Source organism: Marinomonas sp. NPDC078689 (genome assembly GCF_044542435.1).
Classification (GTDB): Bacteria; Pseudomonadota; Gammaproteobacteria; order Pseudomonadales; family Marinomonadaceae; genus Marinomonas; species Marinomonas arenicola.
This window is the reverse complement of sequence record NZ_JBITUJ010000004.1, coordinates 57210-114880: the sequence shown is the minus strand read 5'-3', so window position 1 is coordinate 114880 and position 57671 is coordinate 57210. Positions and strand designations below refer to the sequence as shown.

Genomic DNA, 57671 nt, shown 5'->3' with positions numbered 1-57671 from the left:
TCTCAATGGTTAGCCAAAGGCGGCAAGATGCCAAAACAGGCACCCTTGTCCGATAAAATGCAAAAGTTAGTCGCCTTGTGGGAAAAGCGCTTTAATTCGTCGAATTTAAAAGGGCAATTAATTTCACGCTATATCTATGAGCACATTTATCTGTATAGCTTGTACCTTGGCAAAGGCAATGATCAGCCGTTTAGATTGGTGCGTTCGAAAACGCCGCCAGGACAACCGATTGAGCGTATTGCCACGCGTCGCCCATACGATCCGCCAGGTGTCGATCATGTCTACTATCGCTTGTGGCAAGACCCTGAAGTGATTGTTCAGAAAAACCATATTCCATTCCAGTTGGATGAAGCGGTTTACAAACGTTGGAATTCGTACTTCTACGCGACCGATTATAAGGTCACTAAAGACCCAGGTTATGACCGCGAAGTCGCCACCAACCCATTTAAAGCGTTTCAAGAGATTCCAGCGGATGCCCGTTACCGATTCTTATTGGATCACGCTCAAGACACCATTATGTCCTTTATTAAAGGGCCTGTGTGTCGTGGCCAAGTTGCGGTTAACGTCATCAATGAAAACTTTTGGGTGTATTTTGTTAACCCTGACTTAACCTATAACAAAGAAACATCGGATTTCTTAGAAAATCAGGTGCAGCATTTGGATATGCCGGCGGTCAGTTCAAGTAATGCCTTGCCGTTGAGTTCTTGGGTGCGTTTTTCTGAGCAGCAGAAATCGTATTTGTCCGCGAAAGCTAAGTTGATTGAGAAAGAGGTAAATGCGGGTGCGCCGATTAATTTGGACCTTATTTGGGATGGCTACGGTTATAACAAAAATGCCGCGCTGACCATTTTTAGGCATTTTGATAATGCGACCGTTGTGAAAGGGCTCGTCGGGCAAAAACCCAAAACAGCATGGCTAATTGATTACCCATTATTAGAGCGTATTCACTACTTGTTGGTGGCGGGCTTTGATGTGTATGGCAACGTGGGTCACCAATTAGACACTCGTCTTTATATGGACTTTTTGCGCATGGAAGGGGAAATGAACTTCTTGCTTCTTTTGCCAAAAGACCAGCGTGAGAAAGTTCGTCAGTATTGGTACCGTGACGCCAATCAAAGCATTAAAAACTACATTTTTAGTGACTACATCAAGGTGCCAGTACAATCGCAGATTCATTATAAGACAACCCATTATCAGTCTGAACTTTATGATCAGCTGCGCGAACATTTGTCGAAGGTGCTGGACCACAGTCGTGACTTGGAAACCAGTCGTTTAACCCGCAAAGAAATTGCCACCCTGAAGCACTTACAGACGCTCAAAGGGGAAGGCTTGCGTTATTTGCCTAATACCGCGTTGGTGTTGGTGACGAAAAATGGCGCACCAAAAGAAGTGATTAGTCTGATTCATAATAAAGCACACTCGAATATTTCAAGTTTGTTTGATGAAGCGGCGGCACGTTTGCCTAATGAAGACAGCGTAACGGTTGTTAAAGGGGTGTTAGGGGATTATCCGAATGCCTTTATGGAAGTGGATGAAGGCAAGTTGAAAGCCTTTACAGAAGAGATTGCTAATATGGCAACGGCAAAGGATTATTCGAACCTGATGGCGCATTTTGGCGTGCGCCGAACGGACCCTCGTTTTTGGTCTGTCAGTGATGCGGTTGATAAATACAATCGCGAAGCGAGACCAAGAGAAAGTGGTATTCTGGATTACAACCGTTTGGAAAACCGCTAGTACGAACGTTATTTATAGATATATCGAGATATCTCGAATCTTTTGCATTTGCTGCAAACTTTGAGCCTTGTCTATTGAGTAGATTACCCCAGATAATGGGGTATATTCTATTCAATGGACGAGCGCTATGATTCCACTTTCTATTCTTGACCTTTCGCCTATTACGGAAGGGAGCAGTATCTCTGATTCTTTTGCTCAAAGTCGGTTAATGGCTCAGCAGGCAGAGGCGAAGGAGTACAAGCGCTTCTGGTTGGCTGAACACCACGGCATGTCTAATGTGGCGAGTTCTTCGCCCGCTGTTTTATTGTCTCATCTCGGTGCGGCAACGAGCACCATTCGATTGGGTTCTGGCGGTGTTATGCTGCCGAATCACTCACCTTTGATTATTGCGGAGCAATTTGGCACCTTGGCGGAGCTGTACCCGAATCGTATTGATTTAGGTTTAGGGCGAGCACCGGGCACCGACATGCAAACCGCAAGAGCCTTGCGTCGTAATATGAACGCCGCGGTGGATCAATACCCTGATGATGTACAGGAATTGCAGCAGTTGCTGGGCAAGCCGACGAGCAATCAAAAAGTCATTGCGGTTCCTGGTCGCAATACCCAAGTGCCTATTTGGATGCTAGGGTCCAGTTTATACAGTGCGCAAGTTGCCGCTGAGTTTGGCTTGCCTTATTCGTTTGCTTCCCATTTTGCGCCCGATCAATTAATTCAAGCCTTAACCGTGTACCGTCGCCATTATCGACCAACAGAAGAAAACCCTGTGCCGCGAACAATGGCGGGTGTGATGGCTGTTGTTGCACAGACGGATGAAGAGGCCGCCTACCTATTTACTTCCGTCCAGCAGCAATTTATCAATTTGCGTCGGGGTAATAATGTGCCCTTTGCGAAGCCTGTAGAATCAATGGATGCGCTTTGGTCTGCTAGCGAGAAACACATGATTCATCATACGTTGCAGTATGCGTTTGTTGGCTCAAAAGCGTCGGTGAAGTTTAAGATGAAAAGCTTTGTCGAAAAGACAGGCATTGATGAGCTGATTGTCTCTTTTCCCATTTTTGATGCCCAGAAACGATTGCAGGCACTGGCTCTGATGGCGGAAGTGCGAGACGAATTGAGTGCTTAATAATAAGAGCCCCACATGTTAGGTTTTGGGGCTCTTATATTCGGCTTTACTTGTCGTTGTAAGGGGAAGGATCGCCCTTTACTGGCTGAGTTTTAAAGCGACGGTGAGACCAAAGGTATTGCTCTTTTTTGGTCGAAATAGCGTCTTCCATGAGCTTATTGATAATGGTGGCGTTGGTCACGTCGTCTTCGGTTGGGTAGTTTTCTACTTCGGTAAAGCGGTACGTGTAACCGTTTTCTGTGCGTCCGTAGTCCAACATCAAAACAGGTGCTTTCGTCATTTTAGCGATGCGGCCAATATGAGAAATGGTGGCGCATTCGCGACCAAAGAAAGGAGCGAAAACAGAGTGCTTGCGTCCGTAATCTTGGTCGACTGCGTACCAGACTGGCTTGTTTAACTTAAGGGATTTCAGTACTTCTCGCATGTCTGAGCGTTCGATGGTTTTGCTGTAGACTTTTTTGCGTTGATGCTCCATGACCCAGTTAAACACAGGATTATTTTGGCGTTTATAAATCGGGTGCAGGTCTAGGTGACTGGCAATAAGGGTGCCGCACAAATCCAATGGCGCAAAGTGGCCGCTGATCAGAATGCAGCCTTTGCCCGCTTCAAGGGCTTTATCAACCACGGCTTGTGAGTCGAAATCCACTCTAGGCATCAGTTTTGATGCTGGCTGATACCAGGCATCAAAGGTCTCTAGAAACCCTTTGCCAGCACTAATAAAGTGTTGGCGAGTGAGTGCTTTGCGCTCTTCTGGGGTCATATCTGGGTAGCAGATTTGCAAGTTAACGTCGCATATGTGGCGACGACGAGCGGCGGTTTTATGCAGTAATAAACCCAAGTATTTTCCCAGTGTCTGCTTGGCACGCCAAGGCAGAAAGCTGACCAGATAGGTGATGGACATGGCCAGCCAAGTTAGCCAGTATTTGGGTGCAAGTAGCTGCTTGAATGTTAATTCTGTCGTGCTTTTCTTAGCCACGATATCCCTCCAGTAAATCACGCCACTGAGCATCAGAGACGTTAAAATTTGTGTGTATTTGAGACTCTTTATCGAGTGAACGCTTTAGGCGGTTGATGTTGCCTTGAGTCCACTCGTCATGTATTTCGCGTTGATCGCATTTGTCAAAATCAATGATCCAAACTTTTTGCTGTTTGTCGATCATGATATTGTGACAGTTAAGATCACTATGATGTATGCCGTGTCGATGAAACTCTTGTATCACATGGCCTATGTTTTTCCAGTCTACTGAGTCGCTGTTGCCGGCTTTAAGTATGTCGAATAAGTCGGTAGCGTCTTCAATGGTTTGGGTTAATAAATGGGCGCGATAAAAGCCCCATTTTTTCCGATAGATACCCGCAATCGGCTGTGGTACTGGTAAGCCAAGCTCGACCATGGTTTCAAGCAAGCTTAGTTCTTGCCAAGGGCGCGTGTCGCTTGGTTTGGTAAATAAAAATGCGTCTTTATTAAATTTCGCGATCAATCCACCGCGTCGATAGCGACGCATGACGAAGTTTCCAAACTCGCTGTTAATAAACCACACTTCACCACGACCGTGTCCCGTGCCGATCAGGGCATTTTTCTTTTGCCAATAATCCGCTGAGAACCAGTCTGATTCAATAGGCAGAGACGCCTTGCTACACAAGAGTGTGGTGTTGGCGTCAATAATATGAGGATCCGGCATAGGGCTCGCTTAATCATTGTTCATTTATTGTGCCAGATAAATTTAGACACATTCAAAGCAGCCTATTCTATAATAATCGCCGATTTTAAACAGCACTTGAGGATAAGATGACACAAGAAAGCATTCAACGAATTGCCATAGTGCGATTGTCGGCGTTGGGCGATGTTTGCCACGCAATGTCTGTGGTAACTGCAATACAAGCGCGCTACCCCGATGCCCAAATCACCTGGATAACTGGGCCTGCTGAGGCGCAATTGGTTCGTTTGATGCCGAATATCGATGTGCGCATTTACCATAAAAAATCAGGGTTTAAGGGCTTGTTCGCCTTGGGTAAGTCGCTCAAAGGCGTCAACTTCGATATTTTGTTGCATATGCAGTGGTCATTGCGAGCGAGCTTATTAACCCGAGTATTGAGTGCGAAAAGACGCATTGGTTTTGCGAAGTCCCATTCTCGTGAAAAGCAGCATTGGTTTGTTAATGAATTAGCGCCAGAGCCCACAGGAAAGCATGTGTTGGATGCCTTGATGTCATTAGCGCGAGCGATTGATGTGCCGAACCAAGCACCGGCTTGGCGCTTGTCTATTCCTGAGAGTGGTCTGTCGTTGCCGGAACGTTTTGTGGTGGTGAACCCTTGTGGTTCAAAGGTAACCAAAGACTGGACCTTAGCTGGCTACCGACGTGTGATTGAGTCACTTTTGTCGAAAGGGCTTGCTGTGGTGGTGACCGGTGGGCCGAGTGAGCGTGAAATGGCTGTCTGTAATGCGGTGAGTGAAGGGCTTGATGTCTTGAATCTGGTGGGCAAAACGAGCATTGCGTCGCTGCTGGACGTGATTCAAAAAGCGGCCTTGATCATTAGCCCTGACACTGGGCCTGCGCACATGGCGACGATAGTGAATACACCGGTTATTGCGCTGTTTGCCTTATCGAATCCAAAGCGTACAGGACCGTATAATGACCAAGAGAATATTGTCAGTGTGTATCGTGAGCTGGTGGAAGAAGAGTCTGGGAAGTCGGTAGAAGCACTGCCTTGGGCAACCACGGTACATCGTGAAGACGCCATGGCTCAGTTACCCCAAGACGCGGTGATGGCAAAGGTAGATAGTGTGGTTCGTCAGCTGGGTTTGCTGGCTCCCTAGCGAGGTTTGTTTGTTCACTAGGGCAAGCGACAAGGATGACGTGATCCGTGATCAAGAATAAAGGGTTAAACGAGGCGCGCAAGTCGCTTTTAACCCTTTATTGATGAGTGTGTATTAAAGCAGTGCTTGTTCCGCTAGTTTTAAATCCAGAGTGGCTTTTAGCAGTCTATAAAGGTGAATCGACGCATCGATCTCTTCTTTTCGGTTGGTGAGACTTTCTATGTTCAAGCCGAGTGGCACGCCATCAGGCAGCGCCGTTTCCATAATCAATTCCAATGCGCTGCGACAGATTTTAATAGATTCATCCAATGGGGTTTCTGAACCTAGAATGCGATTTTTGGTCGCAACAGGCACCGAGATGCCCAACCACTCCATAAATTCCAATGTTTTGGCGCTACCGCAAGGTGTGAATGTCAAGATCACTCGTTTTGGCGCTACGCCTTGTGCTTTGCAAGTCTGTGCATATTGACTGATTAAGTCAGCGGTCGCTTGAGGGTTATACACCGCTTGGGAGATGAAGAATTCACAGCCCGCTTCTGATTTGTTGATTAAGCGTAGATGCTCGTCTTTTTTCTTGGCGTGACGTTCTGCAATCGTGACGCCACCAAGATTGAAATCAAGAGGCATCTTGCCAAGAGTAGCGTAGGCTTCAGACAGTGGCAGTTTGATGTCGCCTTCAGAAGAGGGGGAGCCAACCAAAACGATGTCTTTGATATCGAAGTCATCCCACGCTTCTTGTAACCACTGGGTGAATTCTTCTGTGGAACGTGAAGACACGGATTTGTAAGTGATCACTGGCTTGTTGGACGCGTCTTTTAGGCGTTTTGACCAAGCGCGAGGGTCGTGTGTTTCCATAAAAGGAAAAGGACGTGGTTTATCAATACGGCTACTTTCATCTTGAATGTCATAAACGATAAGGCCATCCACTTCAATATTATCAAGGCGTTGCAATAATTTTTGGCTGATAAGGTCAAGTTGCTCGTCTTCAATGGATGAGCGTGGTGGTGTGGTGCCGATGAAGTAAACGCCGCGGCTTGGGTCGGCAAACTTGGTTGCTAATTCCGATTTCATGATGACAGGCTCTAAGTAGATGAAACGCACGTCTTATTGCGAAGTGTTTCGTTGTTCTTTAATGTTGTGTATATCCTAACAGTGAATTGCTTTCAGGATCACCTGTTTGATCTTGAATAAAACTAAAGATGAGGTGAGTTAGTTTGATCCACTGACCTTATAACGAAACAAGAGGTTCCTATGCTTGATTTAAATGCGCTTGAAAAGGATAAGAAATCTGGCTTGCCGCCAGTGCATACATGGCATCCTGAGTTCTGTGGCGACATGGATCTGGTAGTAAAAGCGAATGGTGACTGGATTCACGACGGTGATAAAATAAAGCGCCCTAAGATGGTGACCTTGTTTTCGCATATTTTATGGTATGAAAACGGCGAGTATTTTTTGGTGACGCCGGTGGAAAAAGTGCGCATACAGGTAGAGGATGCGCCTTTTTTGGTGACCAAGTGGCGTTACATTGATACCGATAAAGGTCAAGCCATTGAATTCACTACATTAACCGATGATGTGGTTGTGTTAGGGGAGGATTGCGAGCTTTGGTTGGCGGGCGAAGAGCACGCTGAACGACCTTATATTTCCATGCGTTATGGCATGAAGGCGATGCTTCACCGAAATGTTTTTTATCAGCTTGTTGAAGAGCTGGTCGCGGTCTCTACGCCGCAAGGGAATGGGATGGGCTTGATGAGTGCAGGGCAGGCGTATTTATTAATCCCAGATGAGTGAAATCCTCGTGTGTGCGCTTGCTAGGCTGGGGTATAATAGTCCGTATTCATCACGGCCGTTAGGTTGTGTTTTCGTTTTTAGAAAGGGGTAGGTTACTTGTTGTTCAAAGATTTTGGTTTTGATAATCGTATTTTAAAATCCATCGACCATTTGGGGTTTGAGGAGGCGACGGAAATTCAGTCGCGTGCTATTCCTGAAGCCCTGGCTGGGCGAGATTTATTGGCGTCGTCTAAAACCGGATCAGGAAAAACACTGGCCTACCTTTTGCCTGCTTTGCATCGCGTTTATAAAACCCGTGCATTGTCTAAGCGCGACCCGCGTGTTGTGGTGTTGGTGCCGACTCGAGAGTTGGCTAAACAGGTTTATGGTCAGCTGCGCTTGTTGTTAGCGGGCAGTCGTTATACTTCTATCTTGATTCAAGGGGGGGAGAACTTTAACGATCAGCATAAACAGTTGCAAAAAGACCCTCACTTCATCGTTGCAACACCTGGACGTCTGGTGGATCACTTAAAACAGCGTCATGTGTTTTTGGAAGGATTGGAATTGTTGATTCTTGATGAAGCCGATCGCATGTTGGATCTGGGGTTTGCGGAAGCAGTGCGTTCTATTAATTCGGCGGCCAGCCATCGTTTAAGACAAACGCTGTTCTTCTCTGCGACCTTGGACAACACAGACGTCAGTGAAATCGCCAGCGAATTGCTAAAAGAGCCTTCTCGAGTCGCCATTGGTCAAGGCTATGATGAGCACAAAGACATCGAGCAGCATGTTTATCTGTGTGATCATCTGGATCATAAACAAGACATTCTAAAACAACTTATCACCGGTCAAACCATCAAGCAGGCGATTGTCTTTACGGCAACCAAAAGTGATACCGCTCGCTTGGCTGAGATGATTGAAGGGTGGGGGCTGACGACTCAAGCGCTGAATGGAAATCTGTCCCAAGCCGCACGGAATAAGGTCATGGAGAGTTTTGCGAAAGGGCAATTCACTGTGTTGGTCAGTACCGATATCGCGTCGAGAGGCTTGGATATTGCCAGCGTTAGTCATGTCTTTAACTTTGACTTACCAAAGCAAGCCGAAGAGTTTGTGCACCGTACAGGTCGTACTGGGCGCGCTGGCTTCAAAGGGGATGCTTACTCATTAGTAGGCCCTAAAGATTGGCACAATTTTAAAGCCATTGAAGCCTTTTTGCAGCGCAAATTTGACAGCGACGTCATCGAAGGTTTGGAGCCGAAGTTCAAAGGTTTGGCGCCTGCGAAACCCGCTCGTAAATTCGACAAAACGCCGGTGGCGACTAAAGCGCGTAAGGCCACTAAAAAAGCGCCGCGTAAAGCCGCAGGGCAAGAGCGTTTCCATGATAACAAGCAAGACGGTTTTGAAGCCTTTAAACTTCCGCCAAAGCGTTTTCCAACGCCAACAGACACAGGCGATGAAGACGCCTAGTCTCGCCTCGTTGAGCGATCTAATGGTTTTATAACATTGTGCGTGATTTAGCGTTTTATTGTTTGACAGTTGAGCCTAAATCACGCTATTGATTAGTTTTCCTCTTTTATTGGAGATGGGCCTATTAATCGTTTACCGCCATTAAACTCATTGAAGTGCTTTGAGTCTGCTGCCCGTCATGGCAGCTTTAACAAAGCCGCTCAAGAGTTGTCTGTGACACCTTCAGCGATTAGCCACCAAATTAAGGGCTTAGAAGGCTTTCTTGGGATCGAGCTGTTTCGAAGAACGAAGCGCAAAGTGATTCTAACCGAAGCTGGAGAATCCTATTTAAAACCCATTAAACATATTTTTGAGCAGTTGGAATTTGCGACCGCTGAGCTGAAAAGCAAACAGAAAATAGGCTCGCTTAAGTTGGCGGTTGCGCCGGCGTTCCTTACTCGCTGGCTTATGCCACGAATGGAACGTTTTCAAGAGCGCTACCCTGATATCCAGATAGAGATTAGCTCATCGACCGGCTTAATCGATTTCTCGGCTGGCGACATTGATATGGCGGTGTATTTTGGTAATGGCGACTGGGCGGATGTGGAAGCCTACTATTTATCCCCCGCTAAGTTGTTCCCTGTGTGCAACCCTAAGTTAATTCGACCAGATCAGCCTCTTAATGAGCCGTCAGATATGCGCTTTTATCCCTTGTTGCACGTCACCAAGCGTAAGGATGAATGGCATGATTGGTTGCAGCAAAATGGCTTAGACCCGAAAGTATTTCGTCGAGGCCTGATGTTTTCAAGTGGCTCGTTAACAGCGGGAGCCGCGGCTCAAGGCTTGGGTATTTCGCTTTCTAATGTGGATTTGGTCAGACCAGAAATAGAAGCAGGGACCTTGAAGGTCTTGTTTGATCAGCATTTGGTGAGTACTCGTTCTTTTTACTTGGTGTATGAAAAACGCAGTACAGTGACACCAGCAATGTCGGCTTTTAAAGAGTGGATTATTGAAGAAATGGTTGGGGATTAGTATAGTCATTGGGCAACGACAAAGCTGAAAGGAAACTGGCTTTGACCCAAAATTCGTTTTTAATATGAAAGGCTTGCGTATATTTATGAGTACCGAATTAAAAGTTAATAGTTATTTTAATGATAGTGTTAAGTCCATCGCTCTAGAAAACCAAGAAGGGGTTTCTACCGTTGGTGTGATGTCTGTTGGTGACTACGAATTTGGTACCAGCCAGCGTGAATACATGACCGTTGTTTCTGGTCGTTTAACCGTGAAATTGCCAGGCGAAGCGACTTGGAAAACTTTTTCAAAAGGCGAGACTTTTATTGTTGAGGCGAACTTATCTTTTTCTGTAAAAGTGGAAGAGACGACCGCGTATCTTTGTCGCTACGAATAAGTAGATCAGCTCACGAATACCGATAAAAAAAGGCTTCCAATTGGAAGCCTTTTTTTATGTCTTATTAACGCTAAGCTTGTTAGCCGCCAACAACGTTGACCAATAAGGTGACTTTGTCGCCAGGCTGAACGTATTTTTGTCCGCCAACAATCGGGTTCCATTTGCGGATATCATTCAATGAGACGCGAAATTTATTCGCTACCATGGCAAGTGAATCCCCTGAGCGAATGGTGTAGACCACTTTTTTCATCACGCTGCGGTTGCTGTTATTTTCTTTGGGTTCTAGCCAGATCACCAGTTTTTTACCTAGGTGAAGAGGATCTGCAAGTCCCATGTTGTTCCAGCGCGCGAGTGTTTTTGTGCTGGTGTCGTATTTGTTGGCAATCAACCAAAGGCTGTCACCGGCTTTGACTGTGTAGTTGATCTTGATTCGATTGCGACCCGGTGCGCGTGATTGTTTGGCTAATAAGCGCTGGTGAGAGCTTAATGTGTAGCTTTCAATTTTGTTGCCAGCGACCGGAATCATCAGCTCTTGACCAACGCGAATCATGGTAGAAGACATTTTATTCACTTCTTCTAACACACTCACTGTGGTGTTGTGATGTTTGGCTACTAACAATAGATTGTCGCCCGCTTTGACTGAATAACGTACCCAGGTAACGCGTTCGTTAGCTGGGATCTCGGCGAGTTTTTTGCGAAACAAACCGGCTTTTTTAACGGGGATCAATAAACGATGTGGGCCGTCAGGCGCGGTTGCCCATTGGTTGAAGCCCGGGTTTAGCAAGTAGACTTCATCGATGCTGATGTCTGCCATGTCAGCGGCTTGGGCAAGGTCGAGCTGGCCACCAATGTTGACGCTTTCAAAATACGGTTTGTTGGCAATAAAGTGCGTTTTGTAATGGTACTTTTGCGGGTCTTTGATGATTTTTGCCAGCGCAATCAATTTCGGCACATAGGCGCGAGTTTCATTGGGCAGGTCAAGTGACCAGAAATCTGTCGGTTTGCCGGCGCGTTTGTTTTTTCTAATGGCTCTTAATACTGTGCCTTCGCCTGAGTTGTAAGCGGCCAATGCTTGCAGCCAGTTGCCATCAAACATCTTATGTAGACGAGTGAGGTAAGCGATAGCCGCTTGGGTTGAGCCAACAATGTCGCGGCGACCGTCGTACCACCAGTTTTGTTCTAAGCCATACATTTGGCCAGTGGATGGGATGAACTGCCAAGGGCCGGAAGCACGGCCATGGCTGTAGCCGAATGGATCAAAGCCGCTTTCTACAATCGGGAGTAGCGCTATTTCAGAAGGAATGCCGGCTTTTTCTAATTCGCTAACAATGTAGTAAAGATAGCGCTGGCCACGGACAGAAACGCGGTCAAGGTAGTTTAAATGTGAGCTATACCAACGCAGCTGGGAAGATAAGCGAGGTTTGTTAATATCAAGGTTAAGTTTGAAACCTTGACGCATTCTCACCCACAAGTCTTTCGGTGGTTGTGGCGCGCTCGAAACGGCATTGTCGGTTGCGTTGTCTTCTGCTGTTGCGTCTCCATCATCTGGCGAAACAGGAGGAACGGTATCAATAAAGCCGGTTTGTTGCACATCGGCTTCGACCGCATCAGAATCCGTTTCTAGATCTGCTTGGCTGTTTTCGTTCTGGACATTGGATGCTGTTTGGCAGCCGCTGAGTACTAGGCTTATAAACAAAACCCAAAGAAAATGCTTGGTCATGGAGCTCACAATATAAATTTAAAGTCGGGACATTCTAAAGGTGTGACCGTATAGGTCAACTAAAAGTGTCTTTTGCTCGTCTTACTTGGCTAAAGGCCGCGATTTCATTGCTGGCCATTTCTTCCCCTAATTGCTTGGCTGCTTGCGCAACAATTGCAGGGACATGGGTTCTTAAAAAGGGATTGGTTTGTTTTTCTATCTGTATGGAGCTGGGCAAGGTCACTGTATTGCGATCACGGCATTGTTGGCACTCTTGCTGAGTCTCTATTAGGTCGTTGTTATGGTGATCTAGGTGCAAAGCAAAACGGTAATTTGCCAAGGTGTATTCATGGGTGCAATACACTAGGGTGTTGTTTGGTAAGGCAGACAGCGTGTTCATTGCTGCCAACATTTGTTCTGCTGTGCCTTCCATAATCCGTCCACAGCCGCCACGGAAGAGTGTGTCGCCAGAGAATAAAACGGGGGTGGCTTGGTCGCTGAAATAGCAAAGATGATCCAAGGTGTGCCCGGGGGTTTCTAGTACGCGAAAAGAGCGTGAAAACACCTTGACCGTATCCCCTTCTTGCAACGGATGAGTCACCATGGGAGAAAGGTGAGCAGGGCCATAAACGGGGCACTGAAATTGGTCTTTTAGCGATTGCACGCCGCCGGTATGGTCTTTGTGGTGATGGGTAATTAAAATACCTGACAAGGTGAGCTGCTGTTGGTGGCAATATTGACTCACCACTTCTGCGTCACCTGGGTCGACTGCCCAGATGTGTGCGCTATCTTTCTCTTGGATTATCCAGATATAATTGTCGCTGAAAGCGTGAAGTGGAATAAAAGTCATAGTACAGCCTATCTTTTGCTTTGTTTCATTGGTCTGTGGCGTCCAGTGAAGCATGAATAATAAGAATGACGCGCTTACGTCATTTTAAGTAGAGAATCATTGTATGTTGAATGATCAATCAAGACAATTGTTCCAGACATGGTATAAAACAGAGCTTGGACAAAGCCTGAGTGACTTAGAGTGTTCAGAGATTGAGCGCGAGATAGACCACGCAGTGGGCTATTATCTGGTTGTGCAATCGCCGCTTAATGCCATTTCGCTTGACCAACATCGCTTGCGAGAAAGTATCTTAATTGTGCCGGAGCTTGAGTTGGGCGCGCCTAAAAACGTTGTGGTGGCAAAAGCCAATGAGTTGCCACTTGAGTCCGATGGTGTGGATGTGCATGTGTTGCATCACACGTTGGACTTATCGTTAACCCCTCACGATGATTTGCGCGAAGCCGCTCGAACCTTATTGCCCAGTGGTAAGCTGATCGTGATTGGCTTTAACCCTTGGAGTTTGTGGGGGATTCGGCGCTTGTTCTCGAAGCGAATGAAAGCGCCTTGGTGTGGTCGATTTATTGGTCACAGACGTTTAGAAGATTGGTTGAAAGTGGCCGGTTTAACGCTAGAGAAAAAGCGTTTTTTGCACTATGAGCCTCCGCTTCAAAAGGCCGCATGGCGGCAGCGCTGTCATTGGATTGAGCGCTTGCTTAGCCCGTTTAAATTACCATTTGGCGGCATTTATATTATGACGGCCACCAAGCAAACGCGCCGTTACATTCCCCTTAAACCTCGTTGGAAAAGCGCTCGCGTGCGAGTGCCTCCTTTTACTAAGCCAGCGGCTAAAGAGATGAAAGATTGAAAGACGTAATTATATACACAGACGGTGCCTGTAAGGGCAACCCAGGCATTGGCGGATGGGGTGCTTGGTTGACCTTTGGGGAACATGAAAAACGTTTATGTGGTGGCGAGCATGACACCACAAATAATCGCATGGAATTGATGGGTGCCATCGAAGGCTTAAGAGCCTTAAAAGAAAAATGCACGGTCACCCTTTATACCGACTCTTCTTATGTGCAAAAAGGCATCACTGAATGGTTGGCAGGCTGGAAGCGCAAAGGTTGGAAAACGGCGTCGAAGCAGCCAGTTAAAAACAAAGACCTATGGCAAGCATTGGATGAACAATGCCAATTTCACGACGTAACGTGGAAATGGGTAAAAGGGCATGCTGGTATTGAAGGCAATGAAATCGCTGACCAGCTGGCCAATCAAGGTATTGATGAGCTGAGGGCCGCACAGTGAGACAAGTTATTCTAGATACCGAAACAACCGGTATTGACCCCAAACAAGGTCACCGCATCATTGAAATTGGCTGCGTGGAAATGGTGGGGCGAAAATTTACTAAGCGTCATTTTCATGTCTACGTGAACCCTGATCGTGAAGTAGAAGAAGAGGCGTTTCGAGTTCATGGTATTAGTAATGAATATCTGGCGGACAAGCCAAGATTCCATGAAATCGCCAAGGACTTCTTTGATTTTATTAAAGGCGCAGAATTAATCATTCACAATGCGCCCTTTGATATTGGCTTTATTGATCATGAGTTTGCGCGCATTGGCGGTTATCCTAAAATTGCTGACGTGTGTAAGGTCTTTGATAGCTTGGTGTTTGCTCGGAAAAAGCACCCAGGCCAGAAGAACAATCTAGATGCTTTATGTAAACGTTACGGGATAGATAACTCGCACCGAGAATTGCACGGAGCCCTATTGGACTCTGAGATCTTGGGTGATGTGTATTTGTTGATGACCGGCGGGCAAACAAGCCTTGGCCTTAGTAGTGGCTCAGATCAAGATTCGGGTGACGATGATAACCCAGGTGAAATTCACCGCTTGAGCGCGGATCGCCCTATGTTGAAGGTATTAAGAGCCAGCGATGAAGAGCTGAAAATGCACGAGGAACGTTTGGATTTGATCGATAAAAAATCCGGCCAGTCTTTGTGGCGTATTAAGCACTGATTGCGTGTTTATTATTTAATACAGCAAACTGCTTCAACAAAAAATGCCCTTATCGTTTGATAAGGGCATTTTTTGTGTCTGAATAAGCGCTTCTTACAAGAAGTTAAGCACGCAAATCCCGCCAACAAGGCTCAATACTATGGTGTATGGCAACGCCATCCAAGCCATTTTTCCGTAGGATAAGCGCAGTAACGGGGCAATCGCAGACGTTAACAGAAACAAGAACGCCGCTTGGCCGTTAGGGGTTGCCACACTCGGTAAGTTGGTGCCGGTGTTAATGGCAACCGCCAAGGTGTTGAAATGCTCTCGAGTAATGTGACCTGCGTCTAGGGCGGCTTTGACCTCGCCAATATAGACGGTTGCCACAAACACATTGTCACTGATGGCGGACAATACGCCGTTGGCAATGAAGAACATGATGGGTTGAGAGTGCTCAGGCATGTTCAATACCAGATCGATAATCGGCTGGAATAAATGCTGAGTATGGATCACAGAGACGACAGTGAAGAACACCACAAGCAACGCGGTAAACGGCATGGCTTCTTCAAAGGCGTGGCCAATTCTGTGCTCTTCTGTGATGCCGTTAAACGCCGTTAATAGCACTATCACCATTAAGCCGACCAGGCCGACTTCCGCCACGTGAAACGCCAATGACAGCACCAATAGCAAGGCGACTATGCCTTGTACTATGAGTTGTGACTTGTGCTTGTTGGTGCTCTTTTTAGAATCCTCTTCTTCGAAGTTCTTTAAGATGTTACGAACGTTCTCAGGCAAAGTCGCACCATAGCCAAACCATGACATTTTTTCTAATACAATGACGGTCAATAAGCCACATACCAGTACTGGCATGGAAATCGGCGCCACACGCATAAAGAATTCACCGAAATCCCAACCTGCTACCTTGGCGATTAGTAGGTTTTGTGGTTCGCCCACTAGGGTGGCGACGCCGCCGAGCGCGGTGCCCACGGCGCCATGCATTAACAGGCTTCTTAGAAATGCGCGAAACTGCGCAAGGTCTTGATAGTTGACGGGTAAAATATGGTCGTCACTGCTGTTGTCGTATTTGCCGCTGGCTTGGTCAGACGCCACTTTATGGTACACAGAGTAAAAGCCTACGCTGACGCTGATCAGAACCGCGGTGACGGTAAGGGCGTCTAAGAAGGCTGAGAGTACTGCGGCGGCCAAGCTGAAAACCAATGAGATAATGATTTTGGAGCGGATTTTTACCAATAGCTTATTAAAAATAAACAGCAGCATGTCTTTCATGAAGTAGATGCCGGCCACCATAAACATCAACAATAGAATGACGTCTATGTTGTGTATGACTTCTTTGTACACACCATTAGGGTTGGTTAACCCTAATAAAACCGCCTCTATCGCAATCAAACCGCCAGGTTGAAGCGGGTAGCATTTTAGCGCCATAGCAAGGGTAAAAATAAACTCAATAATAAGAATCCAGCCAGTAATGAAGGGGCCAACAGTTAATAGTAGAATGGGGTTGAGGATTAAAAATGCGATCACGGCTTGTTTGTACCAAAGAGGCGATCCTCCAAGGAAGTTGTCGCTAAGCGCGTGTGACAGGGTGGCCTTCATTTATTGCTCCTTTATGAGTGGATTGCTTGCGCATTTTATCCACACTGTGAGTTTATTGTAAGGATCATAAGGGATAATTCTGCGCGTATCTATATTCTTAATCTCTTAATAGAGATTGCTATTTCTTTTAATTGCCCCAATATCATCAATAACTTATCACTACAAAGGAAGAGAGACTTGGAATTTTTGACAGATTATGCAGGCTTCATGTTGAAGTTGGTCAGTGTGGCCATTGTGATTGGTGTGCTTTTAGCGATGATTGCGAGCGGCAAAAGTAAATCTCGCTCTGGCAGTCTATCAGTGACCAAGCTGAATGAAGGCTATGACAGCATGAAGGCGGAATTGAATAATCAATTGCTGGATAAAAAGGCCCTAAAAGAGCAAGCCAAAGCCGCCAAAAAGCAGCTTAAGTTGGAGAAAAAAGCTCAGAAGAAAGGCGGACAGAAAAAAGACGAGCAACAAGAGACAGGTAAAAAGCGCCTGTATGTGTTGGACTTTGATGGTGATATAAAAGCGTCTGCTGTGACCACTATCCGTGAAGAAATTACCGCCGTATTGAGTGTGGCACGCCCTGAAGATGAAGTGGTTGTGCGTTTAGAGAGCGGTGGCGGTGTGGTGCATGGTTATGGTTTGGCGGCGTCGCAATTACAGCGCGTGAAAGAAGCCAATATTCCATTGACTGTGTGTGTTGATAAGGTGGCGGCCAGTGGTGGTTACATGATGGCGTGTGTGGCAGACAAAATCATTGCCGCCCCGTTTGCGATTCTTGGCTCTATTGGTGTGGTGGCTCAAGTGCCTAACGTACACCGACTATTAGACAAAGGCTTGATTGACGTTGAGCTTCACACCGCAGGGCGTTATAAGCGCACCTTAACCATGTTGGGTAAAAATACAGATGAAGGCCGTGAAAAATTCAAACAAGATTTGGAAGACACGCATGTGTTGTTTAAGCAGTTTGTATCAAGCCAGCGCCCAATTTTAGACATTGACGCTATCGCCACTGGGGATACTTGGTACGGTTCAGAAGCGTTAGAAAATAAGCTGGTGGATGCGGTAATGACCAGTGACTCTTACTTGGTTTCTCACTACGAAAATGCGGATGTTGTGCAGGTGGCCTTTAAGCAGCCTAAAGGCATGGCAGAACGTTTTGGCTTGTCTGTGTTTTCTGCTTTTGAACAAAAAGCGGTGTCTTGGATTAGTAAGGTGATTCAATCTCGCGGTTACTAGCCAGCTAGTGTGTTATTGGGTTCGTACTCCTAATGCAAAAAAACTCGACCCATGGTGACATGGCTCGAGTTTTTTATTGTTCTGGGATCAATCACCATGCATTGGTTGTGCGTTGCTAATGCGTAGTGCGTTGCTAATGTGGAGGTGTTTAGGAAGGTACGAACAAGTCCTCTTGCTTGAGGCTTAGACGGCGTATTCGCCCCTTCCCTAAAGGCTTTGTTATTGATTGCCCGTTTGTTTTACGTCGTAGGTGGGTGCCAATTGAACGGCACTGCTAGAAGACAGTTGGGCTTCTTCTGCGGTTGGTGTGAGTTTCTCCAGAGACACTTGTTGAATGGCGTCATCTAGGCTGATGGGCTTAAAATAAATCAAGGTGCCTATGATCGGGTGATCAAGGTAATTAAGTTTTTTGCTGGCGGTTTTGTTGCTCTGTTCTAAGTTGAGCACCCATGTTGGCTCAAGCGTTGCAGGCAGAGTTTGGGCGGGCAGAGCGCCTTGGCTGTCCGCTTGGCTTTCTTGTTCGCTGACCGGTGGCGCAGGTCGAGGGTCAAAGCGGTAATGTTTGTATTGGATGTCAGATTCTAAGTAACGGCCGAGTTTGATCGCAATCTTACCGGTTAGCTCAGGGTAGCCGTTTTTCATGACGTCGCTGTGAAAGGTTTCATGCAAGGTAGCGCCAGTCGTTTTGAAAATGAGCGTCCACTTCTTATTGACCAGCACCTCAGCGTGGGGCGCTATTTTGTTTTTAAAGCGATCAAACGGCACTGACAATTGCGCGATGTTGGCCGCCGAGGAGCGGCTGGAGTCTGCGCTAGGGGACGGGTATCTCGGCAGATTGGCCGCAGACACGAGGCTTTTATAATCAACTTGCTCGCTGGAATCCTTGTCTGGCCAGACGAACGTCAACAAATAGGCCTCATAGGCGCGTGCGGTACTTGGGTTGTACTCTGTTTCGTTGGCGGCGAACAGCTGGCTGCTAAAAGCGGCGAGGGTCAACAGCAGTAAGTAATAAGTTTTCAATGTAATTGTTCCAATGTTTTGTAGGTTTGTTGAAAGCGCTCTTCCGCGTTTGTCATGCTAGCGATGTATTTTAACGTATCTGATCCTACCAGTTTATATTGATCTGGCTTGGTTTGTATCAAACGAATCAATTTCATCGGGTCAACTGGTGTGGTGCTACTAAAGAATATTTTACCTTCTTTTTGGTTGGCTTCAATTTTAGTGATGCCCAGTTTTTCAGCTTTTAGCTTGATGTCTGTTTGTCGAAAGAGGTTTTTCGTTGGTTCAGGCAGCAGCCCAAAGCGGTCAATCATCTCCACTTGTAGGTCTTTTAGGTGTTCTTCGCTGGTGGCGCTGGCGATGCGTTTGTAGAGAATCAGTCGTGAATGAACATCGCCTAGGTAGTCTTCTGGTATCAAGGCTGGGATGCGCAAATTGATGTCTGTCATAGTAGGTGAGGTGATATCAACATTGGGCGATTCGCCATTTTTCAGGGATTTCACCGCCCGATCTAACATCTCCATAAACAATGAAAAGCCGATGTGTTCAATGTGACCACTTTGGCCATCGCCCAATAGCTCGCCGGTGCCGCGTATCTCTAAGTCATGGGTGGCGAGGGTAAAGCCTGCGCCTAATGTGTCGGCAAGGGTGATGGCTTCAAGGCGTTTTTCTGCGTCCTTGGTGAGTTTTCTATCTTGTGGTGTTAATAGGTAGGCGTACGCTTGGTGGTGTGAGCGACCGACGCGTCCGCGTAATTGGTGGAGCTGAGCTAGACCAAATTTGTCAGCCCGTTCAATAATAATGGTGTTGGCGTTAGGGATGTCGATGCCGGTTTCAATGATGGTAGAACACACCAAGACATTGGCGCGTTTGTGGTAGAAGTCTGACATGACTTGTTCTAGTTCGCGCTCGCGCATTTGCCCGTGACCCACAATAACGCGCGCTTCAGGAATCAGTTCGGCCAGGTCCGCGGCGGCTTTTTCGATGCTCTGTACGTCATTATGAAGATAATAAATTTGCCCGCCACGATGCAGCTCTCGCAAGATGGCTTCTTTGATTTGGTAATCGTCTTTTTGTTTAATAAAGGTTTTTACCGACAATCGCTTAGCAGGCGGCGTGGCAATGATGGACAAATCGCGAATCCCTGATAGAGACATGTTCAATGTGCGAGGAATCGGGGTCGCGGTGAGGGTTAATATATCCACCTCGGCACGCAGTGCTTTAAATTGGTCTTTCTGTTTGACGCCAAAGCGGTGCTCTTCATCAATAATAACCAAGCCTAAATTGGCAAAGTTAATGTCGCCTTGGATGAGTTTATGGGTGCCTATGACAATGTCAGCCTTGCCGTTTTCAAGTCGTGCAATGGCTTCATTGGATTGTTTTCCTGAGCGGAATCTAGACAGTAGCTCTATTTCGACAGGCCAGTCCGCAAAGCGGTCACAGAAGTTTTCATAATGTTGCTGAGCCAGTAGGGTGGTGGGAACCAGTACCGCGACTTGCTTGCCCCCTTCAACGGCCAAAAACGCGGCGCGCATGGCGACTTCGGTTTTACCAAAGCCCACATCACCACAGACCAATCGGTCCATTGGCTTTTGCGAGGACATGTCTTGAATGACCGCGTCGATGGCCAGCTGTTGGTCAGGGGTTTCTTCAAACGGGAAGCCGGCGGAAAACAGCTCGTATTGATCGTCAGGTTTATTGAAGGCGTGACCCACACGGGCTTCGCGCTTGGCGTAAATTTCCAATAATTCAGCGGCCGTGTCACGGGCTTTTTCAGCGGCTTTTTGTTTGGCAGTGTTCCATTTATCGCTGCCCAGTTTGTGCAGCGGTGCGGTGTCTTCATCGGCGCCTGTGTAGCGCGAAATCAGCTGCAGTGAGGATACCGGAACGTACAATTTGGCTTCGTTTGCATAGCCTAAAGTGAGGAGTTCGGTTTCTTGGCCGTCTATTTGTAGATTGGTTAACCCTAAATAGCGTCCCACCCCATGATCAATGTGCACAACAGGGGCGTTCATTCGTAACTCTGTGAGGTTGCGAATGATGGCGTCTTCGTTGACGTCACCGTGTTTGCGGCGACGTTTTTGTGAGACTCGCTCCCCTAGAATTTCGCTTTCGGCGATTAGTGCGATGTCGTTTTTGATTTGAAAGCCACGACCAATATTGCCTTCGGTAATGCAGAGGGATTTTTCAGTGGCTAAAAAGTGTGACCAGTTCTCGCAATAATCGGGCTGAATTTTGTGCTTTTTGAGTAATTCAAGCAGTGCTTCGCGACGACCTGCGGACTCAGCGACAATCAGTACACGAGCGGATGAACGGTCGAGGAAATGGCTAAGGTTGCCCAGTGGCGTGGGCGATTTCGATTCTATTTTTACATTGTCCAATGCACGGTAATTGGTGTTGTCCCCTTGCTCGGAGAAAATAACACTGGCGTATTGGTTAAGGTGTGAGAACAGCTCGTCTTCACGTAAGCAAATTTCCTCGGGTTTTAAAATGGGGCGTTCAATGTCGTAGTTGAGGGATTCGTGCCGGCTCCGGTAATCCAGTTGTACGCTGGCAATTTGCTCATTAAAGGTGTCCATGCGAACGATCAGGGTTTGCGGATCTAGGTAATCGAAGAAGGTGCTGGTCTCGGTAAAGAAAAGCGGCAAATAATATTCGATGCCAGAGGGAATGATGCCGCTTGAGATGTCTTGATAAAGCGGGCTAGACAGTGGGTCTGTGTCAAATCGTTCGCGAAAGTTCTGGCGAAATTGCTGAATGCCTTGCGTGCTGGTGGGGAATTCCTTAGCAGGCAGCATTTTGATTTCAGTGACCTTGTCGGTGCTGCGTTGGGTTTCGGTGTCGAAGAAACGAATGGAATCAATCTCGTTGTCGAACCAGTCGATGCGAATTGGGTTGTGGGCTCCCATAGGGAACACATCCATTAACGCGCCGCGAATGGAAAACTCGCCATGTTCATGAACGTTGTCGACATTTAAGTAGCCGGCATCAGTGAGTCTTTTGGCCAGTTTTTCAAGGGCTAATAGCTGGCCTTCTTTAGCATGAAAATGTTGCGCATCGAGGTGTTGTTTCGGGCACAGTCGCGTTAAACAAGACGCGGCCGTGGTTAAGACAATAGGCGCATCGCTTTCGGATAACTTTGCCAAGGTTTCTAGACGCTGGGAAATAATGTCTTGATGCGGTGAAAAGGCATCGTAGGGTAGGGTTTCCCAATCGCTAAAGCGCAACACGGTTTGTTGGCCGCTGCTTAAAAAAGACAGTTCGTCTTCGAGCTCGTTTAGCTCGGCGATGGTGTTGGTGATGCACACAGTAGGGCGCTTATATTGTTTTGCAATGGACAGCAGTTGCAGCGCTTTTCGGCTGCCGTCGAGTCCTTCAATAAGGTTTTTGTAGCCAGATTTAAGGGTAAGAGATAAGGCATCTAACATGATGTTTTTAAGCGTCCCTTTGGGTCGATAAAGTAAGTGAGACTGAGTCGGCAAAACGCAGCGCATGGGGCTTGCTGATGGTGACTTTCGCGGCGGTTACGTTGTTTGCGTTGGCGCAAAGTGACAGCACCTCTGAAGTCAGTTTTTCCAATAGTAAAAAGCGATTGTTCTCAACATGGTGAATGATCTTTTTGCAAAGGGTACGATAGTTAACCGCTTTGTCTATGTCGTCGCTTTGGCTTGCTTCGCCCGCGCAATAGTCGACCCAAGCATTAATCACCACATCTTGTTTGTTCTGTTTCTCAGTTTCATTAAAGCCGATGTAGGTTCTTAAGCGAAGGTTTTCTATATGAATCTGCGCATTGAGCTGAGGCATGGTGCGTATCCTAAGAATGACTGCGTTTAATTAAGTCAGAATATTGTGTCGGTTTAGTGTTGGGATGGCAACTAGGGGGGAGAGTATCTGTTACGTGGATTTGGCAATTCTCTGACGCTATGGGGTATTTGCGCTTTTATTGAAGTGATTACCCTGTATGAAAAAAGGATATTGTAAGAAAAAAACAACAGGCAATGTTTGTTTTTTGTCCGCATGCTAGGGCGAATGTGTAAAAAAGTACCTCAATGAGCAAAGGTTAGAAGCTAAAGGCTCTGTTGAATAGTAGTCAAGCCAGCTAATGATCACTATAATACAGCGGTTTTTTGGTGAAGTGAATTTACGTTTTATAACAACCTAAGCTGTTGTTATAAGTTCATGAATGTTTTCCCGGAGGGGGTTATGAGCAAAACGTACAGTGCTTTTGTGTTCAATTTACTGTTGGGCAGAACATATGTATAAAATTACAAAAGGCCTTGAACTCCCTATTAGCGGAGCTCCCAGTCAAGTGATTGAAGATGCGGCGGCAGCGAAAACTGTTGCGGTAATCGGTCCCGATTACCATGGTATGAAACCTACCATGTTGGTTGCGGAAGGAGATAAGGTCAAAAAAGGGCAAGTCATCTTTACGGATAAGAAAACCGAAGGTGTGAAATATACTGCTCCTGCTGCGGGTACTATTGCTGCGATCAATCGTGGCGAACGACGTGTATTACAGTCGGTTGTTATCAAGCTTGAGGGCGATGAGTCTGAAAAATTTGCGACTTACGCGGGTTCCGAACTTAAAGGTCTAGATCGCGATAAAGTGGTTGAGAACCTTGTTGATTCAGGTTTGTGGACGGCGTTCCGTACTCGACCTTATTCAAAAGTTCCTGAGATTGCGTCATTACCAAGTTCTATTTTTGTTACGGCGATCGATACCAATCCTCTTGCTGCCTCCCCTGAAGTTGTTTTAGCGGACCAAACGGAAGCGTTTGCAGACGGTCTTACTGTGCTAAGTCGTTTAACGGCTGGTAAAGTGTTTTTGTGTAAAGCGCCTGGTGCCAAAATTCCAACGACGACAGACGTTGTGGTTGAAGAGTTTGCCGGTGTGCACCCAGCTGGGTTAGCAGGAACTCATATCCATTTCCTTGATCCTGTTAGTGATAAGAAAACAGTTTGGTCTATTAATTACCAAGATGTTGTTGCTATCGGCAAGCTTTTTGTGACTGGTGAGTTGAGTGTGGAACGCGTTATTTCCATTGCTGGACCACAGGTGAAAAAACCGCGTCTTGTTCGTACTCAAATCGGTGCGAATTTGGATGCATTGCTCGCGAATGAATTGGCAGATGGCGATAATCGCGTTATTTCTGGTTCAGTATTGTCTGGCCGTAACACATTCGGTCCGTTTGCCTTCCTTGGTCGTTACCACAACCAAGTGACTGTTATTCGAGAAGGGCGTGAGCGCGAAATGATGCATTACCTGCGCGCGGGTACTGAGAAACATTCTGTATTGAATGTGTTCTTATCTAAGCTGACAGGCAAGTCGTCGTTTGATATGACGTCTACGACCAATGGTAGTGACCGTACTATGTTGCCACTGGGTCACTTTGAACGCTTAATGCCAATGGATATTTTGCCAACGCAGTTGTTGCGTGCATTGGTGGTGAATGATACTGAGCAAGCACAGAAATTGGGTGCGCTAGAGTTAGACGAAGAAGATTTGGCTCTTTGTACTTATAGCTGCTCTGGTAAATTCGAATATGGCCCGATCCTTCGGGATTGCCTAACTCTAATAGAGAAAGAGGGTTAATTCATGGGGCTTAGAAAAGTACTCGACAAAATGGAACCATCGTTCCATACCGGCGGAAAATACGAAAAATGGTATGCGCTTTACGAAGCGGTTGATACGATTTTTTACCGTCCTAGCTCGGTAACACGCAATGGCTCACACGTTCGTGATGCTGTGGATATGAAACGCATCATGATCTTGGTCTGGATGTGTACCTTCCCTGCAATGTTCTTTGGCATGTACAACATTGGCTTCCAAGCAAACACCGCGTTGCAAGCCATGAATGTGGGTGCTGGAGACGATTGGCGTCAAGCGATTATTGGTGGTTTGACTGCTTATAATCCAGCCAGCATTTGGGATAACATGATTTATGGCGCTATGTATTTCTTGCCAGTGTATCTTGTTACCTTTGTTGTAGGTGGTTTCTGGGAAGTGTTGTTTGCAGCCGTGCGTAAGCACGAAGTGAACGAAGGCTTCTTTGTTACTTCTATCCTGTTTGCCTTGACGTTACCGCCGACAGTGCCTTTATGGCAGGTCGCTTTAGGTATCTCTTTTGGTGTTGTGCTAGGTAAAGAAGTGTTTGGTGGTACCGGGAAAAACTTCCTGAATCCTGCGTTAGCAGGTCGTGCCTTCTTGTTCTTCGCTTACCCTGCCTCTATGTCTGGTGATTCAGTCTGGACAGCAGTAGATGGCTTTTCTGGCGCGACGGCATTAAGTCAGCTTGCGGCAGATGGCGTGGCGAACCTAACGACAACTTGGTCAGATGCCTTCTTTGGCTTCATGCAAGGTTCGATGGGTGAAACGTCTACCTTGGCTATCTTTATCGGTGGCGCTATCTTGTTGGTGATGAGAATCGCAGCATGGCGTATCGTGGCCGGTGTGATGATTGGCCTGATTGCTACTTCTGTTATGTTTAACCTTATCGGTTCTGACACAAACCCAATGTTTGCAACACCTTGGTACTGGCACATGGTATTAGGTGGTTTCGCATTCGGTATGATGTTCATGGCGACAGACCCTGTGTCTGCTTCGATGACAGAACGCGGTAAATGGTTCTACGGTGCATTAATTGGTGTCATGGTTGTGCTAGTTCGTGTTGTTAACCCTGCGTACCCTGAAGGTATGATGTTGGCAATCCTGTTTGCGAATCTGTTTGCACCATTTATTGATCACTTTATTGTTCAAGCAAACATCAAACGGAGGATTGCACGCAATGGCTAGCGGTAACGAAAGCATCAAAAAGACTCTCTTAGTCGCGTTGGCTCTATGTTTGGTTTGTTCTGTCTTTGTTGCCGCGGCAGCAGTGGGGCTTAAGCCTATTCAGAAAGCAAATAAAGACTTAGACCGTAAGCAAAACATCCTAGCGGCCGCTGGCATGTTAGAGCCTGGTAAGTCAGTTGATGAGATTTTCAAAAACGTTGAAACACGTATTGTTAACTTAAAAACGGGCGATTTTGCGACGCCAGCTGAGATCAAAGAAGCGGGCATTAACCCTGCTACTTACGATCAAAAAGCAGCGGCAAAAAATCCTAAGCTATCAATAGCATTGCCAGCAGACAAAGACCCAGCAAGCATTAAGCGTCGCGCTAAATACGCCGCTGTGTACATTGTTAAGTCTGGTGACAAGATTGATCGCATTGTATTGCCAGTACATGGCTACGGCTTGTGGTCAACAATGTACGGCTTTATGGCGCTACAGAATGACTTTTCTACCGTGGTTGGTTTTGGCTTCTACGATCAAGGTGAGACACCTGGATTGGGCGGCGAAGTAGACAACCCGAACTGGAAAGCCTTGTGGAAAGGCAAAGAAGTATACAACGACCAAGGTCAAGCTGTGATTGCGCTTGTGAAAGGCGGTGTTAGTAAGTCAGACCCTGATGCTTCTCATAAAGTAGATGGTTTGTCTGGTGCAACACTGACAAGTCGTGGTGTAACACATCTTGTTCAATACTGGTTGGGCGATGATGGTTTTGGACCTTTCTTGGCGAAACTTCGTAGTGGAGGAGAGAAATAATGTCTGAAGTGAAAAAGGTTCTTTTTGGACCGATTCTCGCTAATAACCCAATTGCGCTACAAATCCTTGGTATTTGTTCTGCGCTAGCGGTTACTAGTAGCATGAATGTTAGTTTGGTTATGGCCATCGCACTGACGTTGGTTACCGCATTTTCTAACTTCTTTATTGCGATCATTCGTAACTACATTCCAAGCAGCATCCGTATCATAGTACAGATGATCATCATTGCTTCTTTGGTAATCGTGGTTGACCAGGTATTAAGAGCGTTTGCTTTTGAAATCAGTAAGCAGCTTTCCGTTTTCGTTGGTTTGATCATTACGAACTGTATCGTAATGGGTCGTGCTGAAGCGTATGCCATGAAAAATGGTCCAGGCATGAGCTTCTTAGACGGTATCGGTAACGGTCTTGGTTACAGCGCCATGTTGATGGTAGTCGCGTTTTTCCGCGAACTATTGGGCGCAGGTAAGCTGTTCGGTCATGTGGTTTTTGAAACAGTGCAAAACGGTGGTTGGTACCAGCCAAACGGTTTGATGCTTCTTCCGCCTAGTGCTTTCTTCGTTATTGGTTTGATTATTTGGGCGTTGCGCTCTTATAAGAAAGAGCAAGTGGAAGAGCCTGAGTTCAAGATTGCAGCTAACTCACGTGCTCAGGAGGCGCTATAAATGGAACATTTAATTAGTCTGTTTGTTAAAGCGGTTTTCGTTGAAAACATGGCTTTGGCCTTCTTCTTAGGTATGTGTACTTTGTTGGCGTTGTCCAAAAAAGTAGAAACAGCCCTAGGTCTAGGTATTGCGGTTGTTGTGGTGCTTGCCATCACGGTTCCTTTGAACAACTTGTTGTACCAAAACTTATTGAAAGACGGCGCTCTACAATGGGCCGGTCTGCCAAATGTTGACTTAAGCTTCTTGGGTCTACTGAGCTACATCGGTGTTATTGCGGCTGTGGTTCAGATATTGGAAATGGCGCTAGATAAGTATATGCCCGCGTTATACAACGCATTGGGTGTGTTCTTGCCACTTATCACAGTAAACTGTGCCATCATGGGTGCGTCTTTGTTCATGGTTGAGCGTGATTACAACTTTAGTGAAAGTGTTGTCTATGGCGTTGGTGCTGGTATCGGTTGGGCGTTGGCGATTGCTGCGCTTGCGGGTATCCGTGAAAAGCTTAAATACTCAGATGTTCCAGCGGGTCTTCGTGGTCTAGGTATTACCTTTATCACTGTTGGCTTGATGAGCTTAGGCTTTATGTCATTTTCGGGCGTGCAGCTTTAAACCTGCATACAATAGACAACCAAGAATAAGGTTTAACTAACATGGTCAACTTAGAAATTATTCTAGGTGTGGTGATGTTCACAGCTATCGTATTGGGTCTTGTGGCAATTATTCTTGCTGCTCGTGCTCGATTGGTAAGCTCTGGTGACGTAACAATCCGCATCAATGGTGAAAGGGAAGTAACAACCGCGGCGGGCGGTAAGTTACTTCAGACTTTGGCTGGCAATGGTATTTTCCTATCGTCCGCGTGTGGCGGTGGTGGTACCTGTGCGCAGTGTAAGTGTAAAGTGACAACCGGTGGCGGCTCTATGTTGTCCACTGAGCAGTCTCACTTTACTCGTCGTGAAGAGAAGGAAGGTTACCGCCTTTCTTGTCAGGTAGCGGTTAAGCAGGATATGGATGTCGAAGTACCTGAAGAGGTATTTGGTGTTAAGGCTTGGGAGTGTACTGTTGAGTCTAACCCTAACGTTGCGACCTTCATTAAAGAGCTAACACTAAAATTACCAGAAGGCGAGAATGTCGATTTCCGCGCTGGTGGTTATGTTCAGCTTGAAGCGCCAGCTCACACGGTGAATTACAAAGATTTTGATATCGATGAAGAATATCGTGGTGATTGGGATAAGTTCAATCTTTGGAAGTTTGTCTCTAAAGTAGATGAGACGGTTATCCGTGCTTACTCTATGGCGAACTACCCTGAAGAAAGAGGCGTGGTTAAGTTTAATATTCGTATTGCTTCGCCACCACCAGGAAAAGACGACTTGCCACCAGGTCAAATGTCTTCTTATGTCTTTAGCCTGAAACCAGGTGATAAGATTAAAGTGTATGGACCATTTGGTGAGTTCTTTGCGAAAGACACAGACGCTGAAATGGTGTTTGTGGGCGGTGGTGCTGGTATGGCACCAATGCGTTCACACATCTTTGACCAGCTTAAACGTCTGCATTCTACTCGTAAGATCTCTTTCTGGTATGGTGCTCGTAGTGTGCGTGAAGCATTCTATGTTGAAGAGTACGATAAGCTTCAAGAAGAAAACGAAAACTTTGAATGGCATTTGGCTTTGTCTGATCCGCAACCAGAAGATAACTGGGATGGTAAGACTGGCTTCATTCATAACGTTCTTTATGAAAGCTATCTGAAAGATCACCCAGCGCCAGAAGATTGTGAGTTCTACATGTGTGGGCCTCCAATGATGAATGCGTCGGTTATTAAAATGCTAGAAGACCTAGGTGTTGAGAAAGAAAATATTCTCCTCGATGACTTTGGTGGCTAGTGTTCAAATGATAAGACCTGCCGTTTAGGCGGGTCTTATTTTGTTTATGCATTGCTTGTGTGCAGTGTCTAAACAAAATAAAAGTGTGTCTCTGTTTTGTCTGTCTCATTGGGTTTTCTTATTTGTTTCTGAATTGAGAGCGGCTTGACTCACTCCCTGCACCATTAGTTGTTAAGGTGTAAGAGGATCAATTGGCGTTGTGATGAACGCCTCAACACAGTTTTAAGTTTACGATGGTGGTACTGCTGCCCTCGTTTTTTGGAGAGAGAGTATGTTGACGATTGTTTTGGCGTTTGCGCTTATGTTGTTGTTGGTGGCGGCTATGGCCATTGGTGTCATTATGGGAAGAAAGCCGATTGCTGGTTCCTGTGGTGGTATGAGTGCTTTGGGTATGGAAGTTGCTTGTGATATCTGTGGTGGCGACAAAGGCAAATGCGAAAAAGAAGAAAAAACAGCTTCCAAAAGCGCTTCAAGTGAAACGTTTTACGACGCGTCTAAGTAAATGAATTTTTAAAGAGGATACTATGACGACAAGACATTACGATGTCGTGGTGCTAGGTACCGGCCCTGCTGGTGAAGGCGCTGCTATGAATGCGGCCAAGGCAGGAAAAAAAGTGGCAGTTGTTGAGGCTAGTCCACAAGTCGGAGGGAGTTGTACGCACCTAGGAACAATCCCATCAAAAGCCTTGCGTCACGCTGTAAAAGAGATTATCGCCTTTAATACAAATCCGATGTTTCGTGATATTGGTGAGCCTCGTTGGTTTTCTTTTCCTAAGGTATTAGACAGAGCTAATAAAGTCATTGATAAGCAGGTAATGGGTCGTACTGAATATTACGCTCGTAACCGCATCGATATCTATTTTGGTCGTGGTAAGTTTAAAGACGCAAACACCATTGAGGTGAATACCTACGAACGTGGTCCAGAGTTGTTGGTGGCAGAAAAAGTGGTCATTGCAACAGGTTCGCGTCCTTATCGTCCTGCGAACATTGACTTCACGCATCCTCGAATTTATTGCTCTGATACTATTCTGAGTTTGAGTCACACGCCGCGATCTTTGATTATTTACGGTGCGGGTGTGATCGGCTGTGAGTACGCGTCTATTTTCTGTGGCTTGGGTGTGCGTGTTGAGTTGATCAACCCAGGTAAGAAATTGTTAAGCTTCTTGGACGATGAAATCACCGATGCCTTGAGTTATCACTTGCGCGATGGTGGTGTCTTGATTCGCCACAATGAGACCTATGAGTCTGTGGAAACCACGGAGCGTGGTGTTGTGATGAACATGGCGTCTGGCAAGAAATTGCGTGCCGATGCGTTATTGTTTTGTAATGGTCGCTCTGGCAATACGGATTCTTTGGGTCTGGACAGCATTGGTTTGGAAGCTAATGGTCGTGGTCAACTGGCGGTTAACGATACGTATCAAACGCAAGTTGAGAACGTCTATGCAGCGGGTGATGTGATCGGCTGGCCAAGTTTGGCAAGTGCTGCTTACGACCAAGGTCGAGCGGTAGCGGCCAATATGTTTGGTATTCAAGGTGGTCACTTTATCAGTGAAGTGCCAACCGGGATTTACACCATTCCAGAAATCAGTTCTATCGGTAAAACGGAAGCGGAATTGACGGCGGAAAAAGTGCCTTACGAAGTGGGTCGTGCTTTCTTTAAAAACACGGCGCGCGCGCAGATTACGGGTGAAGCGGTGGGTATGTTAAAAATACTTTTCCATCGTGAAAGCTTAGAGATCTTAGGGATCCATTGTTTTGGTGACCAAGCGTCAGAGATTGTTCACATTGGCCAGGCGATTATGAAGCAGCCAGGTGAGCAGAACTCGTTGAAATACTTTTTGAACACAACGTTTAACTATCCAACGATGGCAGAAGCGTATCGTGTTGCTGCGCTAAACGGCTTTAATCGCGTTTTCTAAGGTCGTTTACCGTTCATAAAAAAGGCATTCACTCTTGCGGGTGAATGCCTTTTTTTGTTGGTTCTGGGTGGGATCAAAGGGGGCGATTAGCTGCCTTTGATGGCATAAATGCCTTTCAGGTTTCTGAATGCACCCTTGTAGTCCATGCCGAAGCCGAATAAGAAGCGGTCTTCAACGTCTAGGCCAATGTAATCAGGGGTCATGTCTACTTTGCGATCGTGAAGTTTATTAACGATCGTAGCGGAAAACACGCTGTTTGCGCCCTGTGCTTCAAACCATTCGATGATGGCTTGCAAGGTGTGTCCTTGATCGAAAATATCATCAACAATCAAGACGTCTCTGCCGCTGATGTCTGTCTGAGGGTAGCTCATCCACTTCAGATTGGTTCCTTCGGTTTCCATGCCGTAGCGTGAGGCGTGAACATAGTCCAGCTCAATAGGAAACGACAAGCGCTCGATCAAGGCTGCGGTCGGAATCAATCCGCCATTCATTACGCAAATAACAAGCGGCAGCTTATCTGCTAGGTCGGTGGTGATTTGTTTTGCCATGCTATCTAAAGCGGTGTCGATTTGCTGAGCATCGATAAGGCAGTCGGACTCATCTAAAATGGTATTTAGATCGTTGATTTTGTTGATCATAAGTAACTCTGCTTGTAATGATCGCGTGATTTTAACCTAATCTTGACCAGATGCTAAGTTTTTAATTTTATGGATGCTGGCGCACAAGCAAGTTGACGCCAGAATGATAACCCAAAGGGACTGCAGCCAGATCAAAAAGATGGGAAGGGCGGCGAAGGCGCCATAAACCACTTGGTAGGAACTGAAGAAGTGGGCAAAGCGGCTGAATATCGTATTTAAAATAAAGAGGGCGATGGCGCCGAATAAGGATGCAATAGAGGCGAGCTTGAGGGACACCTCGGTGTTGGGTGTTAAAAAGTTAAGAGTCAGTAATATGAGAAAGTACATAGCAATGCGCCCAAAGCTTAATAGATTGCTGATCCAGGTGTTGGGCTCGATGTCGCGAATTTGAAAAGACAGCATGGTGCCAGATAGGCTCAAGGAGGCGGCCAATAAAATCGGCCCTAGCGTTAGCATTGCCCAGTAAGTGAGCAGCCTTTCGCGTACTTTGCGTTTCTTTTTGATGTTCCAGATGGATTGAACGCTGTCTTCAAAAGAGTTCAATAGTAAGAGTGCGGTAAAGACCAAGGCGACTAAGCCCGCGGCGGGTAGGTTTTTGGTTTGTTCCGAAAACTTGAGTAAGTAGGGGAAAATGGCATCACTGGTGCCGGCAGTCAGGTGAGACTCGATGAAGTCAAAAAACTGCGTTTGCATGTGCTGTAAGGCAGGAGTGAACCCTAGAATCCCAATGATGATAGTGATGATGGGGACGGCGGCTAATAGGCTGGATAGGGTGAGTTGGGCCGCTCTTTGGGTTAAATGGCTTTGTTGGAATTGTTTCCATGTCTCGCGCCAGTACATTGCAGCTGTTTGGACGTTGAATTGGGGGCGCTTTAGCATGGGGGTCTCCGTCAATAATATAGGGTGACGATAGCATAATTCGTCATGAATTAGACAGTGGAGTAGGGTGTTGTTGCACATTGCACAATAACAGTGCAAGTCGCTCTATTTTGGTGAGAGTCCATTGTGTTCGCGCTCTTTTATGCTAATATGGATCTCGTTCCTTTTGTGATATTTGTTCTGATGAATAACAAAACGTATGTTTTGTCTATTCTCGGTTCCTTGGTGACGAAAAGTCATTTTTAGCCCAGTTTATCTGGGCTTTTTTTATGCCTATCAGTTGACGACAAGTAATCCATCCCTATAATAGCGCACCATACAAATGACAATGAATGCTCTATTTATCAATGAAATAGAGATTTTGGCTTTATGTGGAATGTCGTTTTATTCTGTATAGCTTTATGTTTTTTGTAAGCGTATAATATCGCGGAAATTGCAGTGGGCCAGTAGCTCAGTTGGATAGAGCACCCGCCTTCTAAGCGGGTGGTCGCGGGTTCGAATCCTGCCTGGCCTACCATTTCGCAATGATCTGCCCTTATTCTTAGTCGTGCTCTTTAACAGAGTTTCTCATCAAGAGAATTCCCCTTTTCGTGTGTTTGTCTATATAGCTCGATTAATTGAGTGTTTTCCTTTCTTCTTTAACGCTTTTGTCTGTTGCCAAATCAGTCTGTGTGTTTTTTTATGGGTTGCCCGTGGTTCTCGAATTCAATGAGTGCGGCAAGTCTGTTCATTCGGCGTTTTGATAAAGGGTTTGACTCCTTAGTTATCCTTCATTAACATACCGCCACAATTTTCAGTGAAGTATACGTTGAAAGTACTGTAAACAGTGAGTTCAGTCATTTGGAGCTGGCGACTGTGAGAGCGTGATCATTACGCTTAAATTGTAGGGTGTTTTGGGTTTATGTTTGCTGCGTTTTGCAGGCGATTCAAAGTGTTCTGTGTACAGGCTTTTAATGCATTATTTTGCACGTTTAAACTAGGTTTTGTTGGTCACTATTGGGTTGCGCTTCGCGCAACAACGCCGGCAAATAAAGCAAGTTCCCGAGAGGAAGTTTTATGCAAGTTTCTGTAGAGACAACGTCTCCAATCGAGCGCGTTCTTACCATCAGTGTTCCAGCTGCTCGTATCGAAGAAAAAGTAAGTGCCGAAGTGGCAAAAACAGCGAAAACAGTTCGCATTGACGGTTTTCGTAAAGGTAAAGTGCCAGTAAGTGTTGTTAAAAAACGCTACGGCCAAGGCATTCGTATGGAAGCGGTTGAGCAAATCATGCGTGACGCTTACATGGAAGCACTTCAAAAAGAAGAATTGCAACCTGCTGGTATGCCTGCAATTGAGCCTAAAAACTTCGCTGAAGGTGAAGATTTAGAGTTTGTTGCTAAAGTAGAGGTTTACCCTGAAATCACATTGGCTGATGCCTCTGCTATCACTGTAAATCGTGTTAGCTCTGACGTAACAGACGCTGATGTTGATACCATGCTTGAAACATTGCGTAAGCAAAATGCTGATTGGGCCGCTGTTGAGCGTGAAGCTGCAGACGGCGACCAAGTAACCATCGATTTTGTTGGTTACCTAGGTGACGAAGCATTTGAAGGTGGCGCTGCAGAAGGTCACAAACTAGTACTTGGCTCTAACACAATGATTCCTGGCTTTGAAACAGGCATCTTGGGCGCTAAAGCGTCTGAAGAGCGTACTATCTCTGTTACTTTCCCAGAAGATTACCAAGCAGAGAATTTGAAAGGCAAAGAAGCAACGTTCAAAATTACCGTTGCAGAAGTTGCTGAACAAATCGTTCCTGAATTGAACGACGCTTTTGTTGAAAAATTCGGTCTAGAAGAAGCGACTGTTGAAGCGCTTCGTGCTGAAGTTCGCAAAAACATGGATCGCGAGTTAAACCAAGCGGTTAAAGCAAAATTGAAAAACGCATTGTTTGATGGTTTATTGTCTATCAACGGTGACGTGCAAGTGCCTTCTGCTTTGGTTGATCAAGAAGTTGATGCATTGCGTAAGCAAGCGGCTCAGCAGTTTGGCGGTCAAGGTTTTGACGCTTCCCAATTGCCTGCAGAATTGTTCCAAGACGAAGCGACAAAACGCGCTAAACTTGGTTTGCTAATTTCTGAAGTTATCAAGCAAAACGATCTTAAAGTGGATGATGATCGTGTTCGTGCCTTCCTAGAAGACATGGCTCAATCTTACCAAGAGCCACAACAAGTTATCGATTACTACTTGAAGAACAAAGAGCAGCTATCACAAGTTCAATCTGCTGTACTTGAAGAGCAAGTTGTTGATAAACTGTTAGAAACAGCTCAAATTACTGATGTAACTTTGGGTTATGAAGACGCTATCAAGCCAGAAGCCCAAGCTGAAAAAGAAGGGCAAGAAGCATAAGATTCTTCTTATCTTTTTAAATAAGGCCGACATAGCATTAGTTATGTCGGCTTTTTTGTTTTAAGGAATGTGATATGAATTTGACTAATCCAACGACAGGCCCGGTTGCCATCACAAGTAACGGTCTGGTTCCAATGGTAATTGAACAGACAGCTCGTGGAGAAAGATCGTTTGATATTTATTCGCGATTATTAAAAGAGCGCGTTATCTTTTTAGTTGGCCAAGTAGAAGATCACATGGCGAACCTTGTTGTGGCTCAGTTGTTGTTTTTGGAATCTGAAAACCCAGATAAAGACATTCACCTATACATCAATTCACCAGGTGGATCGGTCACAGCGGGCATGTCAATTTATGATACTATGCAGTTCATCAAACCAGATGTGAGCACCATGTGTATTGGTCAAGCAGCAAGTATGGGTGCGCTTCTTCTTACTGCGGGTGCTGAAGGTAAGCGTTATTGCTTGCCAAATTCACGTGTGATGATTCACCAACCTCTTGGTGGGTATCAGGGGCAAGCGTCTGATATTGAAATTCATACTCGTGAAATTTTGAGCATTAAGCATAAATTGAATGAGATCATTTCGTTTCATACCGGTAAGCCAATTGAGCAAGTTGCCATCGATACAGATCGAGACAACTTTATGAATCCTGAAACGGCGAAAGAGTACGGTCTGATTGATGAAATTTTACAAAAACGTACGGTTTAAAAGGGTGGAATAAATGTCGGATGATAAGTTTAGCCGTGGCGACCACTCTGATCGGCTATTATATTGTTCTTTCTGCGGAAAGAGCCAAGACGAAGTTAAGAAGCTGATTGCAGGGCCTTCGGTCTATATTTGTAATGAATGTGTTGATCTATGCAACAACATTATTACTCAAGAGTTATTGCAAGGCGATACGCCAGGTGAGGCCAGTGATGAGCTGCCAACACCGGCTAAATTAAGTGCGTCTTTGGATGAATATGTTATTGGTCAGGATCGTGCGAAGCGCGTCTTGGCGGTAGCGGTTTATAACCATTACAAGCGTTTGCGTCACCAAGGTAAGACCGACAATAATATTGAATTAGGTAAGAGTAACATTCTCCTGATTGGTCCTACTGGTAGTGGTAAAACCTTGTTAGCTCAAACGCTTGCTCGCGTGTTGGATGTGCCGTTTACGATTGCGGATGCCACTACGCTAACAGAAGCAGGTTATGTGGGTGAAGATGTTGAAAACATTATCCAGAAATTGCTTCAAAGCTGTGATTACGATGTAGAGAAAGCGCAGCGCGGTATCGTCTATATTGATGAGATTGATAAAATCTCACGCAAGTCTGATAACCCATCGATTACACGTGATGTGTCTGGTGAAGGTGTTCAGCAGGCGCTATTGAAGTTGATTGAAGGAACTGTTGCGTCTGTGCCTCCACAAGGTGGGCGTAAGCATCCTCAGCAAGAGTTTTTGCAAGTAGATACTTCAAATATTCTGTTTATCTGTGGCGGTGCATTTGCTGGCCTAGAGCGCGTTATTAGTGAGCGTACAGAAAAAAGTAGTATTGGTTTCTCAGCCAAAGTGAAAAGCAAAGAAGAGGGTCGATCTTTCTCTGAAGCGGTTCACCAAGTTGAGACAGAAGACCTTGTTAAATTCGGTTTGATCCCTGAGTTTGTCGGTCGTTTGCCAGTGGTTGCTACCTTGTCAGAGCTTGATGAAGAAGCATTGGTTACCATTCTTAGCCAGCCTAAGAATGCGCTGACTAAGCAGTATCAGCATCTGTTTGAGCTAGAAGGTGTGGAACTTGAATTTACACCAGAAGCGCTAAAAGAAGCGGCTGCATTGGCATTGGAGCGAAAAACCGGTGCTCGTGGTTTGCGTAGTATTTTGGAATCCGCTTTGTTGGATTGCATGTACGACCTTCCTGCACGCAGTGATGTGTCAAAAGTAGTGATGGACGCCGCCTCTATGAAAGGTGAATCTGCACCTTTGATGGTGTTGGAAAAAGAAGAATTAGCGAAAAACGGCTAATTTCTGTCTGACTTACTGCGAAAGCCGAGTTTGAATATTCTATTCGAACTCGGCTTTTTTTTTAGTGTTAGATTCAAAAACTGCATGTACACTGAATTCAACGTGCTGATACGGTTGTTTTTTTTATTATTGTCCTTATCTCTTTCCTAATCAAAGAATGAAATGAAAGTGCGCGGTATATTGCGCCCAGATTGGATATAAATATGTCAAAATTTTCAATGATGCCCATGCTGCCATTGCGCGATGTGGTTGTTTACCCTCATATGGTGTTGCCATTGTTTGTTGGCCGCGCAAAGTCTATCGCTGCACTTGAAGCGGCAATGGAAAATGATAAATATGTGTTTTTGGTTGCCCAACAAGATGCTTCTAAAGACGATCCGCAGCTTGAGGATCTTTATTCTATTGGTACCACTGCCAAAGTAATGCAGTTATTACGACTTCCTGATGGCACCGTTAAAGTGCTTGTTGAAGGCGGCTCACGTGCGCGCCTTGATGCTATTGAGGAAGGTGAAGAGTATGTTTCTGGTCGCATTATGGCGCTTGAAGCAGAAGAAGAAAATGAATCCGAGTACAGTGCTATTCGCGGTGCTTTGCTAAAACAGCTAGACGAATATGTCGCGGGAAGTAAGCGTATCCCTGCTGAAGTGGTCACATCAGTAAAATCGATTGATGACCTTTCTAAGTTGATTGATAGCATTACAGGTCACATGAGCCTTAAGCTTGAAGACAAACAGCAAGTCTTAGAGATCAAGTCGTTAACCGCCCGTGGTGAATACTTAATTTCTTTGATGGATGGCGAGTTAGACATTGCTCATCTTGAAAAGAATATTCGCAGTCGTGTTAAGAAGCAGATGGAGAAAAGCCAGCGCGAGTATTATCTGAATGAGCAAATGAAGGCGATTCAGAAAGAACTTGGCGACATGGAAGACGGTGGCAGTGAGCTTGATATTCTGCAAGAAAAAGTCGAAGAAGCGGGCATGTCTCCAGAAGCGACTGAAAAAGCCGAAGCGGAATTGAAAAAGTTACGCATGATGTCGCCAATGTCTGCAGAAGCGACGGTGGTGCGTGGCTATATTGACTGGTTGATTTCCCTACCATGGAAAAAACGCAGCAAGGTACGTAACGATCTGGCGTATGCGGAAAAAATTCTGAACCAAGACCATTACGGCTTGCAGGATGTAAAAGAACGCATCCTTGAGTTTTTGGCGGTGCAGCAGCGTGTGAAAAAGGTCAAAGGACCGGTTTTGTGTTTGGTTGGGCCGCCTGGGGTAGGTAAGACCTCCTTGGGTCAGTCCATTGCCAAAGCGGTCAATCGTAAATACGTTCGCATGGCGTTAGGCGGGGTTCGCGATGAAGCGGAAATTCGCGGTCATCGTCGTACTTACATTGGTTCTATGCCGGGTAAATTGTTGCAAAAACTGGCTAAAATCAAAGTTAAAAACCCTCTTTTCTTGTTGGATGAAATCGACAAGATGGGGATGGATCAGCGCGGTGACCCAGCGTCAGCCTTGCTTGAAGTCTTGGATCCAGAGCAAAACCATACCTTTAGCGATCATTATTTAGAAGTGGACTATGATCTGTCTGACGTGATGTTTATCTGTACTTCTAACAGCATGAACATTCCGGGCCCTCTGTTGGATCGTATGGAAGTCATTCGTATTCCAGGTTATACCGAAGACGAAAAATTGAACATTGCCAAGCGCTACTTATTGCCTAAGCAAATTAAGTTGGCGGGCTTGAAAGAGAAAGAAATCCAAGTCTCTGACGAGGCGTTAATGGATGTGATTCGTTATTACACCAAAGAAGCCGGTGTACGTGGCCTAGAGCGTGAGCTGAGCAAGATTTGCCGTCGTGTGATCAAACAGCAAACCTTGAGTAAAAAAGCCGATGCAGTGGCTGTGACGTCTGAGAATCTGGAAGATTTTTCTGGTGTTCGTAAGTTCAGTTACGGCAAAGCAGAAGAGAAAAACCAAATCGGGCAGGTGACAGGTTTAGCTTGGACCTCGGTTGGTGGTGAATTATTGACGATTGAAGCCGCTGGCGTGGCCGGTAAGGGTCGTCATGTGAAAACGGGCTCGTTAGGGGATGTGATGCAAGAATCCATTCAGGCGGCTTTGACAGTGGTGAGAAGTCGAGCGGTAGGTTTGGGTATCGATGCTGATTTCCATGAAAAAACAGACCTGCATTTGCACGTGCCGGAAGGGGCGACACCAAAAGATGGCCCGAGTGCGGGTATCGCCATGTGTACTGCCATTGTTTCTGTGTTGGCAAAGATCCCTGTTAAAGCGTCTGTGGCGATGACAGGTGAGATTACCTTGCGTGGAGAGGTGTTGCCTATTGGTGGTCTTAAAGAGAAGCTCTTAGCGGCTCATAGAGGGGGAATTAAAACGGTCATTATTCCTCAAGAGAATGCGCGTGACTTGAAAGAGATTCCAGATAATATTAAGGCCGATATGAAAGTTATTCCGGTAAAATGGATTGATGAAGTCCTAGATATTGCTTTAGAGTACATTCCTTCACCAAAAAAGGAAGAAACCTTGGCTTCAAAGGAAAAAACTGTTGATGAACAAGAAACTGTGAGTCATCATTAGGCTAAACCCCGTGTTGACAAGGGGTAGGGAGGGCTTGTATAACTTTGGCTCGACCTTGTCGGTAGGCTTTTATACAGCGCCGAAAATAATTCTAAAGGAACCACGATAATACTGAAGGGGTAAAGCGTGAATAAATCTGAACTGATTGATGCTATCGCAGCATCTGCAGACCTATCTAAAGCTTCTGCAAGCAATGCACTTGATGCGACTCTAAAAGCAATTGAAGAGGCTTTGTCAAAAGGTGATCAAGTAACATTGGTAGGTTTTGGTACTTTTGCGGTTAAAGAGCGTGCGGCACGTACTGGCCGTAATCCTCAAACTGGCGCGGAAATTCAAATTAAAGCGGCTAAGGTTCCTGGCTTCAAGGCCGGTAAAGGTCTTAAAGACGCCGTAAACTAATGAATCAGGAGCAGTAGTTCAGTTGGTTAGAATACCTGCCTGTCACGCAGGGGGTCGCGGGTTCGAGTCCCGTCTGTTCCGCCATTAGACACAAAAAGGTGTATTCCAAGCGGAATGCACCTTTTTTATTTACGAAATATCATTCATTCATTCGGAGGCATAATGCTCCAAGATATAAGAGATAAGTCGCAAGGCATTGTGGTAAAGATCATCGTAGGCTTTATTGTCGTGACTTTTGCTCTATTTGGCGTCGATGCCTTAGTTCAAAGTTTTAATTCAAACGATAAAGTGGCGGAAGTAGATGGTACGGACATTACTCGTACACAAATGCTTCAAGGTGCTGAAACTCAGCGTCGCCAGCTAATTTCTATGATGGGTGGCAACGTAAACCCTGCATTGTTACAAGAGAATGTCCTGCAGAGCCGTGCTATCAATGAACTTATTCAGCGTGCACTGCTAAGCAATCAAGCGACAGCGCTTGATCTGGGTGTGTCTGATGAGCAAGTGAATGCCTACCTGTTGCAAGCTGGGCAATTCCAAACGGATGGTAAATTCGACCAAACCAAATATTTAAGCTTTATTAATTCTTTAGGCTATACGCCATTAGCGTTTAAAAATCGAATTAAAGAAGATATCTTGATTCAGCAGACACGAAATGCGATTGCTGGGTCTGAGTTTGTTCTACCTTATCAGGTAAACAGTATTGCTCAATTGCAGACACAAGAGCGTTCTTACGATTACGTTGAGTTTTCTTTAGCGGATGAAGCTGAGAATACAAACATCTCTGATGCAGAGTTAAAAGCCTACTATGATGCTCATCAGAGCGATTTCAAAACGCCAGAAGAAGTAAAAGTAGATTACGTTGTGATTAAATCATCTGATTTTAATAACAAGGTAAAAGTGACGGACGCTGAGCTGCAGGACGCTTACAAGGCATTCACAGCGGGTGCAGCGAAAGAAGAGCGTGATGCGTCACATATCCTGATTGACACATCAAGTCGCACTGAAGCTGAAGCAAAAGCGCGTTTGGCGGAAGTCAAAGCCAAGTTGGCCGCGGGTGCAAAATTTGCGGATCTTGCAAAACAGTACTCGGATGACATTGGTTCTAAAAACTCAGGTGGTGAGTTGGGCTATATTGCCAAGGGGTCCATGTTAAAACCGTTTGAAGACACCTTGTTTAGTATGAAGAAAGGCGATGTGGCGTCAGTGGAAACAAAATTTGGATTCCATTTGATCAAACTAAATGCCATTTCTGAGGCTAAAGTACCAAGTTTTGCAGACAAAAAAGCCGAGTTAGAAAAATCGCTTATCGCAAGCAAAACCCGTGATGCCTTGTTAGGGGCTCATGAAGACATTACGGATCTGGCTTACGCCAGTGATCAGTTAGACGCGTTAGCGAAAGAGTATGGCGTTAAGGTACAGACCAGTGATTACTTTAGCCGTCAAGGTGGCTCAGATGCATTAACAAGCAACCCTGCTGTGATCAATGCTGCTTTTGGCGATACGGTTCTTAAAGATGATCAAAACAGTGATCTTATTGAAGTGAATGACGATGAAGTCGTTGTTATTCATCTGAAAGATCATAAAGAAGAAGCTGTGCAGTCGTTTGCTGATGCGAAAGCAGCAGTGACCTCTAAAGTGGTTCAAGAAAAAGCCGTGGCTTCGCTTAAAGCGAAAGCAGAGGCGGCAAAAACAGCGTCTAGCACTAAATGGAAGAGCGTTGTTTCGGCTAAGCGTGGACAAGATGAAGTGACGTCTTTGGTGTTCACTATGCCGCATCCAAAAGACAAGCCAGTGGTTGAGGTGAAAACCTTAACGAATGGTGATCTTACCTTGATTCGTTTGAACAAGGTGGCAGCGGGCTCTGAAGAAGCGACAGACAGCCAAAAACAGGCGTATGAAAGCTACCTGAATCAAACAGAAGCGACCATGAGTACGCAAGCGCAACAGAAATTGTTAGAAGACAATGCGGATATTGAGCGTACAGCGCTGTAATATTCTCGTCTTTTTAGACTAAAAGGGCCGCTCATTGAGCGGCCCTTTTTTTGCGCGAATAATACGCAGTCGGTTTAATGGCGTGGTTAGGTCGCTGTTTTAGCCGCAGTGAGTGCTGTGGCAGGCCAGTGCCCTTGAAAGTCAGTGCTCTCGAAGGTCAGTGCTCGTAAAGATGAGGGCTCATAACAGTGGAAGGAAACAAAATGGCCAAGGAAAAGGAGGAGGAAAGGCAAACCAGCGACCGTGTGTGGTGTCGCTGGGGTGTTGGAAAGGGAGAGGCTAGTCAGCGAGAGAGGCGAGCCAGCTGGTCGGAGGAATAAAAAATGCGTTGCCTGTGTGTGCCGTGGTGAACTTCATTAAGTGGTCGGTATGACCTTCTTCGTCGCCCTTGATCATGCTTTCTAGCATTAGGTTAAATACGCTTGGCGTTTTGCTGTAGCTGGCGAACATCAAGCCTTTTTCCGTTAGTGACGCAAAGGGCATGCTATGACGCAATATTTCTAACGATTGACCATTAGCGTCTTTTAACGAGGTTCGTTTGGTGTGAGCATGAGGCGATTTTTGTGCAGACGGGTATTCTTCGTTGGCGTATTTAGTACGGCCATAAACGTCTTCTTGGCTCTTTAGGTCTTGGTGTTCCCATTTTTCTAAATCGTGGACGAAACGCATCAAGTTTAGGTAGGAGCCGTGCTCAAAATCAGGGTCTTCTTTGCCGACTAAGGCAACCTGCTGGCGTTGTTCGCCTTCTGGGTTTTCCGTGCCGTCGACAAAACCGGTTAGATCTCGGTTATCAAGGTATTTAAAACAGCTGACTTCTTCTACTATCTCAAGGCTTTGGTCGAAGGCTTGGTACAAGGCGTTTGCCAACTGAAAGGTGACATCTCGGCGCATTGATCGAATATGAAAGACCAGTTCGCCTGCGGTTTCATTGACGTCAACAGATTGGTTTTTAAAATGAGGGAATGGGGCTAAGCCACTAGGCTGTTTGGCGTCATCAAAAAGCGGCCAGACAGCGTGGTTTAAACCGATAGAGGCGCACAATGAGGCGTCAGGAAACTGCTGTTCAATGGCCTGAATGATGTCTGTTGAGGCCGCTAGCGCTTGTTTCGCTTGCGCCACACGATCACGTACTAGATTGAAAGTAACAAAAAGCGCATCACTGGATGCTTCTGGGATAATTCCAGTTTGAAATGCGTGCGTCATGGTTACTGTTTTCTCCATAAAATGGGTCTGCGCAAGCCCGTTTAAAAATTTGGATAGAGCGTTTTTAACTGGCTTGCTTGTGATTTTTTAGGTTGACCACTTTTGTATTCCTCAAGCGCTTCTGCCAACGGTGTTCCCTGCCATTGATTGCTTGGTTGGTTGGAATACATCATAAGTTCCGCTTCCATCAATAACTGTGTCAGCTTAACAGAAGAGGCTAGGCGTTTAATATCGTCGACGCTTTTAATTTTTTCGTCGCCCCATCTGTGTCTAGACCATTCTAATAAATGCGATCTTAATTCGGCAAGGTTGTCTTGTCGGCAGCACTGGATCAAGGTGCGAAAAGCGCTGCTTTCATCGTTTGACATTAACGGCGCGAACTCTTGCAGGGTAGGAACGCTGTCTTCACTGTTGGCCGAAGATTTTCTTCTTCTGATAAAAAGCACCAACCAGGCAATGACCATAATCGTAAGCAGGATTGCCAAAGTGAAAATCGTGTATTGGCGCCATGACCATGGTGTCGAGTCATTATTGCTTATTGGGGCGGCGGCTGGCGAGGCGTCTTTTTCGCTTTTCTTCGCTAAAGAAATCGGAGCGTTAGAAGCGTTATCGATAACTTTTTTGCTGCTTTGCGTGGTTTTATGGGCGATGGGTTTGCCCGCTTCTTCGTTGCTCTCAGGGGGCGGTGTTGCCGTCTTCGGAGTGCTCGTTGCAGGTAGCGCGGCAATGGTAATAGGGTTGGTGGTGGCGCTGACGGTTGCGGTTTCTTCTTTGTTTGTGTCCCAGTAGGTGAGCGTGGCGGTCGGCATGGTTAATGGGCCAGATTGCGTAGGAACCACTTCAATTTTAATGGACTGATGGCCAGTAATACCGTCGCTATTTTTTTGGCTAGTGAATTTAATTGGTTGGGGGTAGAGCTTGTAGCCGGCGGTGCTCTCAAACGTCATTTGAGGGATTTGTTCAGGTAAGGCGTTTTTTGCGGTGACCTCTATGTCCCAAATTAAGGTGTCACCCACTTTCGGCGTAGCGCTGGTTTTGCTGAGTTTTGTTGTGATGGTTACCGAGCTGCTGGGTAGCCAGTTATCACTAGGGTAGCTTGGTGGGATGGGCAGCACCTGTAAATCGATAGGGTCGCTCTGTACTTTAATAATGCGATTGCCAGACGCCGTGTTGATCATGGCGCGAACACTTTGAGGGGCGATGCTGATCTGCCCGCTTTTTTGAGGGAATACCAGGTATTGGCGTGTGAGTACTTGGTATCGAGTGCCGTTAATGGTTTGATAAGCCATTTGGTCATCGCTGAGGCGCTCGATGACTAAATCTGGGTTAGAAGGGCTGCTCAAATTGGCATTTTGCAAAGAAACGGACGTGTACAGTTGTTCGCTCAAAATGACTTGCTGTTGAAGATAAGGGCTGTTTTGGGAGATGTGCGTTTTGACCATCACCGGTGGGTTGCCTTTGTTATCTAATAGTTGAGGCGCATTGTGTACGATGAGTTTGAGCGGTTGTGATGCTTGATCGCCAATTTTGATGGCAGGGATTTCGAATGTGCCGACAGATTTCGGCATTAAGGATATCACCCAATAGGTCAGTGCGGTGTTTGAACCCACATTGAAACTAAATTGACTGTTTTGGCTTTGTCCTAAGACATCGAAGTTCTCTTTCAGTGCGCTAAGGTCTGGCCCTTTTCCCGTATTGGTGAAGTCGGCTCTTAGGGTGAGTTGGACCACTTGGTTTTCAGCGACGTTATTCTTGTCTAATGAAGCAACGACGCTCTCTGCATGGGCATAAAAAGGAAGAGATGCGAAGAGTAGGGCTATCATTGCGACTAATGTGTGGCGTATGACTCTGCCTAAGGCAAAGTCGGAATGAAATAGACGCATTGTTACCATGGGTTTTGCCCATCCTCTTGGCTAAATCGATTTTCGTGACGTTTTTCTTGATGTAGATACCAGAGTTTGCGTTGCAATAGCGTGCCTGGATCGTCTTGAATTTGTCTGAGCCATTGGTTAAGAGCCTGTTTCTGCTCGTTGTCTAATTTGGCTTCAGGCGATTTTTTCTGCTCATTTTCAGCCTTGTTTTCGCGCTCTTTATTATCCTCGGACGATGGCTTTTTGTCTTGTTTTTCAGAGGGTTTATTGTCTTTTTTTGGTGTTGATTGCGGATTTTCTTGGTCCGATGGCTGAGCTTTATCTTTATCGGATTGATTTTGGTGCTGATTTTTTTGCTGTTGATTCTTTTGTTTGTCTTTTTGGTGCTGATTTTTCTTATCTTGCTGTTTTTTTCGTTGTTGTTGCTGCTGTTTCTCTAAGTAATCAAGATTGTCTTTTGCTTGCTTGAACGAAGGGTCTAGCTCTAAGGCTCTTTTATAAGCGTCGATGGCTTTTTCTGTTTTACCCGCCAGCGCTAAGGCGTTGCCTAGATTGTAATGATCGGCTGCGCTGTGGCTGTGTGTTGCAAGCGTCTCGGCGGCTTGTTGGTAATCGCCTAAGGCGTATGCCGAAGCGGCTTTCCAGTCAGGGCGTTGAAAGTGCTTGGCGGCGGTTTTCCAGTCACCGTTATCGACCGCTTGCTGGCCTTGTTGATCGGGCGTTTTAAACCAATCGAGAGGGGAGGCGGTCGCCTTGTTGGCAGGCAGGAAAAACACCCCTAACACAAGCGCAAATAACATGCCGCGACGAAATTGGAAGGCCAACCATAATAGGAAAGGGAGAGCGAGCCATTGCCCTTGGTCGATCCAGTGAATGCTTTTGTTGTCGGCTTGTTCGGTGTTGTCATTTGCCTCAGCTTGGCCGGTGATTTTGTCTAGCTCTGCGGGCGATAATCGACCTTGGTAGAAATGACCGTGAATGGTTTGGCTGAGTGCTTTTAAGTCTTCAATAGGGGTGGCAGGAATGACGTGTTTGCCGTTTGCTTTTAAAACCCGGCCGTCGGGAAGTTGAATCTCTCCGCCTTGTTTTGTGCCCACCGCAATGAGATCCACACGGGCTTGGTAATCTTCAAGCAGTTTAGGGATTGCATCTTGGTCTGATGAATCCAAGCTGTCAGTGAGTACGATAAGGTGGACGGGGGCTTTTTTGTCGTTAATAAGAGACAAGGCGGTTTGTATGCCGCTGGTAAGATTGCTGCCATAGACGGGCATAACCAGAGGGTTAAGAGCCAATAAAAAATGGGTGATGGTGTCTTTGTCTTGGCTAAATGGACTGATAGTGTAAGCGTCGCCAGCAAAGGCCACTAGGGCAATGTCACCATCTTTGCTTTGTGTCAGGATATCTCTAACAGTTTGTTTTAGTTGAGTTTCTCTGTCTGGCTTTATGTCAGTTGCGTACATTGACATGGATTGGTCGACAACCAATATGGTTTTGCTGGTTGATTCAAACATGGTGGACGGTGATTGTGTCCAGCTGATGCCAGCAAGGCCAATCCAACACACGCTAAAACACAGCAGCCCAAGCCATTTGTTGGCCACTCCTTGCGTGCCTTTGTGCTCAAGGTGCACGAGTAAATTGGGGTCAATGGCTTTGTTCAGTCCGTGGCTGGATGTGTGTTGGTATTGAATCACAGCAAACACGAGCCAGGTGACGGGAATAAACAGCAGCCAATAAGGGCGCTCAAAGTGGATAACGTCGAAAAGGGTCATGCTTTTCTCCCGATTCGTAAGGTGAACTTACCGCTGGCAAGCAAGGCGAGGCCTAGAAAAATCATCGCGGCTAAGCCAAGCCAGTGAAAATAACTGGTGATAGGGCGTTGCCAAATGGCTTGAGCGGGGGTTGGCTCAAGTGCGTCTAAGGTTTTATAAATGCGGCGTAAGTCGTCTGTGCTTTTTGCTCTGAAGTATTCGCCACCGGTTTTTTGGGCGATGTTTTTCAGCATTTTTTCATCAAGATCATTGGATGGGTTAATGGTTTGAGGTCCGAAGAAGCCTTGAACTTGCATGCTGTCCGCCCCTATGCCTATGGTATGAATGCGCAAATGTTGAGAGGCCGCAAAGCTCGCTGCTTGATCGGGTTTGACTCGGCCAGCGGTGTTGGCGCCATCCGTCATTAGGATCAATACTTTTTTATCAGAAGGTTTGTTCTCGAGGCGCTTAATGCCCAAGCCAATGGCGTCACCAATGGCGGTTTGCTCGCCGGCAAAACCTATTTGCTCTTCTTGCACTAGCTGATTAATGGTTTTGGTGTCGAAGCTTAAAGGGGCTTGTAAGTAAGCTTTAGAGCCAAACACAATAAGCCCGATACGGTCGCCACGGCGATTCTTAATAAAGTCAGATAAGACCGATTTGGCCGCCGTCAAGCGATCCGTAGGGTGCCCGTTTAAGGTCATGTCTTTGATCTGCATACTGCCTGATAAATCTAGGGCAATGAGCAGGTCGCGGCCCGAAGGGGTTACCTGGGTGGGCGCGCCGAGCCAAGTGGGGCGTGCGATCGCAAAGACTAAACAGACCCATGCTAGGCAGAGCAGCACCATGGGCAAACGAATGGATTTTTTAGACGGCAGATTTTCTTGTCTGTTTGCCAGATAGCGAGCATTTGGGAACCATAAAGCATGGCCTTTTGGGGCGACTTTAGGGAGCAAGTAAAAAAGAATAGGAAGAGGCAAAAGACAGAGAAACCAAGGCCAGGTAAGTTCAAGCATGGTGCTTCCTTATCCAGTAACGAGTGGTGCTAAGTATGTGTTCTCGTTGCGCCGCAGACAGTGTGATGTCGCCACGGTATGGGCCGCTAATAAAGTCTTCTGGGAGTGAACTAAAGCGGTGTTTGGCGGCGTTTTTTTGGTCAAGTGTATTAAACAGCTGAGGCGCGGGCAGCGCGGCCAATGTGGACTTGTTTTCACTGACTAGGCAGCGACGGATGAGTTCATGGCATAGGACAACCAGTTCTTTGTCTAATACCTTGTCGTCGGCGTGTTTTAGTGCGGCCAGTGCTTCGCGTCGGTAGGCGCGTTTTTTGTGTCTTATGATCAGCACTAATATCGCGCCAAACAGTATCAGAATAACGGCTGCCACAGCCAGCCATGTCCACCAAACTGGAGGCCACATTGGCACGGCATCCGGTAATAAATACGCCTTATGAGGTAAGGCTGAGAAAGTCGGATTTGCTGCCATTATCGTAACGCCCCTTGGTTTAATAGGTATCGAGCAATGCCTTCAGGGGGTTCGCTGATATCGAAAAGTTGGTGGCGAATGCCAATTTTGGCCAAACGTTGACGCATGGTCGCATTTTGTTCGAAAAAGTCTTTTTTGGCTTGTTCTGAGCTCTTTTTGCTGATTTTCACCGACGTTGTGCCCATCGCGTCAGCAAATTGATACTGCCCAGGTGGCAGTTCGAAAGAGTGATGATCAAATATTTGCACCCAATGGATTTGGTTGTGCTTAGCCAGCTGTTGTAACGCGGTTTGTTGCTTGGCATCCCAGTGCTGTTTGTCGGTCAAAATAATAATGTCTTTATTACGAGCTTTGCTGGTCACTTTGGAGCCATACCAACCCAGATCTGAGGTGGCTTGATGGTTTCTGTTGCTTGTTTTTGAGGCGTTTTTTAATTGGCTGATCATTCCCCAAACAGAACTTTTATTGAGATGCTCCAGACTTTGCCCACCAAAGCTTAAGTTATAAAGCAATTTGTCACCTTGTTGCTCTGAGCGCCATGCAATCAATCCTGCCAGCTGGATAAAGCGTGTGGAGATAAATGCGTAACGGGTGCTGAAGTAAGCGTCTGGGGATAAATCGAGTAATAATATTCGTTGGTGATCATTTTCTTGGGCGTAGAGGCGCGTGTGCGTATGGCCGGTTCGAGCAGTCACTCGCCAGTCTATGTGTCTTAAATCATCGCTCGTTTGATAAGGACGTAATTCCAGCATTTCCATGCCATGACCTTTCTTTTTCGAGCGCTTTTCACCGGACTTAAGGGTGAATCGAGCCGCTGACGAGGCGCGCCCTAAATGCTTTGCGTAATGGGCGAGCAAAGCAAAATCAGAGTCGTTCAGTTCTGGCGACGTTGGCGATAATAATGGGTTCATAGGGGCTATAGCGCTGGTACGTGACTGATGAGCCTATTGAGTAATTCGTCTTCTGAAAGCCCCGCGGCTTGTGCTTCAAAAGAAGTAATGATGCGGTGGCGCAACACGGGTAATACCACTTGTCTAACGTCGTCTGGCGTGACGAAATCTCGGCCTTGCAGTAGGGCGTTCGCACGCGCGCAGCGGTCTAGTGCGAGTGTGCCACGAGGGCTTGCGCCAAAGTCGATTAAACTGTTGCCATTTGCCGTATCACCTAAATAATGCTCAGGATGACGTGTTGCCATTACCAGTTGAACAATATAATGCTCGACAGATTCTGACATGTACAAAGACAGGGCTTTTTGTTGTAACGCCAAAATGTCGGCAGGGGTGCAAATGGTTTGGACGCTGCTGGAAAATGTTTTATGCAGGTCTTGTTGTCTGACCATGCGCAACACTTCGAGTTCGCTTTCGGCGCTGGGGTAACCCAGATTGATCTTCATCATAAAACGATCAAGTTGCGCTTCGGGCAAGGGGTAGGTCCCTTCTTGCTCAATGGGGTTTTGTGTGGCAATGACAAAAAACAACGCCGACAGTGGGTAGCTATTATTGCCCACAGTCACTTGTCTTTCTCCCATGGCCTCTAGCAGTGCCGACTGAACTTTTGCAGGTGCTCGGTTGATTTCATCTGCGAGCACTATGTCGTTCATGATGGGGCCTGGAACAAACGAAAATTGCCCTGTTTCTTGTTGGTAAATATCAGACCCTGTGACATCGCCCGGTAACAAGTCAGGGGTAAACTGAATGCGTTGAAAGCGGCTGTCTATTGCGCTGGCCAATGCTTTTGCGGCGGTTGTTTTAGCAATGCCTGGCGGCCCCTCTAACAGAACATGGCCATTGGCGATCAGCGCCACTAGTAATTCATTAGTTAAATCAGGTTGGCCAATAACGGCATGATTTAGATGGTCTTTTAACTTCTCAATTACTGATTCCATCGAACCTAAGTTCCTTATACTTCTGTCAAAAAAGGTGTCAACACAATATAATAGGTTCCATCTTATCGGATTCAAAACTTTACATACAAGGCGTTAGTTGTAAGAGATGCGTAAGCATAGGAAAGGAAAGTGGCAAAAATCGTAGTGGAAGTGATATTGAGTGCTTCTCAATACGAAGCAGCGTATTCAGGCATTGCAAAAAATGTCGTGGCTAGTAGCCTTGATGGGCGAAAAGTACAGTTGCCTTTGTCAGCCTTTCAGCGCTTTGTTTCTTATCGCGGCGTGAATGGGATTTTTGAAGTAGAATTCGATGACAGACACAAATTAGTTGGTGTGACACAAATACGTTAATCCACTTAGCCTCATACTCACACGGTTAGGAGCCCTGTCTATGTATAACCTTGCTCGCTCATTACTTTTTAAACTGGATCCTGAGGTCTCCCATGAATTGTCATTAGACCTTTTAGCGGCGAGTAGTCGACTGGGATTGACTAAGTTCTTTGAAGGTTTGCCTGCTACTAAACCGGTTGATGTGATGGGGCTACGTTTCCCTAACGCTGTCGGGCTAGCGGCGGGTTTGGATAAAAACGCGGATGCGTTTGAAGCGCTAGGCGCACTTGGGTTTGGTTTTGTGGAAGTGGGTACGGTTACACCAAAAGGGCAGAGCGGTAATCCTAAACCACGCCTTTTTCGTTTGCCGGAACACAATGCGATTATTAATCGTATGGGCTTCAACAATAAAGGTGTAGCGCATGTGGTTTCTCGTATAAAATCCCACCGCTATCCAGGTGTATTGGGGGTTAACATTGGCAAGAATTTGTCGACCTCAGTAGAGGATGCCGCCGCAGATTATCTTACTTGCTTACAAGAAGTGATCCCTTATGCGGATTACATTACTGCGAACATCAGTTCACCGAATACCCCGGGCTTGCGTAGCTTACAGTTTGGTGAAAGCCTGGCTCAGTTAATTGCCCCCTTGACCGAAGCGCGAAATCGCTACGAGTCAGCGCATGGCAAACGCGTGCCATTGGCGGTAAAAATTGCCCCAGACATGACAGACGATGAAATCAAATTGGTTTCTGATACGCTGCTTGCCCAAGGGGTTGATGGTATTATTGCCACAAACACCACCTTGTCACGCGACGCGGTTGCTGGGCATAAATACGCTTCTGAAGCGGGCGGTTTGAGTGGTGCGCCAGTACGAGATGCGTCGACCCATGTGGTGCGAGTGCTGGCAGAGCATTTGAAAGGTGAGTTACCTATTATTGGGGTAGGCGGTATTTCAAGTGGCGAAGATGCGGTTGAGAAACTGCAAGCCGGCGCGCAGCTGGTACAGCTTTATTCTGGGTTTATTTATCAAGGCCCTGAGTTGGTGAAAGAAGCGATTGCTTGTACGGATGGCTTCTATCGAGAATTGGATTTAGAAGGTTAACGAAAAAGAACGACCTTGCCTTGCTAAAGGGCAATATGAAGTGAGGCGGGTAGCAGTCCCGCCTCACTTATTTGTACAATTCGCTAAACGCGAATAGAGATAAAGATCGAGATTAAAAGAAACAAGACATTAATGCACTAGGCTAAATGTTTTATGGGTACCTTCTACAGGAGAGAGCCCATTCCACATGTCCTCGCGACCTTCTCGCCACCCAGCAAGCCAATCGGGGCGAGCGCTTTCTTGATATTGAATGGAAAGGCCTTTTGAACGGCCCGCCATTCCAGCACGATAGCCACGAAGGTAAGCGCGATGGTGAAGATCTCTTTTTTGTTTCTTCATAGGTGTCTTCCTCTTATTCTTTTTTTCAGATCGAGCTTTAAAAGCTAGTTTAGATGCGAGAGATTGTCTAAAAACACTTTGCTCTAATACATTCACAGAAAATTTAAAAAAGTAATTAAAAATGACAACAGATACACAGACGACAGACTCAGTAGAACAGGTTTATGCGTTAGAAATTACCTGTCCACTCGGATTGGAGAATGTCTTAGAGCAAGAGTTGCATGCTGAAGGATTGCTGCAAACTCGTTTAGGCGAAGGCCAAGTGAAGCTCTCGACAAATCTAGAAGGCATGTACAAAGCGTGTCTTTGGTCACGAGTGGCAACGCGCGTGATGTTCCCCGTTGCAAGCTTCAAAATAGAATCTGCGGATGACCTTTACGATGGCGTAAAAGCGGTAGATTGGTCGGCGCACCTGACGGCAACCAATACCATTGCCATTGATTGTCATGGCACCAATGACCATATTCGTAATACGCAATTTGGTGCAGTGCGTACCAAAGATGCGATTGCCGATTATTTTGTCGCCTTGTCTGGAGAGCGCCCAAGCGTTGAAAAAGAACAGCCAGATGTGCGAATCGCCGTGCGTATTAAGCGTGATACCGTCACCATTAGTATCGATTTGGCCGGCGAAAGTATGCACCGTCGCGGCTACCGTCAGCACGGTGGTATGGCGCCTCTGAAAGAAAACTTGGCCGCCGGTTTGTTGATGCGTGCCGGTTGGGGAAGAGATTGCGGCTTAACGCAATTAATCGACCCAATGTGTGGTTCGGGTACTTTTCTGGTTGAAGCGGCCCTGATGTCGCTGGACATTGCGCCAGGGTTGCGTCGCCAGTATTGGGGATTCAAAGGCTGGAAGCAGCACGATCACCGTTTGTGGCAACAGTTGATGGATTTTGCGAAAAACCGCAAAAAAGACCCGGCAACATTAGGCATTCGTTTCCAAGGTACGGACCGTGAGCAAAAAGCCATTGCCGCGGCACGAGAGTGCATTAAGCGAGCGGGTTTAACGGACTTGATTGATGTCTCCATGACGCCTTTCCAAGAGCATGAATTCGAGATTAATAAAGAAAAACCAGGTTTGGTGATTTCAAACCCACCTTATGGTGAGCGTTTGGGCGATGAAATGACCTTGATTGCTTTATATCGTGATCTTGGGGAATGGGTGGTGAATCATGTTCGTGGTTGGCAGTTTATGATGCTAACCAGCAATGAGCAGTTGGCACGACAAATCCCTGTTCGACCAGAAAAAAGCACACGAGTGATCAACGGTGGCTTAGAGTGCCGCGCGTATCGCTTCCCGATTTTAGCTGGCAGCATTAAAGAAGACGTGGTGGCGCAATCTGTGATGTCGCCAGGCGCCAAAATGTTTGCAAATCGTCTGCAAAAGAACATGAAAAAGTTCAAAAAGTGGGCGGACAAAAATAACATCGAATGTTACCGAGTTTACGATGCGGACATGCCTGAATACGCCGTCGCCATCGATATCTATAAAGATTGGGCGCACGTTCAAGAGTATCAAGCACCAAAAAGCATTGACCCTGAGAAAGCAAAGCAGCGTTTGTTTGATGCTGTGTCTGCCATTCCTAGCGCCTTAAATATTGCTGAGTCGAATGTGGTGGTGAAGCATCGTCAGAAGCAAACAGGGAAAGCGCAATACGAAAAGCTTGACCAGTCTCAGCATGAAATGATTGTTGAAGAGTACGGTTGTGAGTTTATCGTCAATCTGAAAGATTACTTAGACACAGGTTTGTTTTTGGATCACCGTCCAGTGCGTAAATTGATTCAAGACAGAGCCAATGGCAAACGCTTCCTTAACTTGTTTTGCTATACCGCGACAGCGTCAGTGCACGCGGGTCAAGGGGGTGCGCGAAGTACCTACAGTGTTGATATGTCGAATACCTACACCGAGTGGGCGCGTCGTAATATTGAGCTGAATGAATTTTCGCCACGCGATCACAAAGTAGAGCGTGCCGATTGTTTTGAATGGTTGCGTACGAACAAAGATAAGTACGACTTTATCTTTATGGATCCACCGACGTTTTCTAACTCGAAGAAAATGGCCGAAGTGTTGGATATTCAGCGAGACCATGGCGATTTGATTCGCTTGGCGATGGCCCGATTGTCGAAAAAAGGCGAACTGATCTTCTCTAATAACTATCGTCGTTTCATTCTTGATGAGGCGTTAGCAACAGAGTTCGACATTGACAATGTGACTAAACAAACACTGGATCTTGATTTTGACCGCAACACTAAAATTCACCAGTGTTGGGTCATTCGACATAAGGAAGTGGCTCAATAGAGTGATTCAGCCTAGTGTTAAGGCTGAATCTAATTAACAAATATGTATTTCTAATATATTGAATTGTATAGGTTTATAAGTTTTTAAAATGAGAAAAACATTTCGTCTTGTTATTAGTTGCCCAGACCGTACTGGGATTGTGTCAGCCGTTTCTCAGTTTATTAAGGAGCGCGAAGGCTCGATTGTTGAAGCCAGTCATCATACCGATCTAGAGTCAAAATGGTTCTTTATGCGCCATGACATAGATGCACAAAGCTTGTCTGTTGATGTGGCGACTTTTCGTGAAGAGTTCGCGGCGATTGCGGAAGAGTTTGATATGCGCTGGTACGTCAAAGACAGTGAAGATCGCCCTAAAGTGATGCTGTTGGCAACCAAAGAATCCCATTGCTTAAACGACATCATGCACCGTTGGCATACTGGTGAGTTAAACTGCGACATTGTTGGTGTTATTGCCAATCATGAGTCGCTGCGCTCTATGGTGGAGTGGTATAAGATCCCTTATCACTGCATTTCAGTGCCGAAAGACAATAAAATGCCGGCGTTCCAAGAAATTGAAGCTTGCATCGATAATGCTCAGGCCGACACGATTGTCTTGGCGCGTTATATGCAGATTTTCCCAGAATACTTGTGCAAGAAGTACCGTCATAGGGTGATCAATATTCATCACAGTTTCTTGCCGTCGTTTATTGGTGCCAAACCTTATCATCAAGCCGCTGTACGCGGTGTTAAATTGATCGGTGCGACCTGTCATTATGTGACCGCCGATTTGGACGCTGGGCCGATTATTGAGCAGGATGTAATTCGTGTTCGTCATAGTCATGCGGCTGCGGACATGGTGCGTCTTGGTAAAGACATCGAGAAGCTTGTGTTGTCACGAGGCTTGCGTTATCACCTAGAAGACAGAGTACTGGTACACGGTAATAAAACGATCGTATTTGCTGACTAGCAAGGGATGGATCTGAAAAAAAGGGAAGGCATTTTTGTCTTCCCTTTTTTATTGGCCCACAGTCAGCCTAGGTCCGTGTGAAAGAGAGAGGGCTCTTTATTGATTTTCTCCTGCTCGCTTTTTGTTCTATCGATTATTGACTATAGTTAAGCGGAAGCATTCTAAATAGAGACGGCTATGAGGGGAGAACTATGAAGCTCAAATTAACGCCAACTCAGAATCTATGTGTCGGCTTTTTAGAGTCAGGGTTTGAAATTGTTCAGTTAGATGAGCAATTTTATTTTGTGAAGGGGGATAAGCGTCAAAAAGTTTTGCCCAAAACATTGGAAGCTTTGGTAAATCGAGGGGCTTTAGAATGCACCGAGCAAGGTGACTATCTATTAAGTGAGGCGTTTGTTGAGCATCGTAAAGAGATGCGTTCAATGCGCAAAAGCCAAGTCACTCACCACTAAATAATGGCCAACTGCAACGGATCGCCATTGGCCATGTTTGGTTACTGCACGGACGTTGGCGTCTGTGTGAATAAATGACTGATTGCCTGCGCTAAGCTTGGGCTAATACGTTCACTTCTGAATAAATCCCATAATGGTTGTCGTGTTTCAGGATGCTGGCTAAGCTCACTGGAAACCTGTCTAAATGCCACATAAGCGTCATTTCGATGCGCCAGTTTCTCCATCACGATTCTCAATAGCTGGGGGTTCTTGGCTAGCCAATGGGGGCATTTCGCCGCCAGTGCTGCAATCGGGTGTGTTTGCTCATCGGAGCATTCGTTGACGCTGCCCAATATGGCAAACAACGGCAGCAATAACGCGTCGTCTAATTCTGAGCGTGACAAGGCACGAAGGTAGCTTGCTTGCATTAAACTGTCTTGCTCTTGAAGTAGCTTCTCAGTAATGGCTGAGATTAATTCATTTGGTAAGGTTTCGTGCTCGAGAGCATGGCAAAGCGCGCTAACTAATGGGGCTGGAGCCTGCTTGATGGCTTTTAGGATCAGCGTCGCAAAGTTTTCTTCGTTCACCTTGACGGCCAATTCAGCGATGCCTTGTAGGCCAAGCTTTTGCCACTCATCTTGATCTTCTGTTAAGGCTGTATTGGTTAAATAGTCGATGACATCTTGAAAGTATACGGATCTTTCACCGTTTACATTGGTCGCAAGAATGGCGTGAAAACTGGCCATACGTTCTTGATCAGGTTTGAAAACATACGGGTTATCTTCGAGCGCCTCAGACAGTCCCGCGGCCTCGCCTTTGTGAAGGATTTTATCGACAATGGATTTAATAAAATGATCTCGAGTGCCTAGATTTAGGCAGCCTGCTTCGTCCAAAGGCAGTTTAATAAACCACACAACACCGGTGTCGCGGGCGTCTTTCTTTTGGCTGTCTTTGCTTTTTAAAAAACAAGCAAGCCAAGCGCATTGGCGAAAAGGAAAAGGATAGGCTTGTTGTTTTCGGTCAAATTGAATGACTTGTTGCGGTGTGATTTTTGTAATGTGGCGGCCAAGATCGTAAAAGGTGGCATCACAGCCAACCATATCAAAAAGATCGCAAAGCGATTCAATGTTTTTCATGGTAAATTACAGACTCATTTGAATTGTGTTAGCGCCTTTTAAAACGGCGATGATAAACGAAATATGGTGCCATATTACCGTTTTTTACAGGAGAAATCAGGTTGAATAGTCGGTTCGAAAAACATTATCTTCTGGCGGATAGGTTAATGGATTTGGAAATGGCGTTAAGAGAATGTGGCGCTTGGGAGTGTGAGCCGCCGAGCGAAGAGGCGCTGGCGAGTGTGGCGCCATTTTGTATTGATACCATGAGCTTTGCTCAGTGGCTGAGGTTTGTCATGATGGCGCGTTTTAAGCAGATGTTAGAGGAGGGCGCAGCCCTGCCGACACGGTGTCATATATCGCCGATGGCCGCGGACGCTTTTAGCGCTTACCCTGCCCATTATGTGGCCAATATTGTGGCTGCCTTGGATCGTATTGATGCGCATTTGAATGGCAAGAGCCAATAGATGTCGTCTCCTTATGTGAACGACTTACGGTGGCTGATGGAAGGTCACCTTATTGAAAGCGATCTTGATCTGTCGGTTTATTGGCATGGAGACTGGTCGCAGAGTTTGCAAGCCTTATCCGCTAACCCGCGTCCTCTTGAAGAGGCCGTAGCAGCCTGTAAATCCCACTTTTTAGGAAGTTACTTCGAGGTGTTGTTTTCGTTTGCGATACAGCATTTTTCAACCTTAAAGGTGCTTCTGGAGCATGAGCAAATAGTAGATCAAGGGAAAACCTTGGGCGAAGTGGATATGCTGGTGGAGACTCCTGACGGGGATTTATTGCAATTTGAAATTGCCATTAAGTTTTATTTGGAGCGTCCGGATCTTTATCCAGAGCATTGGATAGGGCCGAATAAAAATGACAGCCTACACAAGAAAGTATCGCGGGCTAGGGCGCATCAGCTGACGATTTTAGAGACAGATAGCGCGAAAAAACAATGCCAGTCAGTGATCAAAGGGCGACCGATTAGGCCCTGTTTATTGATTTATGGTCGCTTGTTTTTGTCTTTAAACGCAAGCAAGAACGCGTTAGGCTTGATGAATGATAGTGGCTTTGGCGGTTGGGTTTATGCCTCAAATGCCCCCTCATTACTGACACAGTTTTCTTCTGTTAGGGCGGTAGAAAAGCCCCATTGGCTCTCTTTATCTGGATTCCAGAATGCTTATGAGGTCTTCAACACAGCGTGCATTAAACGCTGGCTTGAGGGCTTTAATAATGATTCTCGCCCACAGTACCTGTGTTTCTCCCAAGATGCTAAAAATATTCAGTCGACCACGAAATATAGTGTCTTTGTTGTTCCTGATACGTGGTAATCTAGTACTCC

At 46.2% G+C, this 57671-nt stretch carries 52 protein-coding genes and 2 tRNA genes (1 of these 54 only partly in view); 34 read left to right on the top strand and 20 right to left on the bottom strand.

All coding sequences use genetic code 11. The annotated features are described in order from the left end of the window. Positions 1-1734: the 3' portion of a fatty acid cis/trans isomerase gene (locus ACIGBN_RS08955; RefSeq protein WP_133001358.1), read on the top strand. 615 nt of this gene lie to the left of the window's left edge; only the last 1734 of its 2349 coding nucleotides appear in the window; its start codon lies off the left edge, out of view; it ends in the stop codon at positions 1732-1734. Between the two features lie 127 nt (positions 1735-1861). Then, positions 1862-2857, top strand: coding sequence for an LLM class flavin-dependent oxidoreductase (locus ACIGBN_RS08950; RefSeq protein WP_396664928.1), 996 nt, complete (start codon positions 1862-1864; stop codon positions 2855-2857). 46 nt (positions 2858-2903) lie between these two features. Here the strand turns inward: ACIGBN_RS08950 and ACIGBN_RS08945 are convergent, their stop codons facing one another. Both ACIGBN_RS08945 and ACIGBN_RS08940 read right to left on the bottom strand, forming a co-directional pair. Then, complete coding sequence (locus ACIGBN_RS08945; protein WP_133001356.1) at positions 2904-3833, bottom strand: lysophospholipid acyltransferase family protein; 930 nt, start codon at positions 3831-3833, stop codon at positions 2904-2906. Beyond that, entirely contained in the window at positions 3826-4536 is a 711-nt protein-coding gene (locus tag ACIGBN_RS08940; RefSeq protein ID WP_396664926.1) for a 3-deoxy-D-manno-octulosonic acid kinase, read from the bottom strand. Before ACIGBN_RS08940 ends, ACIGBN_RS08945 begins: the two co-directional genes overlap by 8 nt. Positions 4537-4643: 107 nt before the next feature. Between ACIGBN_RS08940 and ACIGBN_RS08935 the strand changes: the two genes are divergently transcribed. Continuing rightward, entirely contained in the window at positions 4644-5672 is a 1029-nt protein-coding gene (locus ACIGBN_RS08935) for a glycosyltransferase family 9 protein (RefSeq protein ID WP_133001354.1), read from the top strand. Positions 5673-5786: 114 nt separating this feature from the next. On the opposite strand, the gene ACIGBN_RS08930 is transcribed toward ACIGBN_RS08935, so the two are convergent. Then, complete coding sequence (locus ACIGBN_RS08930) at positions 5787-6743, bottom strand: methylenetetrahydrofolate reductase (protein WP_133001353.1); 957 nt, start codon at positions 6741-6743, stop codon at positions 5787-5789. 180 nt (positions 6744-6923) lie between these two features. On the opposite strand from ACIGBN_RS08930, the gene ACIGBN_RS08925 reads away from it, so the two are divergent. The 4 genes from ACIGBN_RS08925 to ACIGBN_RS08910 all read left to right on the top strand — a co-directional run bounded on the left by ACIGBN_RS08925 (position 6924) and on the right by ACIGBN_RS08910 (position 10293). Then, on the top strand, positions 6924-7463 hold the full coding sequence (locus ACIGBN_RS08925; protein ID WP_341562928.1) for a DUF1285 domain-containing protein: 540 nt from the start codon (positions 6924-6926) through the stop codon (positions 7461-7463). A 96-nt stretch (positions 7464-7559) separates the two neighbouring features. Then, the gene (locus ACIGBN_RS08920) at positions 7560-8906 is read left to right on the top strand and encodes a DEAD/DEAH box helicase (RefSeq protein ID WP_396664924.1); all 1347 of its coding nucleotides are present in this window, start codon (positions 7560-7562) and stop codon (positions 8904-8906) included. A 108-nt stretch (positions 8907-9014) separates the two neighbouring features. Continuing rightward, complete coding sequence (gene gcvA, locus ACIGBN_RS08915) at positions 9015-9917, top strand: transcriptional regulator GcvA (RefSeq protein WP_279433431.1); 903 nt, start codon at positions 9015-9017, stop codon at positions 9915-9917. An 85-nt stretch (positions 9918-10002) separates the two neighbouring features. Beyond that, positions 10003-10293 (top strand): pyrimidine/purine nucleoside phosphorylase, encoded by a 291-nt coding sequence (locus ACIGBN_RS08910; protein ID WP_133001349.1) that lies wholly within the window; start codon positions 10003-10005, stop codon positions 10291-10293. Between the two features lie 79 nt (positions 10294-10372). Here ACIGBN_RS08910 and ACIGBN_RS08905 read toward each other — a convergent pair whose 3' ends face one another. Together ACIGBN_RS08905 and gloB are read right to left on the bottom strand one after the other, a co-directional pair. Continuing rightward, positions 10373-12013, bottom strand: coding sequence for a LysM peptidoglycan-binding domain-containing protein (locus ACIGBN_RS08905; protein ID WP_133001348.1), 1641 nt, complete (start codon positions 12011-12013; stop codon positions 10373-10375). A 55-nt stretch (positions 12014-12068) separates the two neighbouring features. Further along, positions 12069-12842 (bottom strand): hydroxyacylglutathione hydrolase, encoded by a 774-nt coding sequence (gloB, locus tag ACIGBN_RS08900; protein ID WP_396664921.1) that lies wholly within the window; start codon positions 12840-12842, stop codon positions 12069-12071. A gap of 103 nt (positions 12843-12945) precedes the next feature. Between gloB and ACIGBN_RS08895 the strand changes: the two genes are divergently transcribed. From ACIGBN_RS08895 to dnaQ, 3 genes are read left to right on the top strand one after another with little or no spacing between them, the layout of a single operon-like run. Next, positions 12946-13686 carry a class I SAM-dependent methyltransferase gene (locus ACIGBN_RS08895; RefSeq protein ID WP_133001346.1) on the top strand — a complete coding sequence of 247 codons (741 nt, stop codon included), beginning with the start codon at positions 12946-12948 and terminating at the stop codon, positions 13684-13686. Next, positions 13683-14126, top strand: a complete 444-nt coding sequence (gene rnhA / locus ACIGBN_RS08890) for a ribonuclease HI (RefSeq protein WP_133001345.1) — start codon at positions 13683-13685, stop codon at positions 14124-14126. Before ACIGBN_RS08895 ends, rnhA begins: the two co-directional genes overlap by 4 nt. Further along, the gene (gene dnaQ, locus ACIGBN_RS08885) at positions 14123-14836 is read left to right on the top strand and encodes a DNA polymerase III subunit epsilon (protein ID WP_133001344.1); all 714 of its coding nucleotides are present in this window, start codon (positions 14123-14125) and stop codon (positions 14834-14836) included. Before rnhA ends, dnaQ begins: the two co-directional genes overlap by 4 nt. Before the next feature lie 93 nt (positions 14837-14929). On the opposite strand, the gene nhaB is transcribed toward dnaQ, so the two are convergent. Then, positions 14930-16429, bottom strand: a complete 1500-nt coding sequence (nhaB, locus tag ACIGBN_RS08880; RefSeq protein WP_396664919.1) for a sodium/proton antiporter NhaB — start codon at positions 16427-16429, stop codon at positions 14930-14932. Positions 16430-16606: 177 nt separating this feature from the next. Between nhaB and sohB the strand changes: the two genes are divergently transcribed. Beyond that, positions 16607-17656, top strand: coding sequence for a protease SohB (gene sohB / locus ACIGBN_RS08875; protein WP_396664917.1), 1050 nt, complete (start codon positions 16607-16609; stop codon positions 17654-17656). 219 nt (positions 17657-17875) lie between these two features. Here sohB and ACIGBN_RS08870 read toward each other — a convergent pair whose 3' ends face one another. The 3 genes from ACIGBN_RS08870 to folX are packed head-to-tail and all read right to left on the bottom strand — an operon-like array spanning position 17876 to position 22459. Then, on the bottom strand, positions 17876-18676 hold the full coding sequence (locus ACIGBN_RS08870) for a CsiV family protein (RefSeq protein ID WP_396664915.1): 801 nt from the start codon (positions 18674-18676) through the stop codon (positions 17876-17878). Beyond that, the gene (gene mfd, locus ACIGBN_RS08865) at positions 18673-22083 is read right to left on the bottom strand and encodes a transcription-repair coupling factor (protein ID WP_396664913.1); all 3411 of its coding nucleotides are present in this window, start codon (positions 22081-22083) and stop codon (positions 18673-18675) included. The genes ACIGBN_RS08870 and mfd overlap by 4 nt, the downstream gene beginning before the upstream one ends. Before the next feature lie 7 nt (positions 22084-22090). Continuing rightward, complete coding sequence (gene folX, locus ACIGBN_RS08860; RefSeq protein ID WP_396664911.1) at positions 22091-22459, bottom strand: dihydroneopterin triphosphate 2'-epimerase; 369 nt, start codon at positions 22457-22459, stop codon at positions 22091-22093. A 451-nt stretch (positions 22460-22910) separates the two neighbouring features. Between folX and ACIGBN_RS08855 the strand changes: the two genes are divergently transcribed. The 8 genes from ACIGBN_RS08855 to sthA all read left to right on the top strand — a co-directional run bounded on the left by ACIGBN_RS08855 (position 22911) and on the right by sthA (position 30699). Continuing rightward, the gene (locus ACIGBN_RS08855) at positions 22911-24248 is read left to right on the top strand and encodes a Na(+)-translocating NADH-quinone reductase subunit A (protein WP_133001338.1); all 1338 of its coding nucleotides are present in this window, start codon (positions 22911-22913) and stop codon (positions 24246-24248) included. A 3-nt stretch (positions 24249-24251) separates the two neighbouring features. Continuing rightward, positions 24252-25448, top strand: coding sequence for an NADH:ubiquinone reductase (Na(+)-transporting) subunit B (locus ACIGBN_RS08850; RefSeq protein ID WP_133001337.1), 1197 nt, complete (start codon positions 24252-24254; stop codon positions 25446-25448). After that, entirely contained in the window at positions 25441-26241 is an 801-nt protein-coding gene (locus ACIGBN_RS08845; protein WP_133001336.1) for a Na(+)-translocating NADH-quinone reductase subunit C, read from the top strand. The genes ACIGBN_RS08850 and ACIGBN_RS08845 overlap by 8 nt, the downstream gene beginning before the upstream one ends. Next, positions 26241-26903, top strand: a complete 663-nt coding sequence (locus ACIGBN_RS08840; RefSeq protein ID WP_133001335.1) for an NADH:ubiquinone reductase (Na(+)-transporting) subunit D — start codon at positions 26241-26243, stop codon at positions 26901-26903. The genes ACIGBN_RS08845 and ACIGBN_RS08840 overlap by 1 nt, the downstream gene beginning before the upstream one ends. Beyond that, positions 26904-27512, top strand: coding sequence for an NADH:ubiquinone reductase (Na(+)-transporting) subunit E (gene nqrE / locus ACIGBN_RS08835; RefSeq protein WP_133001334.1), 609 nt, complete (start codon positions 26904-26906; stop codon positions 27510-27512). It abuts the gene before it with no gap. A gap of 41 nt (positions 27513-27553) precedes the next feature. Then, the gene (nqrF, locus tag ACIGBN_RS08830) at positions 27554-28780 is read left to right on the top strand and encodes an NADH:ubiquinone reductase (Na(+)-transporting) subunit F (protein WP_133001333.1); all 1227 of its coding nucleotides are present in this window, start codon (positions 27554-27556) and stop codon (positions 28778-28780) included. Between the two features lie 271 nt (positions 28781-29051). Further along, positions 29052-29282 carry a (Na+)-NQR maturation NqrM gene (gene nqrM, locus ACIGBN_RS08825; RefSeq protein ID WP_133001332.1) on the top strand — a complete coding sequence of 77 codons (231 nt, stop codon included), beginning with the start codon at positions 29052-29054 and terminating at the stop codon, positions 29280-29282. Between the two features lie 22 nt (positions 29283-29304). Beyond that, on the top strand, positions 29305-30699 hold the full coding sequence (gene sthA / locus ACIGBN_RS08820; RefSeq protein ID WP_133001331.1) for a Si-specific NAD(P)(+) transhydrogenase: 1395 nt from the start codon (positions 29305-29307) through the stop codon (positions 30697-30699). Between the two features lie 86 nt (positions 30700-30785). Here sthA and ACIGBN_RS08815 read toward each other — a convergent pair whose 3' ends face one another. Both ACIGBN_RS08815 and ACIGBN_RS08810 read right to left on the bottom strand, forming a co-directional pair. Continuing rightward, a complete protein-coding gene (locus ACIGBN_RS08815; RefSeq protein WP_133001330.1) occupies positions 30786-31337 on the bottom strand; it encodes a hypoxanthine-guanine phosphoribosyltransferase in 552 nt (183 codons plus the stop codon). Between the two features lie 36 nt (positions 31338-31373). Continuing rightward, positions 31374-32216 (bottom strand): YihY family inner membrane protein, encoded by an 843-nt coding sequence (locus ACIGBN_RS08810; protein WP_165942933.1) that lies wholly within the window; start codon positions 32214-32216, stop codon positions 31374-31376. A 440-nt stretch (positions 32217-32656) separates the two neighbouring features. Between ACIGBN_RS08810 and ACIGBN_RS08805 the strand changes: the two genes are divergently transcribed. From ACIGBN_RS08805 to ACIGBN_RS08770, 8 genes are all read left to right on the top strand, one after another. Next, a tRNA-Arg gene (locus ACIGBN_RS08805) sits at positions 32657-32733 on the top strand. A 539-nt stretch (positions 32734-33272) separates the two neighbouring features. Next, positions 33273-34601, top strand: a complete 1329-nt coding sequence (gene tig, locus ACIGBN_RS08800) for a trigger factor (protein WP_133001329.1) — start codon at positions 33273-33275, stop codon at positions 34599-34601. Between the two features lie 74 nt (positions 34602-34675). Continuing rightward, positions 34676-35308: an ATP-dependent Clp endopeptidase proteolytic subunit ClpP gene (clpP, locus tag ACIGBN_RS08795; protein WP_133001328.1), complete on the top strand. Its 633-nt coding sequence runs from the start codon at positions 34676-34678 to the stop codon at positions 35306-35308. A 13-nt stretch (positions 35309-35321) separates the two neighbouring features. Continuing rightward, positions 35322-36602, top strand: coding sequence for an ATP-dependent protease ATP-binding subunit ClpX (gene clpX, locus ACIGBN_RS08790; protein ID WP_133001327.1), 1281 nt, complete (start codon positions 35322-35324; stop codon positions 36600-36602). Between the two features lie 203 nt (positions 36603-36805). Further along, complete coding sequence (gene lon / locus ACIGBN_RS08785; RefSeq protein ID WP_133001326.1) at positions 36806-39193, top strand: endopeptidase La; 2388 nt, start codon at positions 36806-36808, stop codon at positions 39191-39193. Positions 39194-39319: 126 nt separating this feature from the next. Further along, a complete protein-coding gene (locus ACIGBN_RS08780; protein WP_133001325.1) occupies positions 39320-39592 on the top strand; it encodes an HU family DNA-binding protein in 273 nt (90 codons plus the stop codon). Positions 39593-39599: 7 nt separating this feature from the next. Further along, positions 39600-39676, top strand: a tRNA-Asp gene (locus tag ACIGBN_RS08775). Positions 39677-39754: 78 nt separating this feature from the next. Then, positions 39755-41587 carry a SurA N-terminal domain-containing protein gene (locus ACIGBN_RS08770; protein WP_396664904.1) on the top strand — a complete coding sequence of 611 codons (1833 nt, stop codon included), beginning with the start codon at positions 39755-39757 and terminating at the stop codon, positions 41585-41587. 279 nt (positions 41588-41866) lie between these two features. On the opposite strand, the gene ACIGBN_RS08765 is transcribed toward ACIGBN_RS08770, so the two are convergent. The 7 genes from ACIGBN_RS08765 to ACIGBN_RS08735 are packed head-to-tail and all read right to left on the bottom strand — an operon-like array spanning position 41867 to position 49779. Beyond that, a complete protein-coding gene (locus tag ACIGBN_RS08765) occupies positions 41867-42790 on the bottom strand; it encodes a Dyp-type peroxidase (protein WP_396664902.1) in 924 nt (307 codons plus the stop codon). A 41-nt stretch (positions 42791-42831) separates the two neighbouring features. Further along, a complete protein-coding gene (locus ACIGBN_RS08760) occupies positions 42832-44682 on the bottom strand; it encodes a BatD family protein (RefSeq protein WP_396664900.1) in 1851 nt (616 codons plus the stop codon). Next, positions 44676-46430 carry a VWA domain-containing protein gene (locus ACIGBN_RS08755; RefSeq protein ID WP_396664898.1) on the bottom strand — a complete coding sequence of 585 codons (1755 nt, stop codon included), beginning with the start codon at positions 46428-46430 and terminating at the stop codon, positions 44676-44678. Before ACIGBN_RS08755 ends, ACIGBN_RS08760 begins: the two co-directional genes overlap by 7 nt. Continuing rightward, the gene (locus ACIGBN_RS08750) at positions 46427-47425 is read right to left on the bottom strand and encodes a VWA domain-containing protein (RefSeq protein WP_341562949.1); all 999 of its coding nucleotides are present in this window, start codon (positions 47423-47425) and stop codon (positions 46427-46429) included. Before ACIGBN_RS08750 ends, ACIGBN_RS08755 begins: the two co-directional genes overlap by 4 nt. Further along, the gene (locus tag ACIGBN_RS08745) at positions 47418-47894 is read right to left on the bottom strand and encodes a DUF4381 domain-containing protein (protein WP_133001320.1); all 477 of its coding nucleotides are present in this window, start codon (positions 47892-47894) and stop codon (positions 47418-47420) included. The genes ACIGBN_RS08750 and ACIGBN_RS08745 overlap by 8 nt, the downstream gene beginning before the upstream one ends. After that, positions 47894-48805: a DUF58 domain-containing protein gene (locus ACIGBN_RS08740; RefSeq protein ID WP_133001319.1), complete on the bottom strand. Its 912-nt coding sequence runs from the start codon at positions 48803-48805 to the stop codon at positions 47894-47896. The genes ACIGBN_RS08745 and ACIGBN_RS08740 overlap by 1 nt, the downstream gene beginning before the upstream one ends. Positions 48806-48810: 5 nt before the next feature. Next, positions 48811-49779 carry an AAA family ATPase gene (locus ACIGBN_RS08735; protein ID WP_396664895.1) on the bottom strand — a complete coding sequence of 323 codons (969 nt, stop codon included), beginning with the start codon at positions 49777-49779 and terminating at the stop codon, positions 48811-48813. Between the two features lie 129 nt (positions 49780-49908). Between ACIGBN_RS08735 and ACIGBN_RS08730 the strand changes: the two genes are divergently transcribed. Beyond that, positions 49909-50130: a DUF2835 family protein gene (locus tag ACIGBN_RS08730; RefSeq protein ID WP_133001317.1), complete on the top strand. Its 222-nt coding sequence runs from the start codon at positions 49909-49911 to the stop codon at positions 50128-50130. Positions 50131-50170: 40 nt separating this feature from the next. Then, a complete protein-coding gene (locus ACIGBN_RS08725; RefSeq protein WP_396664893.1) occupies positions 50171-51211 on the top strand; it encodes a quinone-dependent dihydroorotate dehydrogenase in 1041 nt (346 codons plus the stop codon). 129 nt (positions 51212-51340) lie between these two features. Here ACIGBN_RS08725 and rmf read toward each other — a convergent pair whose 3' ends face one another. Then, the gene (rmf, locus tag ACIGBN_RS08720; RefSeq protein WP_133001315.1) at positions 51341-51550 is read right to left on the bottom strand and encodes a ribosome modulation factor; all 210 of its coding nucleotides are present in this window, start codon (positions 51548-51550) and stop codon (positions 51341-51343) included. A 121-nt stretch (positions 51551-51671) separates the two neighbouring features. On the opposite strand from rmf, the gene rlmKL reads away from it, so the two are divergent. The 3 genes from rlmKL (at position 51672) to ACIGBN_RS08705 (ending at position 55247) form a co-directional block, all read left to right on the top strand. After that, the gene (gene rlmKL / locus ACIGBN_RS08715; RefSeq protein WP_133001314.1) at positions 51672-53849 is read left to right on the top strand and encodes a bifunctional 23S rRNA (guanine(2069)-N(7))-methyltransferase RlmK/23S rRNA (guanine(2445)-N(2))-methyltransferase RlmL; all 2178 of its coding nucleotides are present in this window, start codon (positions 51672-51674) and stop codon (positions 53847-53849) included. An 88-nt stretch (positions 53850-53937) separates the two neighbouring features. Next, positions 53938-54795 (top strand): formyltetrahydrofolate deformylase, encoded by an 858-nt coding sequence (gene purU / locus ACIGBN_RS08710; RefSeq protein WP_133001313.1) that lies wholly within the window; start codon positions 53938-53940, stop codon positions 54793-54795. A gap of 191 nt (positions 54796-54986) precedes the next feature. Beyond that, positions 54987-55247, top strand: coding sequence for a formyltetrahydrofolate deformylase (locus ACIGBN_RS08705; RefSeq protein WP_133001312.1), 261 nt, complete (start codon positions 54987-54989; stop codon positions 55245-55247). Positions 55248-55288: 41 nt separating this feature from the next. Here the strand turns inward: ACIGBN_RS08705 and ACIGBN_RS08700 are convergent, their stop codons facing one another. Then, positions 55289-56362 (bottom strand): DUF3549 family protein, encoded by a 1074-nt coding sequence (locus ACIGBN_RS08700; RefSeq protein WP_133001311.1) that lies wholly within the window; start codon positions 56360-56362, stop codon positions 55289-55291. 101 nt (positions 56363-56463) lie between these two features. Here ACIGBN_RS08700 and ACIGBN_RS08695 point away from each other — a divergent pair, with 101 nt between their 5' ends. Then, on the top strand, positions 56464-56808 hold the full coding sequence (locus tag ACIGBN_RS08695; protein WP_396664891.1) for a YqcC family protein: 345 nt from the start codon (positions 56464-56466) through the stop codon (positions 56806-56808). Beyond that, a complete protein-coding gene (locus tag ACIGBN_RS08690; RefSeq protein ID WP_396664889.1) occupies positions 56809-57660 on the top strand; it encodes a DUF1853 family protein in 852 nt (283 codons plus the stop codon). Positions 57661-57671 lie beyond the last annotated feature (11 nt).

Excerpts from the sequence above, each read along its gene's own strand:
- nhaB (WP_396664919.1), bottom strand. The coding sequence starts at position 16,429 with ATGAAGGCCACCCTGTCACACGCGCTTAGCGACAACTTCCTTGGAGGA.
- tig (WP_133001329.1), top strand. The coding sequence starts at position 33,273 with ATGCAAGTTTCTGTAGAGACAACGTCTCCAATCGAGCGCGTTCTTACC.
- sthA (WP_133001331.1), top strand. The coding sequence starts at position 29,305 with ATGACGACAAGACATTACGATGTCGTGGTGCTAGGTACCGGCCCTGCT.
- nqrM (WP_133001332.1), top strand. The coding sequence starts at position 29,052 with ATGTTGACGATTGTTTTGGCGTTTGCGCTTATGTTGTTGTTGGTGGCG.
- folX (WP_396664911.1), bottom strand. The coding sequence starts at position 22,459 with ATGCCTCAGCTCAATGCGCAGATTCATATAGAAAACCTTCGCTTAAGA.
- ACIGBN_RS08840 (WP_133001335.1), top strand. The coding sequence starts at position 26,241 with ATGTCTGAAGTGAAAAAGGTTCTTTTTGGACCGATTCTCGCTAATAAC.
- ACIGBN_RS08925 (WP_341562928.1), top strand. The coding sequence starts at position 6,924 with ATGCTTGATTTAAATGCGCTTGAAAAGGATAAGAAATCTGGCTTGCCG.
- ACIGBN_RS08910 (WP_133001349.1), top strand. The coding sequence starts at position 10,003 with ATGAGTACCGAATTAAAAGTTAATAGTTATTTTAATGATAGTGTTAAG.
- ACIGBN_RS08745 (WP_133001320.1), bottom strand. The coding sequence starts at position 47,894 with ATGGCAGCAAATCCGACTTTCTCAGCCTTACCTCATAAGGCGTATTTA.
- ACIGBN_RS08740 (WP_133001319.1), bottom strand. The coding sequence starts at position 48,805 with ATGAACCCATTATTATCGCCAACGTCGCCAGAACTGAACGACTCTGAT.
- purU (WP_133001313.1), top strand. The coding sequence starts at position 53,938 with ATGAGAAAAACATTTCGTCTTGTTATTAGTTGCCCAGACCGTACTGGG.
- ACIGBN_RS08850 (WP_133001337.1), top strand. The coding sequence starts at position 24,252 with ATGGGGCTTAGAAAAGTACTCGACAAAATGGAACCATCGTTCCATACC.
- ACIGBN_RS08770 (WP_396664904.1), top strand. The coding sequence starts at position 39,755 with ATGCTCCAAGATATAAGAGATAAGTCGCAAGGCATTGTGGTAAAGATC.
- ACIGBN_RS08810 (WP_165942933.1), bottom strand. The coding sequence starts at position 32,216 with ATGCTAAAGCGCCCCCAATTCAACGTCCAAACAGCTGCAATGTACTGG.
- nqrF (WP_133001333.1), top strand. The coding sequence starts at position 27,554 with ATGGTCAACTTAGAAATTATTCTAGGTGTGGTGATGTTCACAGCTATC.
- ACIGBN_RS08940 (WP_396664926.1), bottom strand. The coding sequence starts at position 4,536 with ATGCCGGATCCTCATATTATTGACGCCAACACCACACTCTTGTGTAGC.
- ACIGBN_RS08700 (WP_133001311.1), bottom strand. The coding sequence starts at position 56,362 with ATGAAAAACATTGAATCGCTTTGCGATCTTTTTGATATGGTTGGCTGT.
- gloB (WP_396664921.1), bottom strand. The coding sequence starts at position 12,842 with ATGACTTTTATTCCACTTCACGCTTTCAGCGACAATTATATCTGGATA.
- rmf (WP_133001315.1), bottom strand. The coding sequence starts at position 51,550 with ATGAAGAAACAAAAAAGAGATCTTCACCATCGCGCTTACCTTCGTGGC.
- ACIGBN_RS08815 (WP_133001330.1), bottom strand. The coding sequence starts at position 31,337 with ATGATCAACAAAATCAACGATCTAAATACCATTTTAGATGAGTCCGAC.
- rlmKL (WP_133001314.1), top strand. The coding sequence starts at position 51,672 with ATGACAACAGATACACAGACGACAGACTCAGTAGAACAGGTTTATGCG.
- ACIGBN_RS08755 (WP_396664898.1), bottom strand. The coding sequence starts at position 46,430 with ATGACCCTTTTCGACGTTATCCACTTTGAGCGCCCTTATTGGCTGCTG.
- lon (WP_133001326.1), top strand. The coding sequence starts at position 36,806 with ATGTCAAAATTTTCAATGATGCCCATGCTGCCATTGCGCGATGTGGTT.
- ACIGBN_RS08905 (WP_133001348.1), bottom strand. The coding sequence starts at position 12,013 with ATGACCAAGCATTTTCTTTGGGTTTTGTTTATAAGCCTAGTACTCAGC.
- ACIGBN_RS08855 (WP_133001338.1), top strand. The coding sequence starts at position 22,911 with ATGTATAAAATTACAAAAGGCCTTGAACTCCCTATTAGCGGAGCTCCC.
- ACIGBN_RS08750 (WP_341562949.1), bottom strand. The coding sequence starts at position 47,425 with ATGCTTGAACTTACCTGGCCTTGGTTTCTCTGTCTTTTGCCTCTTCCT.
- ACIGBN_RS08845 (WP_133001336.1), top strand. The coding sequence starts at position 25,441 with ATGGCTAGCGGTAACGAAAGCATCAAAAAGACTCTCTTAGTCGCGTTG.
- clpP (WP_133001328.1), top strand. The coding sequence starts at position 34,676 with ATGAATTTGACTAATCCAACGACAGGCCCGGTTGCCATCACAAGTAAC.
- ACIGBN_RS08735 (WP_396664895.1), bottom strand. The coding sequence starts at position 49,779 with ATGGAATCAGTAATTGAGAAGTTAAAAGACCATCTAAATCATGCCGTT.
- nqrE (WP_133001334.1), top strand. The coding sequence starts at position 26,904 with ATGGAACATTTAATTAGTCTGTTTGTTAAAGCGGTTTTCGTTGAAAAC.
- clpX (WP_133001327.1), top strand. The coding sequence starts at position 35,322 with ATGTCGGATGATAAGTTTAGCCGTGGCGACCACTCTGATCGGCTATTA.
- ACIGBN_RS08930 (WP_133001353.1), bottom strand. The coding sequence starts at position 6,743 with ATGAAATCGGAATTAGCAACCAAGTTTGCCGACCCAAGCCGCGGCGTT.
- ACIGBN_RS08895 (WP_133001346.1), top strand. The coding sequence starts at position 12,946 with ATGTTGAATGATCAATCAAGACAATTGTTCCAGACATGGTATAAAACA.
- ACIGBN_RS08950 (WP_396664928.1), top strand. The coding sequence starts at position 1,862 with ATGATTCCACTTTCTATTCTTGACCTTTCGCCTATTACGGAAGGGAGC.
- mfd (WP_396664913.1), bottom strand. The coding sequence starts at position 22,083 with ATGTTAGATGCCTTATCTCTTACCCTTAAATCTGGCTACAAAAACCTT.
- ACIGBN_RS08725 (WP_396664893.1), top strand. The coding sequence starts at position 50,171 with ATGTATAACCTTGCTCGCTCATTACTTTTTAAACTGGATCCTGAGGTC.
- ACIGBN_RS08765 (WP_396664902.1), bottom strand. The coding sequence starts at position 42,790 with ATGACGCACGCATTTCAAACTGGAATTATCCCAGAAGCATCCAGTGAT.
- ACIGBN_RS08705 (WP_133001312.1), top strand. The coding sequence starts at position 54,987 with ATGAAGCTCAAATTAACGCCAACTCAGAATCTATGTGTCGGCTTTTTA.
- ACIGBN_RS08935 (WP_133001354.1), top strand. The coding sequence starts at position 4,644 with ATGACACAAGAAAGCATTCAACGAATTGCCATAGTGCGATTGTCGGCG.
- ACIGBN_RS08690 (WP_396664889.1), top strand. The coding sequence starts at position 56,809 with ATGTCGTCTCCTTATGTGAACGACTTACGGTGGCTGATGGAAGGTCAC.
- ACIGBN_RS08760 (WP_396664900.1), bottom strand. The coding sequence starts at position 44,682 with ATGGTAACAATGCGTCTATTTCATTCCGACTTTGCCTTAGGCAGAGTC.